59 protein-coding genes and 1 other RNA gene (1 of these 60 running past the window's edge) are annotated in these 57,340 nt (G+C 51.6%); 17 read left to right on the top strand and 43 right to left on the bottom strand.

Going from position 1 to position 57,340, the window contains the following annotated elements:
• The 17 genes from lpxC to rsmI form a co-directional block, all read right to left on the bottom strand.
• Positions 1-19: the start of a UDP-3-O-acyl-N-acetylglucosamine deacetylase gene (gene lpxC, locus JFC11_RS07605; protein WP_038485384.1), read on the bottom strand. 893 nt of this gene lie to the left of the window's left edge; 19 of the gene's 912 nt are visible here — the first part of the coding sequence; the start codon lies at positions 17-19; the stop codon falls past the left edge of the window.
• 160 nt (positions 20-179) lie between these two features.
• Positions 180-1,358: a cell division protein FtsZ gene (gene ftsZ / locus JFC11_RS07610; protein WP_038485387.1), complete on the bottom strand. Its 1,179-nt coding sequence runs from the start codon at positions 1,356-1,358 to the stop codon at positions 180-182.
• A 34-nt stretch (positions 1,359-1,392) separates the two neighbouring features.
• Entirely contained in the window at positions 1,393-2,682 is a 1,290-nt protein-coding gene (ftsA, locus tag JFC11_RS07615) for a cell division protein FtsA (RefSeq protein WP_038485391.1), read from the bottom strand.
• A 317-nt stretch (positions 2,683-2,999) separates the two neighbouring features.
• Positions 3,000-3,713, bottom strand: a complete 714-nt coding sequence (locus JFC11_RS07620) for a cell division protein FtsQ/DivIB (protein WP_038485394.1) — start codon at positions 3,711-3,713, stop codon at positions 3,000-3,002.
• Positions 3,710-4,651 (bottom strand): D-alanine--D-alanine ligase, encoded by a 942-nt coding sequence (locus JFC11_RS07625; RefSeq protein WP_038485397.1) that lies wholly within the window; start codon positions 4,649-4,651, stop codon positions 3,710-3,712. Before JFC11_RS07625 ends, JFC11_RS07620 begins: the two co-directional genes overlap by 4 nt.
• Positions 4,648-6,060 (bottom strand): UDP-N-acetylmuramate--L-alanine ligase, encoded by a 1,413-nt coding sequence (gene murC / locus JFC11_RS07630; RefSeq protein ID WP_095603312.1) that lies wholly within the window; start codon positions 6,058-6,060, stop codon positions 4,648-4,650. The genes JFC11_RS07625 and murC overlap by 4 nt, the downstream gene beginning before the upstream one ends.
• A 53-nt stretch (positions 6,061-6,113) precedes the next feature.
• A complete protein-coding gene (murG, locus tag JFC11_RS07635; protein ID WP_084183740.1) occupies positions 6,114-7,211 on the bottom strand; it encodes an undecaprenyldiphospho-muramoylpentapeptide beta-N-acetylglucosaminyltransferase in 1,098 nt (365 codons plus the stop codon).
• 18 nt (positions 7,212-7,229) lie between these two features.
• The gene (ftsW, locus tag JFC11_RS07640) at positions 7,230-8,411 is read right to left on the bottom strand and encodes a putative lipid II flippase FtsW (RefSeq protein ID WP_095603158.1); all 1,182 of its coding nucleotides are present in this window, start codon (positions 8,409-8,411) and stop codon (positions 7,230-7,232) included.
• Positions 8,408-9,802: a UDP-N-acetylmuramoyl-L-alanine--D-glutamate ligase gene (murD, locus tag JFC11_RS07645; protein WP_198349276.1), complete on the bottom strand. Its 1,395-nt coding sequence runs from the start codon at positions 9,800-9,802 to the stop codon at positions 8,408-8,410. Before murD ends, ftsW begins: the two co-directional genes overlap by 4 nt.
• Before the next feature lie 59 nt (positions 9,803-9,861).
• Entirely contained in the window at positions 9,862-10,944 is a 1,083-nt protein-coding gene (mraY, locus tag JFC11_RS07650; protein WP_038485409.1) for a phospho-N-acetylmuramoyl-pentapeptide-transferase, read from the bottom strand.
• A gap of 9 nt (positions 10,945-10,953) precedes the next feature.
• Positions 10,954-12,312: a UDP-N-acetylmuramoyl-tripeptide--D-alanyl-D-alanine ligase gene (locus JFC11_RS07655; RefSeq protein WP_198349126.1), complete on the bottom strand. Its 1,359-nt coding sequence runs from the start codon at positions 12,310-12,312 to the stop codon at positions 10,954-10,956.
• Positions 12,312-13,805: a UDP-N-acetylmuramoyl-L-alanyl-D-glutamate--2,6-diaminopimelate ligase gene (locus JFC11_RS07660; protein WP_198349127.1), complete on the bottom strand. Its 1,494-nt coding sequence runs from the start codon at positions 13,803-13,805 to the stop codon at positions 12,312-12,314. Before JFC11_RS07660 ends, JFC11_RS07655 begins: the two co-directional genes overlap by 1 nt.
• A 14-nt stretch (positions 13,806-13,819) precedes the next feature.
• Positions 13,820-15,526 (bottom strand): peptidoglycan D,D-transpeptidase FtsI family protein, encoded by a 1,707-nt coding sequence (locus JFC11_RS07665; protein WP_038485418.1) that lies wholly within the window; start codon positions 15,524-15,526, stop codon positions 13,820-13,822.
• Complete coding sequence (ftsL, locus tag JFC11_RS07670) at positions 15,523-15,858, bottom strand: cell division protein FtsL (protein ID WP_038485421.1); 336 nt, start codon at positions 15,856-15,858, stop codon at positions 15,523-15,525. Before ftsL ends, JFC11_RS07665 begins: the two co-directional genes overlap by 4 nt.
• Before the next feature lie 2 nt (positions 15,859-15,860).
• Positions 15,861-16,817: a 16S rRNA (cytosine(1402)-N(4))-methyltransferase RsmH gene (rsmH, locus tag JFC11_RS07675; protein ID WP_038485424.1), complete on the bottom strand. Its 957-nt coding sequence runs from the start codon at positions 16,815-16,817 to the stop codon at positions 15,861-15,863.
• 52 nt (positions 16,818-16,869) lie between these two features.
• Positions 16,870-17,230, bottom strand: an RNA gene (gene rnpB, locus JFC11_RS07680) — RNase P RNA component class A.
• Positions 17,231-17,262: 32 nt separating this feature from the next.
• On the bottom strand, positions 17,263-18,120 hold the full coding sequence (rsmI, locus tag JFC11_RS07685; RefSeq protein ID WP_198349128.1) for a 16S rRNA (cytidine(1402)-2'-O)-methyltransferase: 858 nt from the start codon (positions 18,118-18,120) through the stop codon (positions 17,263-17,265).
• Between the two features lie 113 nt (positions 18,121-18,233).
• Between rsmI and JFC11_RS07690 the strand changes: the two genes are divergently transcribed.
• From JFC11_RS07690 to JFC11_RS07705, 4 genes are all read left to right on the top strand, one after another.
• The gene (locus tag JFC11_RS07690) at positions 18,234-19,739 is read left to right on the top strand and encodes a penicillin-binding protein activator (protein ID WP_038485430.1); all 1,506 of its coding nucleotides are present in this window, start codon (positions 18,234-18,236) and stop codon (positions 19,737-19,739) included.
• Positions 19,729-20,118, top strand: coding sequence for a YraN family protein (locus tag JFC11_RS07695; RefSeq protein ID WP_038485433.1), 390 nt, complete (start codon positions 19,729-19,731; stop codon positions 20,116-20,118). Before JFC11_RS07690 ends, JFC11_RS07695 begins: the two co-directional genes overlap by 11 nt.
• 22 nt (positions 20,119-20,140) lie before the next feature.
• Complete coding sequence (locus tag JFC11_RS07700) at positions 20,141-20,734, top strand: phosphoheptose isomerase (RefSeq protein WP_038485436.1); 594 nt, start codon at positions 20,141-20,143, stop codon at positions 20,732-20,734.
• Between the two features lie 106 nt (positions 20,735-20,840).
• Positions 20,841-21,413 carry a BON domain-containing protein gene (locus JFC11_RS07705; RefSeq protein ID WP_038485439.1) on the top strand — a complete coding sequence of 191 codons (573 nt, stop codon included), beginning with the start codon at positions 20,841-20,843 and terminating at the stop codon, positions 21,411-21,413.
• 130 nt (positions 21,414-21,543) lie between these two features.
• On the opposite strand, the gene JFC11_RS07710 is transcribed toward JFC11_RS07705, so the two are convergent.
• The 8 genes from JFC11_RS07710 to zapE form a co-directional block, all read right to left on the bottom strand.
• The gene (locus JFC11_RS07710) at positions 21,544-22,032 is read right to left on the bottom strand and encodes a ClpXP protease specificity-enhancing factor (protein ID WP_038485442.1); all 489 of its coding nucleotides are present in this window, start codon (positions 22,030-22,032) and stop codon (positions 21,544-21,546) included.
• Positions 22,033-22,094: 62 nt separating this feature from the next.
• Positions 22,095-22,721 carry a stringent starvation protein SspA gene (sspA, locus tag JFC11_RS07715; protein ID WP_038485445.1) on the bottom strand — a complete coding sequence of 209 codons (627 nt, stop codon included), beginning with the start codon at positions 22,719-22,721 and terminating at the stop codon, positions 22,095-22,097.
• 150 nt (positions 22,722-22,871) lie between these two features.
• Complete coding sequence (locus JFC11_RS07720) at positions 22,872-23,639, bottom strand: cytochrome c1 (RefSeq protein ID WP_038485448.1); 768 nt, start codon at positions 23,637-23,639, stop codon at positions 22,872-22,874.
• Positions 23,639-24,898 (bottom strand): cytochrome b, encoded by a 1,260-nt coding sequence (locus tag JFC11_RS07725; protein ID WP_038485451.1) that lies wholly within the window; start codon positions 24,896-24,898, stop codon positions 23,639-23,641. Before JFC11_RS07725 ends, JFC11_RS07720 begins: the two co-directional genes overlap by 1 nt.
• On the bottom strand, positions 24,898-25,497 hold the full coding sequence (petA, locus tag JFC11_RS07730; protein ID WP_038485454.1) for a ubiquinol-cytochrome c reductase iron-sulfur subunit: 600 nt from the start codon (positions 25,495-25,497) through the stop codon (positions 24,898-24,900). The genes JFC11_RS07725 and petA overlap by 1 nt, the downstream gene beginning before the upstream one ends.
• Positions 25,498-25,705: 208 nt before the next feature.
• Complete coding sequence (rpsI, locus tag JFC11_RS07735; protein ID WP_038485457.1) at positions 25,706-26,095, bottom strand: 30S ribosomal protein S9; 390 nt, start codon at positions 26,093-26,095, stop codon at positions 25,706-25,708.
• A gap of 13 nt (positions 26,096-26,108) precedes the next feature.
• The gene (gene rplM, locus JFC11_RS07740; protein ID WP_009721993.1) at positions 26,109-26,537 is read right to left on the bottom strand and encodes a 50S ribosomal protein L13; all 429 of its coding nucleotides are present in this window, start codon (positions 26,535-26,537) and stop codon (positions 26,109-26,111) included.
• A gap of 224 nt (positions 26,538-26,761) precedes the next feature.
• The gene (zapE, locus tag JFC11_RS07745) at positions 26,762-27,943 is read right to left on the bottom strand and encodes a cell division protein ZapE (protein WP_198349129.1); all 1,182 of its coding nucleotides are present in this window, start codon (positions 27,941-27,943) and stop codon (positions 26,762-26,764) included.
• Positions 27,944-28,175: 232 nt separating this feature from the next.
• Between zapE and JFC11_RS07750 the strand changes: the two genes are divergently transcribed.
• The gene (locus tag JFC11_RS07750) at positions 28,176-28,622 is read left to right on the top strand and encodes a ZapG family protein (protein ID WP_198349130.1); all 447 of its coding nucleotides are present in this window, start codon (positions 28,176-28,178) and stop codon (positions 28,620-28,622) included.
• 90 nt (positions 28,623-28,712) lie between these two features.
• On the opposite strand, the gene JFC11_RS07755 is transcribed toward JFC11_RS07750, so the two are convergent.
• Positions 28,713-29,474, bottom strand: coding sequence for a Nif3-like dinuclear metal center hexameric protein (locus tag JFC11_RS07755; RefSeq protein WP_198349131.1), 762 nt, complete (start codon positions 29,472-29,474; stop codon positions 28,713-28,715).
• Between the two features lie 138 nt (positions 29,475-29,612).
• Between JFC11_RS07755 and JFC11_RS07760 the strand changes: the two genes are divergently transcribed.
• Complete coding sequence (locus tag JFC11_RS07760) at positions 29,613-30,857, top strand: Do family serine endopeptidase (protein WP_038485469.1); 1,245 nt, start codon at positions 29,613-29,615, stop codon at positions 30,855-30,857.
• Between the two features lie 55 nt (positions 30,858-30,912).
• Here JFC11_RS07760 and hisD read toward each other — a convergent pair whose 3' ends face one another.
• From hisD to JFC11_RS07805, 9 genes are all read right to left on the bottom strand, one after another.
• A complete protein-coding gene (gene hisD, locus JFC11_RS07765) occupies positions 30,913-32,229 on the bottom strand; it encodes a histidinol dehydrogenase (RefSeq protein WP_038485472.1) in 1,317 nt (438 codons plus the stop codon).
• Between the two features lie 13 nt (positions 32,230-32,242).
• Positions 32,243-32,896 (bottom strand): ATP phosphoribosyltransferase, encoded by a 654-nt coding sequence (hisG, locus tag JFC11_RS07770; protein ID WP_038485475.1) that lies wholly within the window; start codon positions 32,894-32,896, stop codon positions 32,243-32,245.
• Positions 32,897-32,924: 28 nt separating this feature from the next.
• The gene (gene murA, locus JFC11_RS07775) at positions 32,925-34,187 is read right to left on the bottom strand and encodes a UDP-N-acetylglucosamine 1-carboxyvinyltransferase (RefSeq protein ID WP_038485478.1); all 1,263 of its coding nucleotides are present in this window, start codon (positions 34,185-34,187) and stop codon (positions 32,925-32,927) included.
• Between the two features lie 13 nt (positions 34,188-34,200).
• The gene (locus tag JFC11_RS07780; protein ID WP_038485481.1) at positions 34,201-34,449 is read right to left on the bottom strand and encodes a BolA family protein; all 249 of its coding nucleotides are present in this window, start codon (positions 34,447-34,449) and stop codon (positions 34,201-34,203) included.
• Positions 34,450-34,571: 122 nt separating this feature from the next.
• Positions 34,572-34,904, bottom strand: coding sequence for an STAS domain-containing protein (locus JFC11_RS07785; RefSeq protein ID WP_038485485.1), 333 nt, complete (start codon positions 34,902-34,904; stop codon positions 34,572-34,574).
• Entirely contained in the window at positions 34,901-35,560 is a 660-nt protein-coding gene (locus JFC11_RS07790; RefSeq protein WP_198349132.1) for an MlaC/ttg2D family ABC transporter substrate-binding protein, read from the bottom strand. Before JFC11_RS07790 ends, JFC11_RS07785 begins: the two co-directional genes overlap by 4 nt.
• Before the next feature lie 38 nt (positions 35,561-35,598).
• On the bottom strand, positions 35,599-36,063 hold the full coding sequence (gene mlaD / locus JFC11_RS07795; protein WP_038485491.1) for an outer membrane lipid asymmetry maintenance protein MlaD: 465 nt from the start codon (positions 36,061-36,063) through the stop codon (positions 35,599-35,601).
• A 16-nt stretch (positions 36,064-36,079) separates the two neighbouring features.
• Entirely contained in the window at positions 36,080-36,880 is an 801-nt protein-coding gene (gene mlaE, locus JFC11_RS07800) for a lipid asymmetry maintenance ABC transporter permease subunit MlaE (RefSeq protein ID WP_038485495.1), read from the bottom strand.
• Positions 36,881-37,702: an ABC transporter ATP-binding protein gene (locus JFC11_RS07805; protein WP_038485498.1), complete on the bottom strand. Its 822-nt coding sequence runs from the start codon at positions 37,700-37,702 to the stop codon at positions 36,881-36,883. It lies immediately after the preceding gene.
• A gap of 294 nt (positions 37,703-37,996) precedes the next feature.
• Here JFC11_RS07805 and JFC11_RS07810 point away from each other — a divergent pair, with 294 nt between their 5' ends.
• The 10 genes from JFC11_RS07810 (at position 37,997) to JFC11_RS07855 (ending at position 45,155) form a co-directional block, all read left to right on the top strand.
• Positions 37,997-38,983 (top strand): KpsF/GutQ family sugar-phosphate isomerase, encoded by a 987-nt coding sequence (locus tag JFC11_RS07810; RefSeq protein ID WP_038485501.1) that lies wholly within the window; start codon positions 37,997-37,999, stop codon positions 38,981-38,983.
• 35 nt (positions 38,984-39,018) lie between these two features.
• Positions 39,019-39,561 (top strand): KdsC family phosphatase, encoded by a 543-nt coding sequence (locus JFC11_RS07815; protein ID WP_038485504.1) that lies wholly within the window; start codon positions 39,019-39,021, stop codon positions 39,559-39,561.
• The gene (lptC, locus tag JFC11_RS07820; RefSeq protein ID WP_174412721.1) at positions 39,561-40,133 is read left to right on the top strand and encodes an LPS export ABC transporter periplasmic protein LptC; all 573 of its coding nucleotides are present in this window, start codon (positions 39,561-39,563) and stop codon (positions 40,131-40,133) included. The genes JFC11_RS07815 and lptC overlap by 1 nt, the downstream gene beginning before the upstream one ends.
• An 8-nt stretch (positions 40,134-40,141) precedes the next feature.
• Positions 40,142-40,645, top strand: coding sequence for a lipopolysaccharide transport periplasmic protein LptA (gene lptA / locus JFC11_RS07825; RefSeq protein ID WP_038485507.1), 504 nt, complete (start codon positions 40,142-40,144; stop codon positions 40,643-40,645).
• A 78-nt stretch (positions 40,646-40,723) separates the two neighbouring features.
• A complete protein-coding gene (gene lptB, locus JFC11_RS07830; protein WP_095603314.1) occupies positions 40,724-41,449 on the top strand; it encodes an LPS export ABC transporter ATP-binding protein in 726 nt (241 codons plus the stop codon).
• Positions 41,450-41,554: 105 nt separating this feature from the next.
• A complete protein-coding gene (locus JFC11_RS07835) occupies positions 41,555-42,970 on the top strand; it encodes an RNA polymerase factor sigma-54 (protein ID WP_198349133.1) in 1,416 nt (471 codons plus the stop codon).
• A 97-nt stretch (positions 42,971-43,067) separates the two neighbouring features.
• Entirely contained in the window at positions 43,068-43,376 is a 309-nt protein-coding gene (hpf, locus tag JFC11_RS07840) for a ribosome hibernation-promoting factor, HPF/YfiA family (protein ID WP_009721972.1), read from the top strand.
• Positions 43,377-43,380: 4 nt separating this feature from the next.
• On the top strand, positions 43,381-43,851 hold the full coding sequence (ptsN, locus tag JFC11_RS07845) for a PTS IIA-like nitrogen regulatory protein PtsN (RefSeq protein WP_038485517.1): 471 nt from the start codon (positions 43,381-43,383) through the stop codon (positions 43,849-43,851).
• A gap of 74 nt (positions 43,852-43,925) precedes the next feature.
• Positions 43,926-44,840, top strand: coding sequence for an RNase adapter RapZ (gene rapZ / locus JFC11_RS07850; protein WP_038485520.1), 915 nt, complete (start codon positions 43,926-43,928; stop codon positions 44,838-44,840).
• 45 nt (positions 44,841-44,885) lie between these two features.
• Positions 44,886-45,155, top strand: a complete 270-nt coding sequence (locus JFC11_RS07855; RefSeq protein WP_038485523.1) for an HPr family phosphocarrier protein — start codon at positions 44,886-44,888, stop codon at positions 45,153-45,155.
• Positions 45,156-45,226: 71 nt separating this feature from the next.
• Here JFC11_RS07855 and pmbA read toward each other — a convergent pair whose 3' ends face one another.
• The gene (pmbA, locus tag JFC11_RS07860) at positions 45,227-46,567 is read right to left on the bottom strand and encodes a metalloprotease PmbA (RefSeq protein ID WP_095603180.1); all 1,341 of its coding nucleotides are present in this window, start codon (positions 46,565-46,567) and stop codon (positions 45,227-45,229) included.
• A 96-nt stretch (positions 46,568-46,663) separates the two neighbouring features.
• Between pmbA and yjgA the strand changes: the two genes are divergently transcribed.
• A complete protein-coding gene (gene yjgA / locus JFC11_RS07865) occupies positions 46,664-47,185 on the top strand; it encodes a ribosome biogenesis factor YjgA (RefSeq protein WP_038485529.1) in 522 nt (173 codons plus the stop codon).
• Between the two features lie 94 nt (positions 47,186-47,279).
• Here the strand turns inward: yjgA and tldD are convergent, their stop codons facing one another.
• From tldD to JFC11_RS07900, 7 genes are read right to left on the bottom strand one after another with little or no spacing between them, the layout of a single operon-like run.
• A complete protein-coding gene (gene tldD / locus JFC11_RS07870) occupies positions 47,280-48,734 on the bottom strand; it encodes a metalloprotease TldD (RefSeq protein WP_038485532.1) in 1,455 nt (484 codons plus the stop codon).
• Positions 48,734-52,639: a YhdP family phospholipid transporter gene (locus JFC11_RS07875; RefSeq protein WP_198349134.1), complete on the bottom strand. Its 3,906-nt coding sequence runs from the start codon at positions 52,637-52,639 to the stop codon at positions 48,734-48,736. The genes tldD and JFC11_RS07875 overlap by 1 nt, the downstream gene beginning before the upstream one ends.
• On the bottom strand, positions 52,639-54,102 hold the full coding sequence (rng, locus tag JFC11_RS07880) for a ribonuclease G (RefSeq protein WP_038485538.1): 1,464 nt from the start codon (positions 54,100-54,102) through the stop codon (positions 52,639-52,641). The genes JFC11_RS07875 and rng overlap by 1 nt, the downstream gene beginning before the upstream one ends.
• A gap of 59 nt (positions 54,103-54,161) precedes the next feature.
• The gene (locus JFC11_RS07885; protein WP_198349135.1) at positions 54,162-54,773 is read right to left on the bottom strand and encodes a Maf family protein; all 612 of its coding nucleotides are present in this window, start codon (positions 54,771-54,773) and stop codon (positions 54,162-54,164) included.
• A 52-nt stretch (positions 54,774-54,825) separates the two neighbouring features.
• Positions 54,826-55,314 carry a rod shape-determining protein MreD gene (mreD, locus tag JFC11_RS07890; protein ID WP_038485544.1) on the bottom strand — a complete coding sequence of 163 codons (489 nt, stop codon included), beginning with the start codon at positions 55,312-55,314 and terminating at the stop codon, positions 54,826-54,828.
• Positions 55,314-56,252: a rod shape-determining protein MreC gene (mreC, locus tag JFC11_RS07895; RefSeq protein WP_038485547.1), complete on the bottom strand. Its 939-nt coding sequence runs from the start codon at positions 56,250-56,252 to the stop codon at positions 55,314-55,316. Before mreC ends, mreD begins: the two co-directional genes overlap by 1 nt.
• A gap of 23 nt (positions 56,253-56,275) precedes the next feature.
• Positions 56,276-57,313, bottom strand: coding sequence for a rod shape-determining protein (locus tag JFC11_RS07900; protein WP_009721960.1), 1,038 nt, complete (start codon positions 57,311-57,313; stop codon positions 56,276-56,278).
• Positions 57,314-57,340: the final 27 nt, after the last annotated feature.

Raw genomic sequence — 57,340 nt, forward strand, 5'->3', positions numbered from 1 at the left:
ATGTGCGTTGTCTGATCATGGGCAGTGGTCGAACTCTAATGACGGCGGTCACCGGCAAAAGTGCCGACAAGTACCGCTAGGGGAAAGAAGGTTAAGAAACAGTGTTCACTTTAACAGCAAACGAGCGTTTTAACCAATAAAACTCTCGTTTACTGTTTCAATGACCCCGATAGCGTCAGTTAATCTGCCTGACGGCGTAAAAATGCGGGAATGTCCAAATAGTCATCTGCATCAGGGGTGCGACGCTTCTCGGAACGAGGCTTCGCAGCTGGCTCAGGCGCTTCTTTACGCGCCGTTGCCTGCTGACGCATGACAGTTGGCTGTTGCAACTTGCGGTAATCTGATGACGCTTCAGCAGCAGACCGACGCACTGGCTCACGTGAAGCAACTTTACCTTTGTTACCATCCAGCCCAGCAGCCACCACGGTCACACGCAGCTCATCGGACATTTCCATGTCGATAGAGGTACCCACCACAATGGTCGCTTCCTGAGAGGCAAACTCTTGAACTGTAGCGCCTACGTCATTGAACTCACCGATCGACAAATCGGGACCGGCAGTAATATTAACCAAAATACCGCGAGCACCGTGCAGATCAATGTCTTCAAGCAGCGGGCTACGAATGGCTTTTTCAGCCGCTTCGCGAGCACGATTTTCGCCAGTTGCTCCACCTGTGCCCATCATCGCCATGCCCATTTCTGACATAACGGTGCGTACATCAGCAAAATCGACGTTAATAATGCCCGGACTGGTAATCAACTCTGCGATACCTTGAACGGCTCCCAACAACACATCGTTAGCAGCGCTGAAGGCGGTTAGCAGCGTGGCGTTCTTTCCTAGCACAGAAAGCAGTTTTTCGTTTGGAATAGTGATCAACGAATCAACGTGCTCAGAAAGCTCTTTCATACCTTCTTCTGCGGCGCGCATGCGCTTCGGCCCTTCAAACGGGAAGGGCCGAGTTACCACAGCAACCGTCAAAATACCTAACTCTTTGGCAACCTGAGCAACGACAGGCGCACCGCCGGTACCTGTACCACCACCCATGCCAGCCGTGATGAATACCATATCTGCACCGGTTAATAACTCAGCGATGCGATCACGGTCTTCCATGGCTGCTTGGCGGCCGACTTCAGGATTGGCACCGGCCCCAAGCCCCTTGGTGATTTCACCACCAAGCTGCAAGACTGTTTTTGCAGACACTCGCTTAAGCGCTTGAGCGTCGGTGTTAGCGCAGATAAACTCAACGCCTTCGATATTACTTTCGACCATGTGGTTGACCGCGTTGCCGCCGCCACCGCCAACACCGACCACTTTGATGACCGCACTGCTCGAGGGTGCGTTATCTACCAATTCGAACATAAGCCCCGTCTCCTGAACCGCGCTTGCGGCCCTGTCAGAAATTTCCTTTGAACCAGCCTTTAATTCTTACCAGCGCCGATTGACCTTCCTTGATATCACGCCTGACGACTTCGTTGCGCCCTTTATGCGCAGCAACGACTTCCCCGTGGCTTTCTAGGCCTTGCCCATGTCGCGCTTCTTGCAATGCATAATGCAGTAAACCCACACCTGTTGCATAAATTGGATTGCGTACCACATCAGCCAACCCTTTGACATTTTGCGGACATGCAATACGAACAGGCATATGAAAAATCTCTTCTGCCAATTCGCTAACCCCTTCCATACGCGAGGTGCCACCAGTGAGCACAACACCAGCAGCCACCATATCTTCATAGCCACTACGGCGTAATTCGTCTCTCACCAACGTAAATAGTTCCTCGTAACGCGGCTCAACCACTTCAGCAAGTGCCTGTCGCGATAAATCACGAGCCGGACGATCTCCTACGCTGGGAACTTTAATCATTTCATCGCTTGCCGCTAGCTGTGTCAGTGCGCAAGCGTATTTAACTTTAATCTCTTCGGCATGCTGCGTTGGCGTGCGCAATGCCATTGCTATGTCATTAGTGACTTGGTCGCCCGCTATCGGTATAACGGCAGTATGGCGAATGGCACCTTCACTGAAAATGGCCATATCAGTGGTCCCCCCACCAATATCCACCATACAAACGCCTAATTCTCGCTCGTCTTCGGTAAGCACCGCCATACTAGAAGCTAGCTGTTCAAGAATAATTGCGTCAACGGCCAGACCACATCGCCGAACACATTTCTCAATATTTTGAACGGCGTTCAATGCCGCTGTCACAAGGTGAACCTGCGCCTCTAAACGAACGCCTGACATTCCTAAAGGTTCACGGATACCACCTTGAGCATCGATTGAGAACTCTTGGGGCAATACATGTAATACACGCTGCCCTTCCGAGACCGCACGTGCGCGGGCTGAGTCAATAACGCGCTCAATATCGGATGGTGTGACTTCCCTTTCTTTAATCGCAACCACGCCGTCTGAGTTCATTGAACTGATATGGCTACCAGCAACGCCGACATAGACAGAGTGAATATCACAACCAGCCATTAATTCCGCTTCTTCAACGGCGCGCTGAATAGATTGCACTGTTGATTCGATATTAATGACCACACCACGCTTCATGCCGCGTGATGGATGAGAGCCGATACCCGCTATCTCAATCCCGCCGTCATCGGTGGGTTGACCGACTATCGCGACGACTTTGGACGTTCCAATGTCCAGCCCGACAACCATATTGGATGCGTTGGGTGAGCCTGCCATGAGTCGGATAATCTCCTAGAAAAATTTTAAAAAAACTTGTTAGTCGTAACTGCGCCAACATTGTTAAAACGGCGATACAAAATCACACGTAATAAAATTGACGCCTACCGTAACATCAAGCCAAATGCTGATCGTAATTAAATAAAAAAGCCCATAAAAAAACATCAGCTATAACATAGTATAGAAACAATACTGACAATACGACTAGCGCACGCCTACGATAATCGCCTTTGTGTGCGATTTAAACCCTATTCATGGCTTTTCGCTGTTGGCAACCACTTACATTTACCTACTTTTTGCACATTGTAAGTCGCTTATTACTCATTCTCTTCTGCAAAGTCACTTTCTCCGTGCCAGGCAACTGCAACACCATTGGGGTAACGCAAATCGATATAGCGAATATGTTCCCCAACCTGAGCAAGCTCACGCTGCCACGATGCCGACAAACGAGCTAGTCGGATTTCATGCTGACGTCTTCCTAACATTACCCAGGCACCATTGCTTAACTGGAGCCGCCATGCACCACGGGGCTCTAAGCGCAATTGAGAAAGTGACAACGATAATCCCTGGAAATGAGGCGTTAAGCGGCGATAATAGGTAAGCACCTCTTCACCACTTCCCGTCGGCCCAGCCAAATCAGGAAGCCCTTGAGGCACGCCTAGTGGCGCAAACGCAAACGACTCACCTTTGGGGTTAAGTAGAAAATCATCGTTCCAGCGGGCCACTGGCGTTTGCTCTACCAGCTCAAATACAAGTGCATTTGGCCACTCTCTGGAAATTCTAACCTCATTCAGCCAGCCAATTCTCAACGCACGCCTACGCAACTCACCTAAATCTGCCGAGAGCCAAGTTGCCTCTTGAACGAGCGGCGCTAGCTGAGTACGGAGGTAATCAGCACTCACATACTCCCATTCGCCACGAATAGATACACGCTCAATAGGCTTATCTAACCATAGCCATAAGGCACGCCCACCAGCACCGAGCAACAGCGTCAGCAATATGAGGCCTAACCACGCATTACGCTTCTTCATGAGCAGCTGCGTTGAACCGCAGTATTCAATATACTCAACACCAACTGATCAAACTCTATGCCCGCATGCGCTGCCGCTTGAGGCACTAAACTATGATCCGTCATTCCTGGCACAGTATTAACTTCAATGAGCCAAAACTTGCCCATCGCATCGCGCATCACATCTACACGCCCCCAGCCTTCGCCACCTACAGCATCAAACGCTTTCTTGCATAGCTCCGCCAAGGCCTGCTCATCACTAGATGCTAAGCCACTGGGCAGGTGATACTGAGTAGTGTTAGCAATGTATTTCGCTTCGTAATCATAAAAACCGCCTGGGACTTCGACACGAATTGCCGGCAACACGTCATTACCAAGCAGAGCAACGGTATACTCTTCACCTACAATGAACCGCTCAGCCATAACACGGGCGTCATAGTTCGCCGCCTCGTGATAAGCAGCTTCTAATGCTTCCTGGCTTTTAACGATACTAATCCCCAGCGTGGAACCTTCGTGAACAGGCTTTACCATCATTGGTAAACCTAATTGCGACACCACCATAGACCAATCAGATGTGTCGCTGAGCATGATGCTTTCAGGTGTGGGTAACCCTACAGCCTGCCAAACCTGCTTCGTACGCTGCTTATCCATTCCTAACGCTGACGCCAGCACCCCACTGCCGGTGTAAGGCAGCCCTAAAAGCTCTAGCGCTCCCTGCAGCGTACCATCTTCACCACCACGACCATGAAGAGCCACAAAAACAGCCGTTGGGGCAAGGCGTTCTAGCCCTACCAAACCCTCTTCTTTTGGATCGTAGCCAATGGCATCGATACCTTGACGCTTTAATGCGTCAAGCACAGCTGCACCGCTTTTAAGCGACACTTCGCGCTCTGCTGAAGTACCACCATAAACAACAACGACGCGTGCCAAGGGGTCATTCAATGACATTGCTGTACTCATAGCTCTACCTTATCTAGCGCCAACTTGGCTTGCGCGAAACGCAGCGAAATACCACCCACATCACCGGCACCTTGAGTAATAAAGATATCCCCAGGGCGCAGAAGTTTGCTTAACAGTGCAGGTAGCTCCTGTTTATGCTCAACGAACACTGGATCGACTTCTCCTCGCTGACGAATAGACCCAGCAAGGGTGCGGCCTTCGGCGCCTGGAATCACGGCTTCCCCAGCGCTATAAACATCCAATAGAACGAGCGTATCCACTTGAGAAAGCACACGAACAAAATCTTCATAAAGATCGCGGGTGCGACTGTAGCGATGCGGCTGGTACAACATGACCAGTCGACGATCCGGCCAACCTGCACGAACCGCCTGAATGACCATGTCAACTTCACGGGGATGGTGCCCATAATCGTCGACTAACATGATCTCGCCATCAGCCTTGGGGGCGCTGAAGTGGCCATGCACTTGAAAACGGCGTCCTACACCAGCAAAACTTGCAAGCCCACGAAGAATGGCATCGTCGCTGACCCCAGCATCCGTTGCTACAACAATCGCCGCCATAGCGTTTAACGCATTATGGCGACCAGGCATTGCTAGCCGAATAGCTAATGGAGCAGCTTCCCCAGGACGCACTGCGGTGAACGAGACTTCACCGCCTTGCTGAGTGAAGTCCACAATGCGGTAATCAGCATCTTCATCGAAACCGTAGGTGACAAACTGACGCTTCACCTGATCACGCATCGACCGAATGTTAGCGTCATCAATACACAGCACTGCCAGCCCGTAAAACGGCAAATTATGCAGAAACTCGATGAATGTGCTTTTTAAGCGCTCAAAATCCCCACCATAGGTCGCCATATGGTCTGCATCTATGTTCGTCACAATAGAGACCATTGGCTGAAGATGAAGAAAAGACGCATCCGATTCATCAGCCTCAGCGACTAGATAATCACCCTCCCCCAACCGAGCGTTAGCGCCAGCACTGGTGAGTTTTCCACCAATCACAAAGGTGGGATCCAATCCGCCTTCCGCCAGCAGCGTTGCCGTCAAACTGGTTGTAGTCGTCTTGCCATGGGTTCCTGCGACAGCAATACCATGGCGAAAGCGCATTAGTTCGGCCAGCATTTCAGCACGCCTAACCACGGGCACACGATGCTCATGAGCCCAACGAATTTCAGGATTTGTTGCATCAATGGCGCTGGAGACAACCACGACGTCAGCGCCTACCACATTCTCTTCAGCATGACCGATAGCAACGTTAACGCCACACTGACGAAGGCGCTCAACAACATTCGATGCCTTCATATCGCTACCGCTGACGCTGTAACCCTGATTCGCGAGCACCTCCGCGATTCCACACATACCTGCGCCACCGATACCAACAAAGTGCAAACGCTTAATACGGCGCATACCAGGGCCGCTTGGACGGACACCTGAGTGCAACGTATTATTAATAGAGTCGGTCACGCAGTCTCTCCTTGTTTAACCAGCGCTAAACATCCCTTTGTAAGACGCTCAGTCGCCTCTAAGCAAGCCGCTTGGCGGGCTTTAGAAGCCATATCTGACAAAACGCTCGGGACTAATAGCTCATCTAAATAGTGTGTTAATCGCTCGGGGGTCAGTTCAGACTGTGTGACACAAAGTGCCGCCCCGGCCTTTACTAAAACGCCAGCATTGACTCGCTGATGATCATCAACAGCAAATGGAAACGGCACTAGCAAGGCGGGCTTTGCAGCTGCGGCAAGCTCTGCCACTGTTAGCGCTCCGGCACGGCAAACGACTAAATCTGCCCACTTATACGCAGCCGCCATATCGTCAATAAAAGGAGTGACATCTGCCACAATTCCATGCTCGACGTAGGCGCTTGCCGTCGCCACATCTCGGTCTTTGCCCGCTTGATGGCGAACATCAGGGCGTCGCTCTGGAGGCAAGCCCGCCAACCCGGGCGGTAAACGTTCATTCAATGCGACCGCCCCTAGCGAGCCACCAACAACTAATAACCGCAGCGGACGAACGGCCAGTTCAGAATCACTTCTTGGATGCTCACCCAGTGCAGCAATATCTTCTCGCACCGGATTGCCAATCACTTCTGCCTTGTCACCAAAAGCCTCGGCAAACGCCGCGTAAGTGCGTGTCGCCAATTTCGAGAGCACTTTATTGGTCAGCCCAGCAATAGCATTTTGTTCATGTATCACTAATGGCACCCTGGAAAGCCACGCCGCCAGCCCACCAGGGCCACTGGCAAAGCCACCTAACCCAACCACCACATCAGGATTGAAGCGGCGAATTACCTTTCGCGCTTGCAGTACGGCTTGGGAAAGGTTCAGCGGTGCCTTCAGCCAGCCAGCTACTCCTTTGCCACGCAGACCGCTTATGTCGATGGTATGAAGCGTAATACCTGCTTCTGGCACTAGGCGATTTTCGATCCCTCTTGGGCTTCCCAGCCATTCAACGTCGACATTGTGGGCTTTGAGCGAACGTGCTAATGAAAGCGCCGGAATAACATGACCTCCGGTACCTCCCGCCATAATTAAAATGCGTCGACGTGCGTTCGTCGTCACAAACAACTCCTTGAGTAGTTACGGTAACCGAGGTTCATGGCGTGACTTATAGGGTGTTGATACACGACGCGGACGGTGACGCGTCTCTGCATCTACGCGCAACAACAAGCCAATCATCATACCGGTTACCAATAAACTTGAACCGCCATAGCTAATCAACGGCAATGTTAGCCCTTTCGTTGGCAACAGCCCCGAGCTTACCGCCATATTGATAAATGCCTGAGCTGCAATAACGAAACCTATGCCATAGCTGACATAGGCACCAAATAAATGGCCTGCCAATTCTGCGCGACGACCAATCAACATCGCCCTGGTAATGAGCAAGGTAAATAGTAGTACAACGAGAATGGCCCCTATCATGCCAAGCTCTTCTGCGATGACAGCAAAAATAAAGTCTGTGTGAGCTTCAGGCAGGTAGTGAAGTTTTTGCACACTATTACCTAAACCAGTACCGGTCACATGCCCACGACCGAAAGCAATCAGCGCCTGGGTAAGCTGATAGCCAGTCGCAAACTGATCAGCCCAGGGGTCCAAAAAGCTCGTCCAGCGCGCTAAGCGGTAAGGCTCCATAACGACCATCATGACGGCACCAACAGCCAATACGCCACCACTACCAAATAGCAAGGTAAGTGAAGCGCCGCTCATCATTAACATACCAATAACGCACACGGTATATACCACCATGCCGCCAAAATCGGGAGCAAGAAAAAGCAGCCCTGCCGGAATGGCAAGCACCGCTAAAGGTCGCCACATACTTAATGCACGTTGGCGCAGATCATAGGTAAAGCGAGACATGAAGGCGGCCATGTAAAAAATCAAACCGATTTTTCCAAGCTCCGAAACTTGCAGGCTCGGTAAGGGGCCAGGCAGTGAAATCCAGCGTTTACTGCCGTTAACTTCCTGACCAATCACGAGCACCAGCACTAGCATGATAATGCTCACTAGCAAAATTAGCGCTGCGTTTTGCCGCCATGCTTCCAAAGGAACACACAGCATAAAAAAACAAGCCAATATAGCCAGGAGTAGAAAAATGCCATGCTGCCGAGAGTAGTGATAGCTGTTTTCCAGCAGACCTACCGATGCTGAACTTACCATCACCCAGCCTAACCCAGCTAACGCTACGGCGGCGGCGATCAACCACACATCGGAGGGTAAATGTCGCGTTGTCAAAGTATCGCGGATACGCTGTACTCGGCTCATAACCTCTCTCCTGAGTGATTATGCTGTTTATGCTTTTGCTCAACCCAATCCCGAAAGGCATCGCCTCTCGCTTGGTAATTAACAAACTGATCTAGGCTTGCGCAGGCGGGTGACAGCAATACACAGTCGCCGGGCTCAGCTATTTCCCAGGCCACTTCCATAGCTTGAGTTAAATCGTGTACTAGATGCACTGGAACAGCAGATGACAAAGCGGCTTCAAGACGGAGTGCATCAGCGCCAAATAGCACCGCAGTTTTGGCACACTCTGCTAATGGCATTGCCAGGGGGGTAAAATCAGCACCTTTACCGACACCACCGGCCAATAATATTACTTTCCCTGTCAGCGACGCGCTAATGCCTTGAATCGCGGCTAGCGTAGCGCCAACGTTAGTGCCTTTTGAATCATTCACCCACATAACGCCATTGATACGAGCGATGACTTCACTACGATGGGGCAGCCCCTTAAAAGCAGTTAATGCTTGGCACATCGGTGCTTTTGCGAAGCCCAACGCCTTACCCATTGCCAATGCTGCTAGTGCATTGGCATAGTTATGTCGCCCTGCCATATTGAGAGCTTCTGTGCTAAGCCAAGCAGTATCACCTTGGAACAGCGTTAACTCGCCACCTTTTTCAACTACTCCCCAGTCATTAGCTGCGGGTGCGAAGGCCGTAAAACGCTCTACATGATCAACAGGCGACTCTGGCCAAGTGAGCGCGTCATCCGCGTTGACAATGACTGATTGTGCACCGCGAAAAATACGCTGCTTAGCGCGGCGGTAACCCACCATATCTCCATGACGATCTAAATGATCTTCACAGAGGTTTAAAAAAGCAGCCGCTTTAGCACCCAAATGAGGCGTTGTTTCCAGCTGAAAACTTGAGAGTTCAAGGATGTAAAGCTCGGCATCTGGGTATTCAGCTAATAAATCCAATGCAGCCGTACCCAAATTGCCACCCACCGCAGCTTTAACACCAGCAACTCTAGCCATCTCGCCGAGTAACGTCGTAACAGTTGACTTGGCATTAGAGCCAGTAATAGCGGCGACCGGCGCATTCACCGCGCGAACAAACAAAGCAATCTCACCTACCAGCACGGGCTCCCCCGTTGCTGGATTATAACGCTCTAGCAAGCCATCAAGCCCTGGCGAATGAGGATCTACACCAGGGCTGACAACCACTTCGTAGGCATCTGTAAAATCAAGCGCCGTTAACGGACCACAATAAACCTCAACATTGGGGTTCTCGTTCTGAAAAGCGTGTAGCCCCGGAGGTTCAGCTCGCGTATCTGCTACCATAAATGGCACGCCTTGACGCGCCAAATGCCGACAAATAGCTTGCCCAGAAATCCCCAGGCCAATAACAACGGTGACTCCATTTGCGACTCGCACGATGACCGGCTCCTTTGTGCATCACGCTAATAGTGGCAACACTGCCGCTATTACTTTGCTAATCATCGAACTTTAAGCGTAGCCAACCCTAACAGCACCAGTACGACGGTAATAATCCAGAAACGCACAATTACCCGCGGCTCTGGCCAACCTTTCAGCTCGTAGTGGTGATGCAACGGCGCCATACGGAAAATACGCCGACCGGTAAGCTTATAAGAGCCAACTTGAAGAATCACCGAGACCGTTTCAAGCACAAAGATACCGCCCATAATAAACAGCACAATTTCTTGGCGCACTATAACGGCGACAACGCCTAGTGCGGCACCTAGCGCCAGCGCCCCTACATCTCCCATAAACACCTGAGCGGGATAAGTGTTGAACCACAAAAAACCCAGGCCCGCACCAGCAATAGTGGCACAGAAAACAGCCAACTCGCCGGTGCCATGAATAAAAGGAATATGTAAATAGTTGGCAAACACAGCATTCCCACTAGCATAGGCAAATACGGACAAGCCCATTGCCACCAGTACAGTGGGCATGATCGCCAGGCCATCAAGACCATCCGTGAGATTGACTGCGTTAGAGCTGCCAACGATCACAAAATAGGTCAACACGATATAGAACACGCCAAGCGGCAACGCGACATCTTTAAACATCGGGATCAATAAGCTAGTTTCAGCCGGTGTAGCGGCCGTGAGATAAAGCACCAAGGCAGCGCCAATACCCACCACCGACTGCCAGAAATACTTCCAACGAGCAGGTAATCCACGCGGGTTCTTTTCAACAACCTTGCGATAATCGTCGACCCACCCAATAGCCCCGAAACCTAATGTGACCAGTAGCACCACCCAAACATAATGATTGGTTAAATCGCCCCAGACCAGCGTACTGATAGCAATAGCCAACAATATCATTGCCCCACCCATAGTGGGCGTACCTGCTTTAGACAAATGAGATTGAGGGCCATCATCACGAATCGCTTGGCCAATCTGACCTTCAACTAATCGGCGTATAACCCAGGGCCCAAGCCACAGGCATAGCATGAGGGCCGTTAGCGCTGCGAGAATGACACGTAAGGTTAAATAGTTAAAAACTTGGAAAGCAGACTGATATTGGGCTAGAAAATTCGCCAGGTGAAGTAACATGAACGGCGCTTACCTTGTTTCATCCGCACGTAGCGCAGCAATGACATTTTCCATGCCTGCACTACGCGATCCTTTCACCAGCAGTGTGGTGTTAGGCGGCAGAGTATTAATAACATGACGCACTAGCGTCTCGTGGTCGTCAAAATGCAGCCCGCGACCGAAGGCTTCACTTGCTGAACGGGCGGCATCACCAAAAGTCAGCAATGTATCGATACCCAGTGACGCAGCGTAATGACCGATCTCAGCATGTAGGGCATGAGACTCGCTACCCAACTCCCCCATTGCGCCAAGCGCGCACCAGCGCGGTGTAGGAAAGTTCGCTAACGCATCCAACGCCGCTTTCACAGCACCAGGATTTGCGTTATAGGTGTCGTCTAACAACGTCGTATTGCGCACGCCGGGCACGATGCTTAACCTACCAGATAATGAGGACAATTCGCATAGTCCCGTCACTACTTGCTCTGGTGTAACGCCTAATGCGAGAGCCGCTGCAGCAGCCGCCAAAGCATTACTCACATTATGCTTACCAATCAAGGGCAGCTGGACGTCACCCAGCACTTGGCCACGCTCAACAAGCGTAAAAGCATACCGCCCCAAAGAGTCGCACGAAAGTGCGGACGCGTGAACGTCCGAATCACCATGTAAGCCGTAGCTTACAACTTTCTTGCTTCCCGCACAGGCTGACCAAAATTCAAAGTAATAGTCATCGCGATTTAGCACCGCAATACCACCTTCAACTAGCCCGGTTAATATTTCGCTTTTGGCTTGGGCAATTTGCCCCATACCGCCAAACTCTCCGACATGTGCGCCTGTTACATTGGTAATGATGGCGACATTAGGAGAGGTCAACTGGCTGGTCCAGGCAATTTCGCCCAAATGGTTAGCCCCTAGCTCAATCACACCTACCTGATGGTGCGTTGCTAAACGCAGCAATGTCAGCGGCGCACCAATGTCATTGTTTAAGTTGCCCTCTGTCGCCAGAACACCGCCTAATGGAGAAAGTAGCGCAGCCGTCATCTCTTTAACGGTTGTTTTACCGCTGTTGCCGGTGACAGCCACCAGCGGCAGTTTACAATGTTCACGCCAAGCCCGCGCCAGCAGGCCAAGGCCCAAACGCGTGTCTGCGCATACTAGCTGAGGAAGCAAACTGCTTACCGGGCGCTCAACCAGAGCAGCTGCAGCGCCTTTCTCAAGCGCCTGCTCAATAAAATCATGGCCATCAAAACGCGGCCCCTTCAAAGCCACAAACAGACACCCAGGCACAATATGACGCGTATCGGTAATTACCGCTGTGACCGACAACTCGCATAAAGTTTGCGGGACAGAAAGCTTTAGTGCTGAGGCAATACTAGCTAACGACCAGTTCATCACATGGCAGCCCTAAATTTGAAGGCTTTAATCACTTGTTCGCTATCTTGATAGTCATGACGCACGTTACCGATGTGCTGATAGGCCTCATGACCTTTTCCAGCCACCAAGATAACGTCCTGGGTATCAGCATGCTGAACCGCATGACAAATTGCCTGACTACGATCACCTATTTCCGTAAAGGCAGCCGCAGCAGAAAAGCCCGAAATAATTTGTTGGCGAATTTGCTCGGCAGACTCCGTACGCGGATTATCGTCAGTAACGATCACGTGGTCAGCTCGCTGCTCTGCTACAGCAGCCATTTCAGCTCGCTTTCCCGTATCACGCTCACCACCACAACCGAACAGGCACCACAGCTTTCCAGCGCTCCCTAAATGCTCTTTCAGCGCATCGAGAGCATTAGCTAATGCATCCGGCGTGTGGGCATAGTCGATAACAACGCTGGGCGCATTAACCTCGCGGTATAACGCCATACGCCCAGGCACTGGGCCCAACTCAGTTGCCGACTCAAACAGCTGATCTAAAGGCTCGCCCAACCCATAAAGCACACTAATGGCTAACAGCACATTGTCTAGGTTAAACCGCCCCATCAAACCAAGATTAAGCGTTTTTTCACCTTCCGGCGTAGCAACAAGAGCCTGTTGACCATGTTCATGGGGATGCCAACCAATCACGCGCAGCGTCACTGCTTCATCGTCGCCTACTGCCAAAACACGCACACGGCTATCGCAGCCTGCCAGCATTAGCCGCGCAAGTGGATCATCTGCATTGACGACCGCAAGCACAAGCTCAGAACGCCGGAACAACTTTGCTTTTGCAGCGGCATAAGCCGCCATACTGCCATGGTAATCAAGGTGATCTCGCGTCAGGTTGGTGAATACGCCTGCGGCGACGTTCACTGCGTCTAAACGACGTTGTTCAAGGGCATGCGAAGAAGCTTCAAGCGCCACACGCGTCACTCCTTGGTTAGCTAAATCAGCCAAGGTTTCTTGCATTGCCAATGAACCAGGCGTAGTGAGGCCTGTGTCGACCAATTGGCCAAGGCGACCAACACCCAATGTCCCGATCACTCCAGCAGGCTTACCAAGCAATTCACTTAACGCTGCTATGTAATGGGTAACAGAGCTTTTCCCATTGGTGCCCGTCACCCCAATCACCTGGAGGTCTTCGGGAACAGAAAACAGTGTGCGACCTAGCTCACCAAGTCGCATAGACAGATGCGGCAAATAAAGTATTTGCCCGTCCAGAGAAACACCACCTTCTTTCGTGTGCGCCAAAACGAGTGATGCACCTGCCGCCAATGCTTGGTCAACAAACTCATAACCATCACGCTGACTACCAGGAATAGCCACAAATACATCGCCCATCGCTAACTTACGCGTATCCGTCACTAAGCGAAGCTGCTCTGGTAATTTAGGCAACTCCTCAGGTAATACAGCGTTAGGCCAAACCTGCTTTAGCGCAACCCATAGACTCTCTGGGGACAACCTCATGCAATCTCCTTATGCTACTCGACCTCGTGATCGGGCGGCACGTCCAGCAAACGTAGGGCATTACCTGTAACGCTAGAAAACACCGGAGCAGCCACTGCTCCACCATAAAATTGGCCAGCGCGAGGGTGATCAATCATAACGACGGTAACAATACGCGGGTCGGAAATAGGCGCAATCCCCGCAAAAACACTGCGGTAAGCATCAGTGGTATAACCTTGCTGCCCTATTTTACGCACCGTGCCTGTTTTCCCCCCCACACGATAGCCTTCAACGCGCGCTCGGCGACCACCGGTATAGGCGGCGACCGACGTTTCTAAAATATTCAGCAAATCATTGGCCACTGTGGGCGATATAGCAGGACTCCCCTGAGGAGGCTCAGAAAGCCTCAACAGCGAGGGCGGCAAACGCACGCCATTATTGGCTAGCGCAGTGTAAGCACTGGCCAATTGAACCGCTGAAACAGAGAGACCGTAACCATAGGAGAGCGTCGCTCGTTCACTTCGAGACCAGCGAACTGGCGCTGGCAAACTGCCTGTCGCCTCACCAGGAAAGCCGGTTCCCGGTGCTTGTCCAAGACCTAGCTGATTGTATTTTTCCCAAATGGCCGTATCGCTTAGCTGTAGCGCTAAACGAGACATACCAACGTTTGAAGATTTTTCTAGAATCCCCGCTAAATCTAAATCGCCATAATTACGGAAGTCTCGAATAGTGAACTGATCCAGGCGCATCCAGCCAGGCGAGGTGTCAACGATAGCATCACGATCTACAACACCACTTTCCAGTATTGCAGCCATTGCCAAAGGCTTCATAACAGACCCTGGTTCAAACACATCAACCAGTGCCTGGTTGCGTAAACCTCGCGGATCTAACCCAGCGCGGTTATTCGGGTTGTAAGAAGGCAAGTTAGCCATTGCTAACACTTCCCCTGTGCGCGCATCGAGCATTACTAACACTCCACCGTCCGCCTCATGCTCAGCGACAGCAGCGCGCAATTCACGGTAGGCCATATATTGAATACGCTGATCAATCGCCAACGTTAACTCACCGCCAGGTTGCGCTTCACGGATAACTCCGAGCTCACGAACTAAACGACCTCGTCGATCTTTTATGACTCGGCGTTGTCCAGGATGCCCCGCTAAGTAGGGCTGATAAGAGAGCTCTAGACCCTCTTGCCCCACATCATCCACATTGGTAACACCCAGCAACTGCGCCGCCACTTCACCGGCTGGATAATAACGCTTGTATTCACGCTGCTGATAAACACCAGGCGTGCGTAAATCCAGTATGCGCTGGGCCGCATCGGGCGTCATTTGACGACGAAGGTACATAAATTCTCGACTGCTATATCGAGAGACACGGGATTCAAAGTCATCGAGCGACATGCCTAAAGCTTGCGCCAGCATTACTCGCTGAATGGCATCGGTAGGTAGCTCTTGAGGATTCGCCCAAAGTGTTACAACAGGCGTAGAAATAGCCAGAGGTTCACCATTACGATCAGTGATCATACCGCGGTGTGCGGGTATTGCCTCATGGCGAAGCGTACGGGCATCGCCCTGGCTCTGTAAAAACGGGCGATCAATTACCTGAAGCAGCGTAATCCTGCCGACTAAAATGGCTGACGCAAGCATTACAATAATGAGAATAAATAAAAAGCGTCCGCCAGCTAATGGCGGCGCAATAGGCATTTGACGGGATATCCCTCCCCGACTTTCGCGCTTCATGGTCGAATCACCTCGACATCATTCACATCGGGAATGCGCATTTCAAGCCGTTCCGTAGCAATTTGCTCTACACGGGCTGGAGTAGACCACGCCCCCTCTTCCAATAGCAGCTGCCCCCACTCGGTTTGCAGCTGATTTTTTTCCTGCTCTAACTGCTGTAGCTGCGCATACTGCACTCGCGTCATATGCGTGGTGGCAACCACTAAACCACCGGTCACGACACACGCCAAGAACAGCACGATAAGGATAACCGGCCAAGCTCGAAAACGTAGCTTGAAAGGCCATTCGGTGCGCAGCGTTGACGCCCAACGCTCTATCCGATCCATGCTCATGATCACACTCGTTTACGGGCGGCCCGCATGACGGCACTGCGCGCCCGAGGGTTAGCTTCCACCTCTTCATCACTTGGGCGTATTCCTTTACCCAAGGCTTCAAGACGGCGATTTAGCTGATCATCGCGAATAGGCACGCCTCGTGGCAAGTGCGTATCACCCCGCACATGGTGACGAATGAAGCGTTTTACACGACGATCTTCAAGCGAGTGGAAGCTAATCACAACCAGATGCCCACCAGGAGCCAGCACTTCCAATGCCCCCTCAAGCGCTGCATCCAGTTGATCGAGCTCACCATTTAAATAAATACGCAGCCCCTGAAACGCTTTGGTCGCTGGGTGACGACCCTTTTCCCAAGCAGGGTGAGCCTCTTTTAACACCTCGGCCAAGTCAACAGTATGCGTAAAAGGCTTTTCCACACGTCGCGTAACAACGGCTCGTGCCAAGCGCTTTGCGTAACGCTCTTCACCATAGGTTTTAAACACATTGGCAATATCATTTTCGCTAGCACGGGCTAAAAACGCAGCGGCACTCTCTCCTTGAGTAGGATCCATACGCATATCAAGAGGACCGTTGCGCATAAAGCTAAAGCCTCGCTCTGGATCATCTAACTGCGGGGAAGAAACACCAATATCTAGCAATACACCTGAAAGCTTTCCGTAAACCCCTTGCTCTTGTGCATATTCAACTAACCGAGCGAACTCTCGCTGCGTTATGTCGAAACGAGGATCATCGATATCCTTAGCGGCTGCTATTGCTTGAGGATCACGATCCATGGCCATTAAACGACCTTGTTCGCTCAAGCGCGAAAGAATGACGCGGGAGTGCCCGCCTCGCCCAAACGTACCGTCTAAATAAATACCATCGGGATTATGAACAAGTGTATCTACCGCCCCTTCTAATAAGACGCTGGTGTGGCGAAAATGGGAAGTAACCTGGTCAGCGTCAGGAGAAGGCATGTTAATCTCACACAGTGTTAAGAAAGGTGCGAACGGCGCACCTTTTATGGAAATGGGGAGTCGGCCGATAAGCCGGGTTCTGTCGTGGACAGTCATTCCTCTAGGCGCTGCGTCACCACAGCGCTCAAGCAACCTACCCGGATCCAGCGCGGGCCACGCCATTGGATCCCTATTTGGTCTTGCTCCGAGTGGGGTTTACCATGCCACGCACTGTTGCCAGGCGCGCGGTGCGCTCTTACCGCACCCTTTCACCCTTACCGGCCTCGAAAGGCTTAGGCGGTCTACTCTCTGCTGCACTTTCCGTCGACTTACGCCGCCCAGGCGTTACCTGGCACTCTGCCCTATGGAGCCCGGACTTTCCTCCCCCAACACACTTTTACAAGTGTGTTAGCGGCGACTGTCTGGCCAACTCCGGCGGCAAGCATACCAGCGCCCCGCCGTCGCCTCAATGCCCACCTTTCAATGCTTGCAATCTTGCGTACCACTCCTGCTTTCGGCCGCCTAGCATTTTTGCAGCAACGGCTGCCCCCTGCTTGACGCCAACCCCCTCTGCTAGCATGGCTTTAAGCAACTCATCAGCAGCAATAGATTGCTCATCGCTTTGAACAACGGGCGGCGCCCCAGCGATCATTACGACAAACTCTCCACGACCTTGGTTAGGGTCTTGCCTAAGCTGATCCAGCAATGATGACGGCGAGCCCTGCAAAAAAGTCTCATACGTTTTGGTCAATTCTCGCGCCAGAACAACCGCTCGCTCAGGCATTTGTTCACATAACGATTCGAGCGTGTGCTCAATACGGTGAGGTGACTCGTAAAAAACCAGCGTTTCTTCTCGACACTGCCATTTTTCAAGCGCTTGCCGTCGCGCACTTGGCTTAGATGGCAAAAACCCACCAAATGTAAACTTATCAGTCGGCAACCCAGCCGCTGAAAGTGCACTGACCAGCGCACAAGGCCCAGGAAGCGGCACAATCTGCCTACCCCGCAATCGCAACTCTCTTACCAACACGAACCCCGGATCACATATCAGCGGCGTCCCCGCATCACTAATTAGGGCAACATTTTCCCCCGCCATTAAGTAACTATCCAGCGTATCGACTCGCCGTGCTTCATTATGCTCATGCAATGAGAGCATCGGCTTATTAATGCCTAGATGCGCCAACAAGCGGCCGCTGTGGCGTGTATCCTCCGCAGCAATACGTGATACCTCCGCTAATACCCGAGCAGCGCGTGGCGATAAGTCTTCCAAATTCCCAATTGGTGTTGCAACCACGTACAATATACCCGGATGCTGGTGTGTCATCGTGACTCCCGATTTGTTAATAGCCTGCACTGACGGTGCGCCATGCTTGTGCAATGGTAAATTTATCTGCTCATTGAGCGACGGCAGCGCAAATGGAAACTAAGGAAGGATACATGAAACAGTCAATACGTGGATTACTAGCCACTGCCTTCATGGCGCTTCTGATTACAGGGTGCGCTATGCAATCCCCAAGTGTGGTTGACCGCGTCCCTGACCAGGATGCCAGCCGATTACTTAGTCAAGCTGAGCAGCAAGCGCCTGAGCAAGCTGCCAAGACGCGACTGGAAGCGGCTAATATCCTTGCTAGACAAGGGCAACGCGAAAATGCTTTTGACGCAGCCGATGCGGTTGATGAAAACATGCTTTCAGAATCGGATCGGGTGCGCTGGGCAATGCTTTTCTCTGAACTTGCTCGTGGCATGGACAACCCCCGCGCGGTCCTCCGCGCGACCCAGGTGCTTGACGACGAACTCCCCATGCAGGCAAACCAACAAGATACCCTTGCAGAACGGCAGCAGTGGGCACGCCAAGCCTTGGATCAGACTGAATATACGAAAGTATCCATACCTGAATTAGAGGGTGTTGAAATACGCCGCATAGCAGTGGCATTACCAGAATCTGGCCCACTAAGTAGCGTGGCTAACGCTATCGCTTCTGCCATGCGCCGTCATCACGACTTGCGCGGAGATAATGTACAACTTAATTTCATCAATGCGTCTCAATATTCATTAGATGAAATTTACCAACGCGCAGAGCAAATGAATGCCCAACTTTTGATTGGTCCAATTGACAAAGGTCAAGTCACCCAACTTGAGCAGCGCAATAGTGTACCACTACCGACACTGGCTCTGAACTATGGCAACAGCGCAAGCAATCAAGCACCTCAACTCCTTCAGTATGGTTTATCCGCTGAAGATGAAGCCCGTCAAGCAGCTCGCCGAGCCTTTCAGGACGGCCATCGTCAAATGGCTATTATGGTGCCCGACAATGCCTGGGGACGCCGCGTAGGTGAAGCTTTCTGGAATGAGTGGCAAAGCCAAGGTGGTGAAATCACCAATGCCGTCCGCTACAACCCTAGCAGCGCCGTAGCTAACGCAGTCAAAACAGCCCTAAATGTCAGCGGCGATCGCGCCCGCCTAGGGAACATTGATGCACTATTCTTACTAGCACTTCCCGAGTACGCGCGCCAAGTGCCGCCGACCATGGACTACTACTACGCCCCCAACCTGCCTGTTTATGCTACCTCCCACCTTCATGAAGGGCGTCTACAGACACGTTTAGACCAAGACCTAAATGATGTGATGTTTATCGATATTCCATGGCAAATCCCTGACGCAGCAGTTGGCGGGGAAGAAGCGCTGCCCTTCTATTCGACATATGCAGAGCTTCGCAACGAGTCAGACGCGTCAATGTTCCGCCTGATGGCAATGGGCGTGGATGCTTACGAGCTTGGCATTCGCCTATCAGACTTATCAGCCCTTGACGGTATGAATGGAAGCACTGGCACTCTTCGCTTATCAGGTGATGGCAGGGTTTATCGAGAACTACCGTGGGCGAAATTCCAAAATGGCGTGCCTTCACCCATTTTGATTCCCGGCCTACTGAACGATGACCAATAGTTATCAGAATCCCAATACACCGCAAACAGCACGGACGCGGGGCGCAGCCATTGAGCAATTAGCCGCTCAATGGCTGCAGCAACATGGCTTAACACTTGTCACTAGCAATCATCACGTTAAAGGTGGTGAGCTTGATCTTGTGATGAAAGACCAGGATATCCTGGTCTTTATCGAGGTCAAACATCGCACCACTACCCGTTACGGCCACCCCTTAGAGACCGTCACTGCACAGAAGCGACACCGCTTAATACGAGCAGCCAAGCTCTATATCGCTCGGCATGCTGTTTCAAGTCCGTGTCGCTTTGATATCCTAGCGATCACAGGCACGCCTCCCACGCTTGAATTCCAGTGGGAAAAAGCGGCTTTTGATGCTTACTGATACCTTTACCTAGGAAGCCCTAATGGACTTTCAATCACGCATACTTAATCACTTTAACGCCAGCATAGACACGAAGACATATGCCAGCGAAGTGCTGCCGCCTTTTATCGAAGTCGCCAGCCAAATGATGGTTCAGTGCTTAGTTAACGAAGGTAAAGTTCTCGCCTGCGGCAATGGCGGCAGCGCAGGCGATAGCCAGCACTTTTCGTCCGAGCTATTGAATCGTTTTGAACGTGAGCGCCCAAGCCTACCCGCACTAGCACTGACAACCGATACCTCAACACTTACCTCGATCGCCAACGACTACAGTTATAATGAAGTGTTCTCCAAGCAGATCAGGGCGCTAGGCCAGCCCGGCGATGTCTTATTAGCCATTTCCACTAGCGGCAACTCAGCCAATATCGTTCAAGCCATCCAGGCGGCCCATGACCGCGATATGACGGTTGTCGCGCTGACTGGCAGAGATGGAGGCGATATGGCGTCACTACTAGGCCAGGATGACTGTGAGATTCGCGTTCCAGCAACATCCACTGCGCGCATTCAAGAGGTTCACCTACTCGTCATCCACTGCTTATGTGATTTAATTGACGAACAGCTCTTTGGCGGAGTCGACTAAATAGTCAGCACAAAACAAATTAAACTGAGCAGATCAAACTGCACAGACACAATCAAACGGGTAGATTAACACCTACTGACTTTACATTTTGAAAGGAGTCATCGCCATGGTCCTACGCTATTCTTTATACAAACTGACTGCCGTTGTGACACTGAGCGTTATTTTACTTACTGGATGTGCAAATAACGCAGCATCTAACCCTTCCAATTATGGTCAGCGCAGCAGTGATGTTGAAGCCATTGACACAACTATTGAACGTGAAGCACCACGTGCGCTGGAACGCTCAGATGCCCGCTTAAGGGATGCACGCATCAGGGCGCATAGCTATAACGGCTCATTACTTCTGGTAGGGCAAGTACCTAGCGAGGAACTGCGCAATAAAGCAGGTGAAGTCGCCAGCTCTCTACGAGGCGTAGACCAAGTACACAACGAACTCAGTATTGCTGCAAACCTACCCGCTAGCCAACGCCTAAACGATACCTGGCTAACCACCAATGTGATGAGCCAACTCGCCACCAATGATCGCATCGACTCATCAAAACTGAAAGTCACCACCGAAAACGCGACTGTGTATCTGATGGGCATGGTGACTCGAGATGAAGGTAACCGAATTGCTAACGCGGTATCCGCGGTTGGCGGCATTCAGCGAATCGTTAAAGTCTTTGACTATATCGATTGATTAAACACATTGTCATAAAAAAACCTCGTCCTCGGCTTTTCACCGAGACGAGGTTTTTTATTCACCAACTGCTTTACTAAGAAAAACCGTCGCTCAAGAGCATAAGTTAACCACTTAGCTAAAAACCATGCTACTTAACCACGCGTAGCGTCGGCTTTTTCTTAGCCTTTTTAGACGATAGTGCAGAAACGTCACCCTCTTTTTCAGGGACAGGCTCTGTTACCGTTAACTCAGGCTTGGACGATTCATCAAAAGCGTCTGAAAAATCGCCATCTAATTCGGCATCATCAAACTCTGCCGCATCCAGCTCTGGCTCATGCCCAAACACCATACCAGCACCATTTTCACGAGCGTAGATCGCGATAAGCGCAGGCGTAGGAATCATTACCTGCATAGGCTGGCCACCAAAGCGAGCGTTAAACCCCATAGCCTGATTTTCCATAAACAGGTCACGCACAGCGGTCGGCGCTACATTCAACACAATTTGTCCATTTTGAACAAACTGCCGCGGTACTTCCACGCCTGGCTGAGTAGCATCAACCACCACATAAGGCGTTAACTCATTATCCAACAACCACTCATAGAGAGCTCGGGCGAGATAGGGACGGCTCGATTTCATAAGACTCCCTCCTCCTGACAAATATGCCCCTTACCTGATTAAGGAGAAGAGGCAGCATGAATTCAAGCGCGCATCTCTTTTTCACGCTCGTTTAAAGATGCTTTAAACGCTTCGCGTTCGAATACCCGCGACATATAGCCCAACAGAGGCTTTACCTGCTTTTCAGGCAATTCGATATTCAGATCAGGCAAACGCCATAAAATCGGCGCTAAACAGCAGTCTACAAGCGTAAACTCCTCACTCATAAAGTAAGGCATATCTTCAAAGATAGGCGAAATCCCAATGAGGCTTTCGCGCAGTTCTTTACGCGCCTTTTCCGCTTCTTTTTTACCACCGGTGCGTATTTGCTCCAGCATTGGGCACCACTCGCGCTCAATACGATGCATCCACAAACGGCTTTGCGCCCGCGCCACCGGATAAACAGGCAGTAGAGGAGGATGAGGGAAACGCTCATCCAGATACTCCATCATGACCTTAGATTCATAAAGCACTAAGTCACGATCTAGCAGCGTAGGCACGCTGTTGTACGGGTTGAGGTCTGCTAACTCTTCAGGTGGACGCTCGTCGCTGACATCAACGATATCAACCGCCACCCCCTTTTCAGCCAGAACAATGCGCACACGATGACTAAAATGATCATCATTACCAGAGTAAAAGATCATCGACGACCGCTTGGCCACAACACCCATGAAAGCATCCTCGCATCAAAACAATCTTTGATAATAACACGCCAGCGCTAGCTTATGGGATGGTAACCCGCTTTGCATTACGACTGACTAAATAAACAAAGGGCGCACGGCTTTCGCCGTACGCCCGACATGCCACTCATCACTTAATTATTAGTGAACATCTCGCCAGTACTCACGCTTAAGCAAGTAGGCAATCACACCAAAAATGAAAATGAAGATCAGCACTTTAGGTGCCAGCGCCTGAGCTTGAAGCTTTGAGGGTTCGCCCACATAAGCCAGGAAGTTAGTAAGATCATACATCGCTTCCTCAAACTCAGCAGGCTCCATGGAACCTGGCTGGGTCACTTGCAGCACATCACAAGACTGGTACTTACCCGACAAAGGATCGGGTGACTGACCCGCCACCGGATGATCAGTTTCTGAGCACACCAGCTCTTGTACGCCCTGCAGAGGCTCCAACACGTTAGGCATCGCAACCAGATCAAATACCGTGTTGTTAACACCAGTGGGGCGGCTCGGATCTTTGTAGAAGCCAAGCAGATAGGAGTAGATCCAATCCGTTCCACGCACACGCGTTTTTAGCGATAGATCGGGCGGCGGAGCACCAAACCAAGATTCAGCATCGCCACTATTCATTGCAATATGCATCTGATCATTAAACGCCAGATCAGAGGAGAAAATCAGATTTTCTTCAACCAAATCCTGGGGCATCCCCAGATCTTCAGCCGCACGAGCAAAGCGTTGATACTTAAGCGAATGGCAGCCCATGCAGTAGTTAACATAGAGCTTCATGCCATTTTGCAGCGAGGCTTGATCATGCAGATCAGGATCCATCGAGTGCGGGACACTCGCACCACCGGCAGCCATCGCAGTTACTGGCACTAAGGCGAAAAGGAGTCCAAAAAGATACTTTTTCATTAGCCAGTCACCCTTTCCGGAACGGGTTTAGTCTTCTCCAGCTTGGTGTAGAACGGCATCAAGACAAAGAAGGCGAAATAAATCACGGTGCACGCCTGGGCTAGTAGCGTCCTGCCCTCTGTCGATGGCAACACACCCAAAACACCAAGGATGACAAAGCTGATAGCAAACAGCGTCAGCATGGTTTTCGACATCCAGCCTTTATAACGCATTGAGCGTACCGGACTACGATCCAGCCATGGAAGGACAAACAATATCGCAATTGCAGCCCCCATGAATATAACACCAAGGAACTTGGCGTCTAAGCCGAACACCGAGAAAGTAATGGCGCGAAGAATGGCATAGAAAGGCGTCATATACCAAACGGGCGCGATATGATCAGGTGTTTGTAGCGGGTTAGCTTGATCAAAGTTTGGCTTTTCAATAAAGTAGCCGCCGCCTTCTGGGAAGTAGAACACCACCACACAGAAAACGAACAGGAAGACCGCAACACCCACCAAGTCTTTTACCGTGTAGTAAGGATGGAAGGGAATTCCATCTAACGGCACGCCCGCCTCATCTTTCTTCTGCTTAATATCAATACCATCAGGGTTATTTGAACCCACTTCATGCAGCGCAATAATATGCAGCACGACGAGCGCTAAAATAACAATTGGCAAAGCAACCACATGCAGTGCAAAGAAACGGTTGAGGGTAATGCCTGAAATCAGGAAGTCACCACGCACCCACTGAGCCAGATCGGGACCAATGCCAGGAATCGCTGAGAACAGCGAAATAATAACCTGAGCACCCCAGTATGACATCTGACCCCATGGCAACAAATAGCCCATAAAGGCTTCTGCCATTAGCACCAGATAAATAGTCATACCAAACACCCACACTAATTCGCGAGGCGCTTTGTAGGAACCATACAAGAGGCCACGGAACATATGCAGATAGACGACAAGAAAGAAGGCAGAAGCGCCGGTGGTGTGCATATAGCGAATCAACCACCCCCACTCCACATCACGCATAATGTATTCGACAGAATCGAATGCACCTTCAGCAGAGGGGTTAAAGCTCATGGTTAACCAAACCCCGGTCAAGATTTGGTTAACCAACGCCAACAGCGCTAATGAGCCAAAGAAATACCAAAAGTTGAAGTTTTTAGGCGCGTAATATTTGGAAAGATGCTCTTGCCACATCTGAGTAGCAGGGAAGCGATCGTCTACCCAACGCATGAGGCCCTTTTCCGCCTTGGCTTTATTCGGATTACCCATTAGGCAGCCTCCTCATCTTCGCCGATGACAATAATGTCATCATTTTCAAAGCGGTAGGGTGGAACCTCAAGATTAGTCGGCGCAGGTACATTACTGAACACGCGACCGGCCAAGTCAAAGCGAGAGCCATGACATGGGCAGAAGAAACCACCCGGCCAATTATCAACCCCCACCCCTTCAGCATTCGGCTCAGGCCGGAACAGGGGCGAACAACCCAAATGCGTACAGATACCAATCAATACGCCTATTTCTGGCTTGATAGAGCGCAAGTCACCCTGGATATACGCTGGCTGCTGCGGCACCTCCGAATTAGGATCCGCTAAACTGTCGGCACCTAACGCTTCCGTTCGCTCGATCATTTCCGGCGTACGATTAATAATCCAAATCGGCCGACCACGCCACTCAACGGTCATACGCTGCCCAGGCTCAAGCTTCGATATATCAGCTTGAACAGGCGCACCTGCCGCTCTTGCCTTGGCACTAGGCTGCCAAGAAGCCACAAAGGGGACCGCAACCCCGACAGCGCCCACCGCCCCCACAACGGAGGTGGCGCCTACAAGGAAACGGCGCCGACCTTTGTTTACGCCGTTATCTGCCATTTCTGGTTTCTCCCATCAGCTTACCCGTTCCGCCGCAAAGGCGTCTTGCGACGACGAATATCAAATACGCTCTATGTTAAAAAAACAAAGCGCTCTGCACAAGAACAACCGCCCGTGACCATGGTGGTATAAGCGTTATAATTTTTTGATATTCCAATAAAAAGCGCCCAGGTCTTTGACCTGGGCGCTTTTGCCGCATAGCGTAAAATTAACGCTTAGAGAACTGCGGACGACGACGTGCTTTACGCAGACCGACTTTCTTACGCTCAACTTGACGAGCATCGCGGGTTACATAACCAGCGGCGCGCAACGTTGGACGCAGATCTTCATTGTAGTTCATCAGGGCGCGAGTAATACCGTGACGAATGGCACCTGCTTGAGAGGAACCACCACCGCCAGCAACAGTGACAAATATGTCAAACTGATTTAGCGTCTCAGTCAACTCAAGCGGCTGACGAACAACCATACGACCAGTTACACGACCAAAATAAAGGTCAAGATCTTTATCGTTGACGGTAATTTTGCCAGAGCCCGGCTTCATAAACACGCGAGCGGTGGAAGTCTTGCGGCGCCCGGTACCGTAATACTGCTGTGTCATGGCGAAGATTTCCTCAGATGTTCAGTTCAAGCGGCTGTTGGGCAGCATGCGGATGCTCGGCACCGGCGTACACTTTTAATTTTGAGTACATGGCGCGACCCAAAGGACCTTTCGGCAACATGCCTTTAACGGCAGACTCAATAATGCGCTCAGGGGCATGATCAAGCATTTTGTCGAATGTCATAGAGCGCAAACCGCCCGGGTAACCAGTGTGGCGATAGTAGGTTTTAGCCTTCGCCTTGTTGCCGGTTACGTGGACTTTTTCAGCGTTGATAACAACAATGTAATCGCCAGTATCAACGTGAGGAGTAAATTCGGGCTTATGCTTGCCACGCAGGCGGCGAGCAATCTCGGTTGCCAGACGACCGAGCGTTTTGTCCGTAGCGTCGACTACGTACCAGTCGCGCTGGACGGACTGCGGCTTAGCACTGAACGTCTTCATGGATAAAATCACCAGATTAAGTGTGTTGGGTAGCTTACACCGCTACGTAAGCGATGAAGCACCATCCCTATTTTTTTTGGTTGCCAGAAAAAACCAGCAACATGCAGCGAGGCGGCATTCTACAGCAAGTATCACCGCAAGTTAAGTACCGCCACTCTTTTTTATTGATATCGCTCTTATTGATATTATTCTTGCTTGCAGCGTACTTATCGGAGTACCCGATACTAGGGCTTATGGGGTAGCGCCAGATACTCTTTAGACTGCATTTCCTGCAGACGCGACAGCGTCCGCTGAAATTCAAAGGTCAGCTTACCATCGCGATACAGCGCTTCAACTGGCACCTCTGCCGACATCAACAGCTTAACCCCGCGATCATAAAACTCGTCAACCATATTAATAAAGCGGCGAGCCTGATCGTCTGTTTTGACATTCATCTGAGTGACGTTAGATACCAAAACTGTATGAAATTCTCTGGCAAGCTCAATGTAATCATTCTGGCTACGCGGCCCATCACAGAGTTCGACAAATTCAAACCATGCCACATCGTCGTGGAGTCGGCGCGTCTTTAAAACGCGATGATTAATCTCAAGAGGCGCCCCCTCCTCACCTTCATGACCGGCTATTTCTCTGAAGCTTCTGCTTAGCTCCTGCTCGGCCGCTTTATCAAGCGGTGCATGAAAAATCTCAGCCCGCTCCAAGGCACGCAAACGGTAGTCAACACCAGAATCGACATTGACGACCTCGCAGTGGCGATTCACTAGCTCAATGGCGGGAACAAACCGTGCACGCTGCAACCCATCTTTATAAAGGTCGTTCGGCACTATATTGGATGTCGCCACCAACACCACGCCACGCTCAAACAATGCCTCAAGCAAATTTGCCAAGATCATTGCATCGGTAATGTCTTTGACAAAAAACTCATCAAAGCAGATGACGCGCGCCTCAGCAGCGAACTTGCCAGCAATCAGCGTCAAAGGGTTCTTTTCGCCCTTATAGTGAGTCAACTCATTGTGGACACGCTGCATAAAACGATGAAAATGGGTGCGCATTTTTTCAGGGAACGGCAGCGCCTCGTAGAAAGTATCAACTAGATACGTTTTCCCACGCCCCACGCCTCCCCAAAAGTAGAGCCCCTTAACCTCCGGCAGCACTGGCCCGCCGGCACTGACCTTTTTACCCAGCAGCCCGGCAACTTTTGCTTTTAACCCTTTGTTAGCAACTACAGTTTTAGGAGCACTAGCGGGTATGGCTAATAACTCATCATAAAGGCGCTGAAGATGCTTAACCGCCTGCTCTTGAGCAGGGTCGTACTGGAAATCGTCACGCTTTAAGTTTTCCTGATACCGCGCAAAAGGCGTTAATCGGCTCGCCTGCTCACTGTCTTGACGTGCAGATAATGATGACATCAACTCGCTCCCACAGCACACATCGTGAACGAAACTGTGACGTTGTAAGAACACAGCCTGCCCAAATAAAAAAAGAATATTATACGCTGCATAATAACTAAGCGCATGAGCGGATTGACCCAACCGACGGATACGCGCCTATAATGGTCACGCTTTGTTAAGCTGTTTGTTAAACTATTTGTCGAACCCCGCCATGCGCTTGGTGGCGTGCATCATCTCTAGGGAGAATACTGTGGAAGCAAGCTCGCCATTCACTTTTGCGATTATCGGTCTCGTTATTGGATTTGTTATCGGCTTAGCGTGTTATCGCCTGTTCAGCAAAAGCCAACGTGACCACGCCACATTAAAGCAGGCTTTACTTGAGCGTGAACATCAAATAGCCGAGCTTAAGAAAGGCATGGGAAGCCACCTCACCGGCATCCAGCAGCACATCATTAATATTCGCCAGGAAGCTGATCGGCTAGAACAGCAAATAGACAGCGAAGCTGCTGAATGGAGACTGGAAACGGCCATTACACCTTCCACAAACAAACTCGCGCCTAACACAGAGGACGAAGGTGATGTTAACACTCCGCGTGATTATGCTGACGGCAAAAGCGGTACGCTATCTGAAGACTTTGGCTTGAAGAGCAGTTTGAATGAGCATGACACAACCACACCTCAACCTCCTCGTTATTAAGAAACAGCAAGGCTAATTGCTTTTAAAGCACCTGCATGACAAATAGCATCCGCATAGCCAACCGATGCGGATGCTTTGCACAAGTTAGCGCTAGGCGGGATTATCGATATCGACAAATCGGTGCTCTATACCATACTCACTCGCCAACCACTCACCCAGCGCCTGAACACCAAAACGTTCAGTCGCATGATGACCAGCCGCGATGTAATGAATACCCATTTCTCTAGCCAAGTGCGTCGTGCGCTCTGATATTTCCCCAGACACGAAAACTTGCGCCCCTGCATCGTAAGCCGCCGTAATCATGTCTTGAGCACCTCCAGTGCACCATGCGACCCGCTCCACAGAGCCAACTAAAGGCGACTCGACCACTAAAGGCGCTCGATAGAGCACTGCAGCCAATTGACCTCCCAGCTCAGCAACGCTTAGCGGCTCAGCCAACCGGCCGGACCACAACAACCCTTCGCCAAGCTCACCATCAATGCATCCCTCGACCTTCCACCCCAGACGCTTGGCCAGCTCGGCATTGTTGCCAAACGCTGCATGCGCATCTAATGGCAAGTGGTAAGCAAGCAAGCTCATTTCGTTATCCAGCAGTGTTTTAATACGTTTCTGCTTCATGCCGGTAATAGCTACCGGTTCATTTTTCCAGAAATAACCATGGTGCACTAACACCATGTCCGCTCGCCAAGCGACCGCCTCCTCCAATAACGCCTGACATGCCGTCACCCCTGACATCACCCGCGTTACAGTGTCACGCCCCTCCACCTGAAGGCCGTTAACGGTAAAATCTTTAAATTGCGATGACCGCAATTGATGGTCGCAAGCAGCAACTAGTTGGTCGCGATGGATCACACTGACTCCTTAACCGATTAACAGGCTATCGTGAGGAACATCTCAATAAAGTGTTACGATGGAACTATTGTAAATCTCGCTTCGCGTTATCGCGAACCTCGCGAACATTTAGACTATCACCCGCTGAGGAAATTTCGCATGCACCGCTCTGTGCTGCCCTATATATGGCCAATTATCACCGGGTTATTGCTCGCTGCCTTGGTGCTACTTGCTTTCCCAGAGTATTTGCCCAATCCGTTTCGGCAAACGCCACCCGCAACGGTCGAACCCCCCTCTTCGCTGGTGCCTACTAGCGGAGAGTCGGCAGCCAATCGACCTGCTCCTGAGATTCGCCAAGCAGAACCGCTCAACCGCAACCAAGGGCCTGCAAGCTACTCCAACGCCGTTAATCAAGCGGCGCCAGCCGTCGTCAATATCTATTCATCACGCATTGTTGAACGCGATCAGCATCCATTAATGTCTGATCCTTTTTTCCAGCAGTTCTTCAGCGGCGACGATGCAACCACTCATCAGCGAATGTTGTCGAGCCTGGGTTCTGGCGTTATCGTCAGCCATGACGGCTACGTGCTAACCAATCACCATGTCATTAATGGCGCCGATCAAATACAGGTAGCACTTCGCGATGGTCGGGAAACACTTGCCGAGGTAATTGGCACTGACCCAGAAAGCGACCTTGCCGTATTACGCATTACCCTTGATGACTTGCCAGTGATCGAACTTGCTGACTCAGAACAGGTAGCCGTGGGTGATGTAGCACTCGCTATCGGCAATCCTTTCGGTGTTGGGCAAACCGTTACCATGGGCATTATTAGCGCAACGGGGCGCAGCCACTTAGGTTTAAATGCCTACGAGGACTTCATTCAAACCGACGCCGCGATAAATCCAGGCAATTCCGGGGGCGCATTAGTCAACCCTGACGGCGCCTTAGTAGGCATTAATACAGCTATTTTCTCACGGTCAGGGGGATCACAAGGAATTGGTTTCGCGATTCCAGCCAACCTTGCCCACAGCATCTTGAATGAACTGGTTACCCGCGGTCGCGTCATACGCGGCTGGCTTGGCATAGAAGCACAAGCACTCTCCCGCGAGCTGGCCGCATCGTTTGGGCTAAGAACCCCTCAAGGCGTGATCGTCGCTGGCGTCGTGAAAGACGGGCCTGCCGCTAAAGCAGGCTTACAGCCCGGCGATGTTCTGCTGTCTATTGACGGTCAAGTGATTTTGGATGCTCGGGTAACAATGAGCGCGATTGCTTCCATTCCACCCGGCACGAAACTACCGCTGACGATCGTACGAAGCGGTGAGCGCATGGACATGACACTGGAAGTAGGTGAGCGGCCGGTACCCATTAATGCTACATCAGGAGAGCATCAGAGCGACTCGTAAGTCGCTCTGATGGTTATCAGCGGCTTGTTCAGACGGCGCTTTTTTCAAACAAGACTCAATCGTTAATACGATACTCCGCTGAACGAGCATGGGCCGTCAGTGATTCGCCTCGGGCAAGTACAGAGGCTATTCTGCCAAGCTCAGACGCTCCGTCAGGCGAGCAGTGAATAATGGAGGAGCGTTTCTGGAAATCATACACCCCCAGTGGCGATGAAAAACGGGCTGTTCCAGACGTGGGCAGCACATGATTCGGCCCCGCACAATAGTCACCCAGAGCTTCCGAAGTATGCCGCCCCATGAAGATAGCCCCAGCGTGACGCACGTCATCAAGCCAGTCGCCGGGCGCCTCTACAGAGAGCTCAAGGTGCTCTGGAGCAATACGGTTGATCAATTCAATGGCTTCGCCTTGATCTTGACATAGGATTAATGCCCCACGACGCTGCAGCGAAGCACGGGCAATATCTTCACGCTCAAGTGTCGGCAATAATCGTTCGATTGCAGCCTCTACGGCTTCGAGATGCGCAGCGTTCCAACTAACAAAAATCGCCTGGGCATCCTCGTCGTGCTCAGCCTGGGAAAACAAGTCCATCGCCAGCCAATCTGGGTCTGTCTGGCCGTCAGACACCACCATGATTTCAGAGGGGCCGGCAATCATATCAATACCAACCTGACCAAATACCGCGCGCTTAGCAGTCGCCACGTAGATATTTCCAGGCCCTACGATTTTATCTACCCGCGGAACGCTTTCCGTGCCATAGGCAAGCGCTGCGACCGCCTGTGCGCCACCAATCGTGAACACATAATCGACGCCCGCCAGATGCGCAGCTGCCAGCACAAGATCATTCAACACACCGTCCGGAGTCGGCACAACCATCACAATCTCGCGCACACCAGCCACATGGGCAGGGATAGCATTCATCAATACCGATGAAGGATAAGCGGCTTTCCCGCCTGGCACATAAATACCTGCGCGGTCCAGCGGGGTGACCTTTTGGCCCAGCACCGTTCCATCAGCCTCTTCGTATTGCCACGAGCTTGGCTTCTGGCGCTCATGATAACGCTTAATACGCTCAGCGGCGGCTGACAGCGCATTACGCTGTTCAGCAGGCAGACCATCAAAGGCCTTTTTCAGTTGCTCAGGAGATAGGCGTAGCTGCTCCATACTCTCGACTGACAGGCGGTCAAAGCGATTTGTCGCCTCAACCACCGCACTGTCACCTCGCCGTTTAACATCTGCCAATATCTCTTCAACACGAGCCTGTACTGCCTTATCAGACACCCCTTCCCAATCCAGCAGCGCATCTAAATGCTGATGGAATGCCCCATCAACAGTCGAGAGACGGGCAATGGTGGCTGTGGACTTATCGCTCATGGTAAACCTCGTGTCATTCAATAGGCTGAGTCTGACGCTTTTTAACCGCACTTTCCAGGCGGGCTAACAATGGCTTAATACGATCATGCTTCATGGTCATGGCGGCTTTATTAACCACCAGGCGGGTGCTGATATGGGCAATGAGCTCTCGAGGCTCCATGCCATTGGCGCGTAGCGTATTGCCGGTATCAACGATATCAACAATTTCATCGGCCAAATTCATCAGCGGAGCAAGTTCCATCGCCCCATAGAGCTTGATCACTTCGGCTTGAATACCCTGCTCTGCATAGTAACGCCTCGCTACGTTTACAAACTTAGTAGCTACACGACGACGCGCCTCAGCAGGCAACTGACCTGTCACACCAGCAGTCATCAGCTTGCAACGAGCGATATCCAAGTCTAGGGGCTCGTATAGACCTTCAGCCCCATGCTCAAGCAGAACGTCTTTACCCGCAATGCCTACATCTGCGGCACCCAGCTGCACATAGGTCGGCACATCGGTTGCCCGTATAATCACCAACTTTACATCTGGCAAATTAGTATCAAACAACAGCTTACGGCTTTTACCCAAATCTTCTGCCGGGGTAATTCCCGCATCTGCCAACAGCGGCAGCGTTTCGTCCAGAATACGCCCTTTTGAAAGGGCCAAAATCAGTTGCTTACTCATTATTTAGGCCAATGGTTAATAACATGGCTTAGCCAGGAATACGGCGAATGCGCGCACCCAGCAGCTGTAATTTTTCCTCAATGCACTCATAACCACGATCGATATGATAAATACGATCTACAAGCGTTTCACCTTCAGCCATCATTGCCGCGATCACCAATGATGCTGACGCACGAAGGTCGGTAGCCATTACCGGCGCACCTGAAAGCTTTTCTACGCCTTCAATCAGTGCCGTATTACCTTCAAGGGCAATATTCGCCCCCATCCGGTTTAGCTCTTGTACGTGCATAAAGCGGTTTTCAAAGATGGTTTCCACTACCCGGGAATGCCCCTCAGCGACAGCATTCATCGCCACAAACTGGGCCTGCATATCGGTAGGAAATGCAGGATAGGGCGCAGTGCGAATATTAACCGCCTTTGGGCGCTTACCGTGCATATCCAAAGCGATCCAATCATCGCCACTGGTAATCTCAGCACCCGCTTCTTCAAGCTTCGCAAGCACCGCTTCTAAAATATCGGCACGGGTGCGCTTCACTTTCACGCGACCACCCGTCATGGCAGCTGCCACCAGGAAAGTACCCGTTTCAATACGATCAGGCATGACATCGTGCTCGCAGCCGTGCAGCGTCGCAACGCCCTCAACCACGATTGTGTCAGTACCATGCCCGCGAATATTAGCTCCCATCTTGATCAAACACTCGGCGAGATCGACAATTTCCGGCTCGCGCGCAGCATTTTCAAGAATAGTGGTGCCCTCAGCAAGGGTTGCCGCCATCAACAGATTTTCGGTACCCGTTACCGTCACTGTATCAAAGAAGATAGTGGCTCCTTTCAAGCGTCCATCAACTCGGGCACGAATATAACCCGCTTCAACGCGGATCTCTGCGCCCATCGCCTCAAGACCACGGATATGCAAGTCCACCGGACGTGAACCAATTGCGCACCCGCCTGGTAGAGAAACATCTGCCTTACCGAAATGTGCTAACAACGGGCCTAACACCAGAATGGAGGCGCGCATCTTCTTAACGAGCTCGTAGGGAGCATGACACTGCGTTACCTGAGAGCCGTCAAGCTGGATACTGAGTTTCTCACCCATCACAGGTTCAACGCCCATTCGTCCTAGCAACTCCAGCGTAGTAGTGATGTCTTGCAAATGAGGCAAATTACCAATAATGACCGGACCATCTGCCAAAAGGCTGGCACACAAAATTGGCAACGCCGCATTCTTAGCGCCACTCACCCACACTTCGCCATCTACCGACCCATTGCCGGTAATGATTAATTTATCCATAGAGAAGCCGCTACTATGCGTTTTCCGGTGCAGTTTGCCACTGCGCCGGAGTAAACGTTTTGATACTAATGGCGTGCAGAGCGCCAGATGCAATTTCGTCATTTAGCGCCGCATAGACCAGTTGCTGACGCTTTACAGGAGAAAGACCTTCAAAAGCTTCGCCAACCGCGATCACCTGAAAATTGCAGCCTTCACCCTGGATATGAAAATCACATCCATCGATGCGGGACTCAAGCAGTGCTTTTACCTCGTTGGGTTGCATAAGACAGGAAACTCCTTTGGGCCATTGAATTAGGTAATTGAAATAGGGAGGACGTTGAATTAGTGAAGAACAGGAGAACATGATAAAGAAAAGCGACACGCTTGGCGATGCTAGACGAGCACTCACGCTTCAGCGTTGGGCGAACCTATTAGCGCGTCGAGTTCAGCGAGCGACGTTAAACGCTCAAGCGGAGCAGACAATGCAATCGACGTAACGACAATGTCTAGCGAGTGACACGCACGCAGCCATTCAAACAGAACGCTAATCGCCGCGCTACTTGCCTTTGAAACGCCTGAAAAATCGAGAACTACATCAGTTAATCGAGCACTTTCAAGCCATTTAACGCCTGCAGCGGCCACATCGGCCGCTGCATTGACATTGAGATCACCCTGAACAGCCAACGCGCAAGACTGCGCAATCAGCGAAACATGGGGCATAGATAACAGCGTCGTCACGCGTTGCCCCCTTGCTCAAGCTCGTCGACACCAATTTCAGGCGACCAACTACGAATGACTGCATCGTAGTCTCGGTTATTTTCGCGCATCGACTGATCAAACTGATTACGGAAGGTCAGCCCTAAATTGATGCCATTAACAATAACATTGACCACTTTCCACTCACCATTTGAAAGTCGCAGACTGTAGCTAACGGGGTAAACCTGACCATTTGTGGCAACAACTTCCATATCAACACTGGCTTGATCTTCATAGCGCTGACCGCGCTGGTCGGTCAACACTCGCAACTCATCGTAATCAAAGGTCACGAGACCACGCGTGTACGTGTCGATCAGGGTTTGACGAAAGACATCGGCGAACCGACTACGCTGTTCTGGCGTTGCGTTGCGGAAGTAGCTTCCCATCACGCTAGCGCCAATATAACGAAAATCCGCTACATCATTCAGGCTATCGTTGACTAACGCCTTAAGCTCATTAAGATTATTGGCGTAATAATCTTCTCTACCGTTAATCTGCTCCATGAATTCATTGACGTTTTCACGAACCAACGCTTCTGGCGATTTCGACTGGGCCTGGGCAGCAAAAGGCAGCAGAACGACCGCTAGCGTCAACAAAAAAAGCAAACGACGGGCCAACATTACGCTATTTTCTTTCATTAAAATCACCTCATGACAACTGACAGCACCCACGGTGCTTAGTTAGTAACCATATTGGATACAAATTGCTGGATAAGTTCTTCGAGCACCAGGGCAGACTGGGTATCACGAATAACATCCCCCTCCTCAAGCACTTCAGGAGCGCCGCCAACACTCAGGCCAATATACTGCTCACCGAGCAGCCCAGCCGTCAAAATAGCTGCGGTAGTATCTTGTGAAAGCTGGCCTTCAAGATCACTATCGAGGCTCAACACCACCCGCGCATCATACCACTCGGTATCAAGCTCAATAGCCTCTACCCGTCCCACAGTAACACCGGCCATGGTGACCCGCGCACGTGGTTTCAGGCTGCCAATGTTGGAAAAACTGGCCTCGAGACGAAACGTGTCGGAAGATGTTGAAAGCGTCATGCCACTTACGCGTAAGCCCAAAAAAACAAGCCCCAGAATGCCCGCAAGCATAAACAGGCCAACACCAAACTCCATGGTTTTACTGCGCTTCATGTTATTGCTCCACCCATTAAAGGCCGCCAAACATCACGGCGGTCAATACAAAATCCAGCCCCAAAACAGCAAGCGATGAATACACCACCGTGCGGGTTGTCGCACGCGAAATACCTTCAGAGGTAGGCACTAAGTCATACCCTTGGAACACCGCAATCCAGGTGACGACTACTGCAAATACAAGGCTTTTGATTATTCCATTACCAATATCATCAACAAACGAAACACTAGCCTGCATATTGCTCCAGTAAGAGCCTTCAAAAACCCCCAGCCATTCCACGCCAACCAAATAGCCCCCCCAAATCCCCACTACGCTAAAACCAACGGTAAGAATAGGTAGCGCAACAAAACCTGCCCACAACCTTGGCGCCACAACCCGGCGCAGAGGGTCAACGCCAATCATTTCCATGCTGGTTAACTGCTCAGTCGCCTTCATCAGGCCAATTTCCGCCGTTAACGCAGAGCCCGCGCGCCCTGCAAACAGTAGCGCAGCGACCACTGGCGCTAGCTCTCGAAGAAGCGAAAGAGCAACCATCTGGCCAAGCGCCTGCTCTGCCCCAAAATCAACCAATATGGTATACCCCTGCAGCGCAAGCACCATGCCTATAAACAGCCCTGACACCAGTACAATAGCCAGAGACAGTACACCGACAAAGTGCACTTGGCGCAGCCACAACGACCACCCTTCCCGAGAAGGCACCCCTACTGCCGACTGGGCAAGAAAGACACCTGCACGCCCTAACGACTCTAAGGCATCACACCCTTTTTGCCCCAGCCGAGCGACATGCGAAATAGCATGTTTAATGTTTGATTGCATTTAACGCACCTTCCCTGCAGAGGCTTGGCCTAGAATATCGCGGTAAAGTGTCTCAGCGGGATAGTGAAACGGCACCGGCCCGTCTGGCTCACCATGGATAAACTGGCTTACTCGGGGATCTTGGTTCGTATCTAAGGTTCTTGGCGTGCCAGAGGCTACCACCTGCCCATCGGCAATGAGGTACAGATAATCCGCAATGCTGAGGGTCTCTTTGATATCGTGCGAAACGATCACTGACGTAAGCGACAGTGCCTGATTCAGCCGTTTAATTAGCTGTACAAGCACCCCCATAGAAATGGGGTCTTGCCCGACAAAAGGCTCATCATAAAGGATTAACTCTGGATCAAGCGCTACCGCCCGTGCCAGCGCCACACGCCTTGCCATCCCCCCCGAAAGCTCAGCTGGCGACAAGTGCCTAGCCCCGCGCAAACCCACTGCCTGTAACTTAAGAAGCACTAGATCGCGTATCATAGGATCAGGCAAGTCAGTATGCACCCGAAGCGGAAACGCTACGTTTTCAAATACATCAAGATCTGAAAACAGTGCGCCGCTCTGAAATAACATACCCATGCGCTTACGCAGCGTAAACAGGGCCTTACGCGACAGGCGATGCACATCTTGACCGTCGATTAACACTCGCCCCCGGTCAGGCGTTAATTGCCCACCAATTAGCTTTAAAAGGGTCGTCTTTCCGGTACCGCTTGGCCCCATGATAGCCGTTACCTGGCCTCGCGAAATCGTCATGTTGATTCCGCGAAAAATATCATGATCACCCCGCGAGAAGTACAAATCTTCAATTTCGATGAAGGGAGCATCGGTCATGGGCTGGCTGGCCTTGATGGTCGTCTTGCCGCAACAGCATTAGTATATGCTGGCTACGCATTAGTTAGTTAAAAACAGATAATTCAAAAAAACAGCTAGTTTATAAAGAACAGACAGTTTAAAAAACAGTGTTTTCGAAATATTATCGAACATCGTAACTTAACGCTACTCACAGTAACAGATGCGCTCATTGCAACCGCGCTGAGGAGTAGGATACGCGCCTTACCTACAAACCGCGCCAAGATGTTATTCTTACCGACCTACTTTTGACCGCTTATGAAAAGAGATGCCCTCATGCGCCAGCCACTATCGACACCTAGCCCACTGCGTGAAAGTGCGCTGCGCACACTGCAAATTGAGCAGGCCGCTATCGGTGGACTTCAGGCAAAACTTGATGAGAGCTTTGACCACGCTTGTGAACTTATCCTCGCCTGCCAGGGCCGCGTAGTGGTAACCGGCATGGGTAAGTCCGGCCATATTGCGGGCAAGCTGGCTGCAACGTTGGCAAGCACCGGCACGCCTGCTTTTTTTGTACACCCAGGTGAAGCCAGTCATGGCGATCTCGGCATGATCACCCGCGCAGATGTTGTACTAGCACTTTCGAACTCTGGCGAAACCGCAGAGGTCACTGCGCTGCTTCCGCTGCTGAAACGCCTAGGAACCCCCCTTGTCAGCATGACTGGACGCCCTGGTTCCACATTAGCCAAACACGCCGATGCTCACCTTAATAGCGGCGTTGAGCGCGAAGCCTGCCCTCTCGACTTAGCGCCGACCAGCTCAACCACAGCAGCACTTGCCTTAGGTGATGCCTTAGCCGTGGCATTATTAGAAGCACGGGGCTTCACCGCGGAAGATTTTGCGCTTTCACACCCAGGTGGAAGCCTCGGCAAACGCCTACTTTTGCGTGTAAAGGATTTAATGCACAACGGATCACGCCTCCCCCAAGTAGCATTAGGCAGCCCGTTACGGGACGCACTCTTGGAAATTACTCGCCAAGGGTTGGGCTTTACCTGCGTAATCGATAGCGAAGGACGCCTTGCCGGCGTTTATACCGACGGTGACTTACGCCGAACGCTGGATCAGTTTCATGACCTACGTGACGTCCTAGTTGATGATGTGATGACACGTCCTGGAAAACGTATCGGTCCCGATGTGTTAGCGGCTGAAGCGGTACGCATCATGGAAGACAGTCGAATCACCGCACTGGCGGTCGTGGATGATCAGCAGCGCCCCATTGGCGCGCTACATATGCATGACTTACTTGCTAGCGGTGTCATTTAATCAATCTTTTCAAACATTAATAATACGGAGGCTTCATGGCCCTACCTGACGCTCTACAAGACCGGATTCGCCGCGTAAAATTGCTTGCTATTGACGTTGACGGCGTACTTACCGATGGCCGCCTCTATTTTCAAGCTGACGGTATCGAAATCAAAGCGTTTCATACCCAAGATGGCCACGGCCTCAAACTTTTGAAACGCGTCGGAATCCATGTTGCCTTAATTACTGGGCGTGATTCTCCCATGGTCAGCCAACGTGCTGCGTCGTTGGGCATTACCCATGTGTATCAAGGGTGCGAGGATAAACTCACTACGCTACGCGCGCTTTGCCAACGCCTAGACATCACGCTTGAGCAGGTTGCTTATTGTGGTGACGACCTACCAGACCTTGCTCCAATTAAACGTTCTGGCGTAGGCATCACCGTCCCTAATGCTCCTGATTATATGCATACTCACGCTGACTGGATCACCGATCGGCTTGGTGGCCACGGCGCTGTACGTGAAATCTGCGATACCTTATTGATGTCTCAAGGCCATTGGGATGCTGTTTTAGATACGTACCTACACGGCCAATCGTAATGCGCTTTTGGGTTAAAAAACGCATTTGGATAACCATCATGGTGTTTGCCTTAGGTGGCGTACTGGTATGGCTGGATCCGCGCGGCCCTCAAGACCAATCAATCGACGCAGAGGCTCGTGCTCAAGAGCCCGGCCATGTACTAGAGAATGCAGAAATTACTCTGTTTGGTGACACCGGAGCCATCCAGCAGTCGCTGACGACGCCACGCTTAGTTCATACCCCTCAAACGGCGATGACAGATGTCCTCTCCCCCAGGGCGACACTATTTGATAGCGAAGAGCGTCAATGGCTAGCGACGGCGGAGACCGGCACCCTAAATACTGACACGCAGGCGCTCACGCTAGCTGGTTCAGCCCAATTACTTGCACCTGATGAGGGCTGGCAGTTGAATACTGAGTTATTACACTATGATGGCATCACCCGTCATGCTTGGAGCGATGCCGAAACCATACTTCAGCAACCGCCCCAGCGCATTGACGCTTCACGTATGGATGTATGGCTGGATGATAGCCAGATCCGCTTAACCAATAACGTGCGCGGCGTTCACCCGCCTGCCACTCGTTCTCAGTAGGAGTCGCGATGAACGTTCTTATTCGCACGGCACTCTTCGTCATTGCGCTACCCATTTCAGCGGCAGCGCTACCGGTTATGGCACAAAGCCAAGCCCCCGTAGAAGTAGAGGCTGACCGTTTAGATCTCGATCAACGCGCAGGCACCGCAGTGTATTCAGGCAACGTCGATATTCGGCAGGGCAATATGCAACTGCGCGGCGATCGCGTTGAGATTCAGCGCAACGATGCTGGCGAGCTATCGCGTGCCATTGCAACCGGTGGACGAGCCTACATACGTAACCAGCTCGAAGACCAAGCTAGCCCAATGGAAGGCTGGGCAAAACGTATTATTTATCATGTTGCCGAGCGTCGGGTAGAGCTCATTGACCAAGCGGAACTGACCCAGCAAGCAGATCGCTTTGAAGGTGGGCGATTAGAGTACTTTATCGACCAAGGTGTGGTTCAGGCGCGTTCTGATGTTAGTGGTGGTGAGCCACAACGTATCCGCATGACTCTTCAGCCGGAACAATAGGAGTGTCCAGTGGCGACCAATAACGCAGAGCCCGCACCTCAAACCACAGCCTCAGAATCAGCATCAGAAACCGCGCCGATAAAAACACTTTATGCCCAACACTTAGCTAAAAGCTATAAACGCCGCCGTGTCGTTAAGGATATTAACCTAGAGATATCTCAAGGCAGCGTGGTAGGGCTACTAGGCCCCAATGGCGCAGGCAAAACGACATCGTTTTATATGATTGTCGGCTTGGTAAAGTCTGATGCGGGAAAGGTTGGCATTGATGAGCTTGATTTAACCCATGCCCCCATGCACGAACGTGCAATGGCTGGTATTGGCTACTTGCCTCAGGAAGCCTCTATTTTTCGCAAACTTACCGTCGCCGACAACATCATGGCAATCCTGGAAACCCGCAAAGAGCTCGATCGTAGCGCCAGGGAGCAGCGCCTTGAGTCGCTACTGGAAGATTTTCACATCACGCACATTCGTGACAACTTCGGCATGAGTCTTTCGGGCGGAGAGCGTAGACGTGTTGAGATTGCCCGCTCCCTCGCGACCGAGCCTGCCTTTATCCTGCTTGATGAGCCGTTTGCCGGCGTTGATCCAATCTCAGTGGGCGATATTAAAACGATCATTCGAGCCCTCAAAAAGCGCCATATCGGCGTGCTGATCACTGATCATAACGTCAGGGAAACACTGGATATTTGCGATATTGCTTACATTGTAGGTGACGGCCATATCATCGCCAGTGGCCCCCCTCAGGAAATTCTCAACAACCAGCGGGTAAGAGACGTTTATTTGGGGGCTGATTTCCGCTTGTAAACAGCCATCTGTAGAAAAAATAGTAGTGGTGGCATACTTATTGCACTTGCACCAAGCCATAACTCGCACTAGGGTGGAGCTTTCTGATTAACGAGCGGTTCTCAGATGGTCATGAAAGCTTCTCTTCAATTGCGTATCGGTACACAGCTGACCATGACACCTCAGCTGCAGCAGGCCATCGCCCTGTTACAGCTATCAACGCTGGACCTCCGTCAAGAAATTCAGCAAGCACTTGATGCCAATCCAATGCTTGAGCAGGAAGATGAGTTCGGCGAACAGGCCGTTAGTGAACACCAGGAAGCTGAATGGTCCGAAAGCATTCCTAACGAACTCTCAACTGACAGTGACTGGTCAGACACTTATCAAGACCTTGGTAGCCATGGTGCCAGCAGCGAGGGGCCTGACTTTGAGCGTCAAGCCGCTGGTCAAAGTTTGCATGGCCACTTACTTTGGCAACTCGCCATGACAGATTTTTCACCACGCGACCACGCCATTGCTGAAAGCCTCATCGATGCACTGGATGCCAACGGCTACCTAACCCAGCCTCTCAATGACATTCGCGAAGGACTTAAAGCCCAAGGGCATGAAGGCCTTAGCCAGCGTGAAGTTGAAACAACCTTGCTTCGTCTTCAACAGTTTGAGCCCACCGGTGTATTTGCTCGCGACCTGCGGGAGTGCTTAATGCTGCAGCTCGCCTCACTACCGGAAGATACACCGCTGCTTATGCCTGCCAAGCGGTTAGTGCGTCAATTTCTGGAAGCGCTTGGTAAGGATGATGTGCGTTTGCTAAAGCGGCGGTTAAGTCTAGATGATGAGCAGCTTGATGATGTCATCCGCTTGATCCGCAGCCTTGATCCTCGCCCAGGAAGTGCCTTTGGCGACACTGATGACAGCTATGTAACGCCAGATTTAGTCGTACGCCATGACCACGAAGGATGGCACCTGGAGCTAAATCCTGAGGCATTGCCGCGCTTGCGCATTCAACCTGACTACGCAAGCCTGATCAAACGGGCTGACAAGAGCCAAGATAACCAATTTTTAAAAGAGCATCTCCAAGAAGCTCGCTGGCTCATCAAGAGCCTTTCAAGTCGAAATGATACGCTACTGCGGGTGGGCCGAGAAATCATAGCTCGCCAGATAGGCTTTCTGGAACACGGCGAAGAAGCCATGAAACCGCTGATTTTAGCCGATATCGCAGACGCCGTAGAAATGCATGAATCCACTATTTCCAGGGTCACCACCCAGAAATACATTCATACTCCGCGCGGAGTGTTTGAGCTCAAATACTTCTTTTCAAGCCAAGTAAGTGGCCAGGACGGCGGTGACAGTCACTCCAGCACCGCCATCCGCGCTCGAATCAAAAAACTGGTGCAAGATGAACCGCCCGGGAAACCTCTCTCAGACAGCCGCCTCGTGTCGCTATTGGAAGAGGGTGGCATTAATGTGGCAAGGCGAACGGTGGCCAAATATCGCGAGTCGATGGGTATACCCTCTTCAAGCGAACGCCGCCGTTTACGCTAATAAAACAGTGCTAACGAACAAAGTCTGTCTAAGGGCTTTGCAATAGCGCAAAAAGGGTTACAATCGAAGAACAGTCCGATGGATAAGGAGCACGTCAATGCAAGTAAATATCACTGGTCATCACGTAGATCTGACTGACGCCTTGCGTGACTATGTAAATGAGAAGCTGGAACGCGTTGAGCGCCATTATGACAATATCACCACCGTACAAGTGACCTTATCTGTTGAAAAGGAGCGCCAGCAAGCTGCCTGCACCCTGCATGCTGCAGGTGCCGATCTACACGCAGAAGCATTAGACAACGATATGTACGCTGCGATTGATGCACTAGCGGACAAAATTGATCGTCAACTCGTTAAACACAAGGAAAAAGCACAAGCTCGCGCCCAAGGCGCTGGCGTGCGTTAACTCAATGACGTTGGAAACTATTCTTCCCCCGGAGCGCGTGCTGTATGACGTCCCCGGGGGCAGCAAAAAAAGGGTGCTGGAATTTTTCAGCACCTTTATTGCGCAAAACACGCCAAGCCTAGATAGCCAAGAAGTCTTCAGCCGCCTGATTGGTCGTGAGCGTTTGGGTAGCACTGGAATAGGCAACGGCGTTGCTATTCCTCACGCCCGTAGCCCTCACTGCAGCTCGCCTATCGCTGGTTTTTTAAAGTTAGCTGAGCCAGTAGATTTCGATGCTATTGATGGCGACCCCGTCGACCTTGTTTTCGTACTTTTAGTGCCCGAAGAGGCGGACGACACGCACTTAGCCTTATTAGGGCAAGTGGCGTCCATCATGAACAACGTTGACACACGTCAGCAGCTTCGTAGAGCGGCTAGCCAACGTGAGCTATTGGACCTTATTACAGCAAAAATTCGTGAACAACCTGTTACCTAAATGGTCCACCGCTAGACACTGCCTACTAGTTTAACGTTTACCTCCATTTTTATTGGCATGCCAAGAGAAACTCTATGCAACTGGTGATCATTAGCGGCCGTTCAGGGTCCGGTAAATCTATCGCCTTACAAGCGTTAGAAGATCTTGGCTATTGTGCCATCGATAATTTGCCCGCCATGTTACTCGGCTCCCTTGTGGATGAGCTTCGCGAGCAAGGGGCACGCCCTCAACTAGCGGTAAGTATCGATGCGCGTAATTTACCAGCTGCGCTAAAGCAGCTGCCAAAAATGCTTGAATCTTTGCGTCAGAAAAGCATTCACTTCCAGGTTATCTATCTAACCACCGATGCGCGAATTCTTCTTGAGCGATACTCAGCCACGCGTCGTCGCCACCCTCTTACGCGTGATAGTGACATGACGCTTGAAGAGGCCATCAATAAAGAAGAAGAAACCCTGCTCGACATCCGTGATCTTGCCGACCTGATGATCGACACATCGCGTCTGTCGGTTCATGACCTGCGCCGCCGAATAACGGATCAGGTTGCCCAACAGCGTGAAGATAGATTAACGCTGACACTAGAGTCATTTGGCTATAAACGTGGCGTCCCACTTGACGCTGATCTCGTCTTTGATGTGCGCTGCTTACCAAATCCCTACTGGGACCCTACGCTGCGCCAATACACTGGGCGTGACGCGAACATCATCAACTTTCTTAAGGGATATCCCGTCGTAGAAGAAATGCGCAATGATATCCAGACATGGTTGGAAAAGTGGCTACCCGCTTACCAAAATAGCCAGCGCAGTTATATGACTATTGCTATTGGCTGTACCGGCGGGCAGCACCGTTCTGTCTATATGGTGGAACAACTGGCACAAATGCTGGTGAAACAAGCGGGAGAGGTTCAACTCCGTCATCGTGAGCTAGGCCTGCAGTACACCCTAAGTGAACAGCAGCCCTCCACATCCGAGCCTTCAACAAACGCGCAATAAGCAACGCCTTTTCTTCACGACCCCACTCGGCTAAAAGGAACCAGAGTGCCAGAAAGAACCTTAACACTCACTAATCAGCGCGGCCTTCATGCTCGTGCAGCGACAAAACTCGTCAAGTGTAGCCAACAGTTTTCGGCCAACATTCACGTTTACAAACAACAGCAAATGGCTGATGCGGCCAACATTATGTCGTTATTGATGCTGGCCGCCCCTTGTGGCACTGAACTTAGAGTCCATGCGGAAGGCGACGACGCCGAACAAGCACTAGAGGCCATTGAAGCACTATTCGACGCACGTTTTGACGAAGAGCACTAACATCAGTGAATACCACTGACATCATTAAAACAGCATCAGCCAACGTGTTAACTGAGCTGTTAGCTAAGGTGTTAGTTACCAGCGACGGTCATTGCATCAATTAGCCAGCTACCCGTGTGAATACTGCCACGGGTATCGATGTCATCACCGACTGCGACCAAGCCAGCAAACATGCTATTCAAATTACTGGCAATAGTGAACTCCTCGATAGGGTGCTGTATTTCACCATTTTCAACCCAAAAGCCGGCAGCACCTCGCGAATAGTCGCCAGTCACGCCGTTAACCCCCTGTCCCATTAGCTCAGTCACCCAAATGCCACGCCCCATCTGCTTCAGCAAATCATCTCGGGGCGTCAGCGGCGCTAACAAACGTAAATTGCGTGCCCCACCTGCATTACCTGTAGATTGCATACCTAAACGCCGCGCACTGTAAGCAGACAGCATATAGCTAGCCACACTACCCTGATCAATAAAGCGATTGTTGCGAGTTTGAACGCCTTCAGCATCAAACGGCGAGCTAGCCGTCGCACCCACCTCCATAGGCCGCTCTTCCAAGCCAAACCAGCTCGGGAATAGCTGGCTACCTAAACGATCACATAAGAAAGAGGATTCGCGATAAAGCGCCCCACCTGCCAACGCCCCCATCAAGTGACCTACTAAGCCGCTGGAAAGTGACGGGTCGAACAGCACCGGAAAGGTACCTGTTGGCGGCCGTTGAGCGCCTAACCGACGTAGCGTGCGTGACGCCGCTTCGCGGCCAACCTCCGCGGGATCTCGAAGCATGGCGGGATTACGTGCCGAGGTATAATCGTAATCGCGCTGCATGCCCTTCTCATCCTGTGCAATCAGCATGCAGGAAAGTGAATGACTACTGCCTTTCTGGGTGCCGAGAAAACCGTGGCTGTTAGCGTAAACTCGCACTCCCTCACCACTGGATAGCGAAGCGCCTTCCGACTGATGAATCCCCGCAACATCACGCCCCGCTTTCTCACATGCCAGCGCCAAATCGATTGCTTCATCAGTCGTCAACGCCCATGGATAATGCACTTTAAGGTCAGGTAGGTCAGTTGCCATTAGCGACGCATCTGCTAACCCTGCGGCAGGGTCCTCCCCCGTATAACGGGCAATTGCCAGGGCTTTCTCTACCGTGGCTTTAATTGACGCGCTGCTGGCATCGGTAGACGAGGCGCTGCCCTTGCGCTGCCCAACATATAGCGTAATGGCAATTCCTTGATCACGTGAAAGTTCGACAGTTTCCACCTCTCCAAGACGCACGCTTATCCCAAGGCCTTGATCTACACTAGCGCCGACTTCAGCAGCATCTGCGCCTAATTTTTTTGCCAGCGCAAGCGCCTCTTCAGCACGCTGGGTTAACAGCACCTGCTGGGCCGCTGCATCAAATGCTTGTGCCATTTTGGCCTCCTTTTCGCCTGAATCGCATTGGCGGATCAATGTTGTGGTCGCAGCCTGATATAATGCTGCAAACGAAACTAATTAGTGAGTTCTAGTATGCCTAAGCAACGCCCCGAACCCCTCGATATTGATGAACAAGAAGAGCGCCCTAGTAAGTCTCAGCTCAAGCGGGAAATGCATGCTCTCCAGGCGCTTGGCGAAACGCTTATCGCGATGAAACCAGCCGAGCGCGCAAAATTTCCGCTCTCTGACGACATGTTACGCGCCATAGAAGAAACCTCTCGCATCCGCTCCCATGAAGGCCGCCGTCGCCATATGCAATATGTGGGCAAGCTTATTCGCAAAGAAGACCTTACTGCCATACAGGGTGTCTTCGACGCTATCGAACAGGAAAAAGAGCAGCGCGATCATGCCTTTCACCGGCTAGAAAAATGGCGCGATCGGTTAGTCGAAGAAGGCGACAGCGCTGTCGATCTATTTATGGCGGAATACCCTAACGCTGACCGTCAGGTAATACGACAACTAGTGCGCAATGCGCGTAAAGAGCGTGAGCAAAGTAAACCACCGACCAGCTCGCGCAAGCTGTTCAAACACTTACGCGATACGCTGGCACTCTAACCCCTATATGTCTCAATGACTGGGCCATAAAGGCTAGTTCATAAGGACCAAGTCATTAAGACCAAGTCATCAAGACCAAGTGATGACAATCAAGTCACGAAGACTGAGTGCCGCCGACCGTCAGCTCATCCAGCTTAAGGGTGGGCTGACCGACGCCTACCGGCACACCCTGTCCCTCTTTGCCGCAGACACCGATACCTGTATCCATTTCCATATCATGGCCAATCATTGAAACACGCCCCATTGCCTCAGGACCGTTGCCAATCAAGGTAGCCCCTTTAACAGGCGCAGTAATTTTGCCATCTTCAATGAGGTAGGCTTCGCTGGCTGAAAAAACGAACTTGCCTGATGTAATATCGACCTGACCACCACCGAAACTGACCGCATAGATACCGCGCTTAACGCTTTTGATAATGTCGGCGGGTTCATCTTGGCCTGCCAGCATGACAGTATTGGTCATACGCGGCATCGGCAAATGGGCAAAAGATTCACGCCGCGCATTACCCGTTGGCGCCATATTCATTAACCGTGCATTAAGCTTATCTTGCATATAGCCAGTTAAAATACCGTCTTCAATCAGCGGCGTGTATTGCCCTGGCGTGCCTTCATCATCCACGCTTAACGAACCACGGCAATCAGCAACGGTAGCATCATCGACGACCGTCACACCTTTCGCCGCAACACGTTTCCCCATCTGCCCTGCAAACGCTGAACTACCCTTACGATTAAAATCGCCTTCAAGCCCGTGGCCCACCGCTTCATGAAGCAAAATACCTGGCCAGCCAGCGCCGAGAACAACCGGCATTTGACCAGCAGGTGCATCGACTGCCTCTAGGTTAACTAAGGCTTGGCGAACAGCTTCTTTCGCATAGCGTTCCGCTACGTTTTCATCTCGCAGCCTGGACATGGAGTAACGACCGCCGCCCCCAGCACCGCCTCGCTCTCGCCGACCATTTTTAGCCGCGATAACACTTACATTAAAACGGACTAATGGGCGGATATCTGCCGCTAAGGTGCCATCACTGGCACGCACTAACACCACTTCATAAGTGCCTGACAATGAGGCGCTCACTTGGCTAATACAGGGGTCAGCTGCACGCGCGATGCGGTCTGCTTCTTTTAACATTGCCACTTTTTCGTCAGCAGTAAGCCCCGCCAACGGATCAAGTCCTGCATAACGACCGGCAGCGCTGACAGCCACTACCGGCTGCCCAGGTAACTGCTTACCACTACGCACAATGCCCGCTGCTGTACGGCCAGTATCCATTAGCGCATCTGCGGTAATTTGATTGGAGTAGGCAAAGCCTGTCTTTTCACCTGCTAAGGAGCGCACACCAACGCCGCCATCAATGTTATAGCTGGCTTCTTTTACTTCACCATCTTCCAGCACCCACCCCTCTTGCCAAGTACGCTGGAAGTAGAGATCGGCATAATCAATACCAGCACCCAGGGCATAAGACAGCCCTGTATCAAGGGCATCCAAATCCAGGCCACTTGGTGTCAACAAAATGGAAACAGCGGTATTTACATCGCTCTTATGTGCGGTCATTAAGGGCCTTCTAGAGTGATCTGCGGCGACGTCCACGGACCTCGCACGCGATAGTGAATAGTGGTTGCTTGATCTAACGCGCTACCAAAAAGCTGGTCCGCTACAAAAAGAGCGCCACCTACAATCGGAGCACCTACGGCTATGGCTGCGAGAGGCAAGCTTTGGCTAATAGGTAGTGTGACGCCTAGTCGCTGATCAAGTTCACGTTGTATAAGATTGACGCTTCCCGTCAGGGTTAGCGTGGTAGATGGCGCTTCAATGGAAAGTGGACCGCGCAGCAGTAATTGACCCGCGGCGACATCTGCCGTGCCATGCACCCGATCAAATGCAGTTCCTTGTCCCGTCACGTCCGAAAAATCGAAACGCAAACGACGCAGTATATTGTCAAAATTAAGCAGACCAACCAAGCGAGCCGGTGTAGATTCCAGCGTCACAAAGCGCCCATCACGTACATCGGTACGAATATCGCCTTCCGCCCGACTTAATTCAAATTGCCAGGGAGCGCCTGGCCATGCCAGCGTTGCGCTGACATCCGTGGAACGGCTGCGCATGGCTATTGGCTGGCCTAGACGCTCTAACGCAGTGCCCACATCACCACCTTGTATAGAAACATCAGCGCGGGTATGGCTATTGTTAGCGTCGCCTTCCCATACCAATTCTCCGCGGGCAGAGAGCTGCCCTAATGTCAGACCGACCGGGGAAAGAGTAAAACGTTGATCCTGGCTTTGCCAATAAGCGGTTAACGGTCCGAAACGTCCTTCGCCAACGCCAATATCGGCTAGTCTGAGCCTGCCATCCGGCAACTGGTTAAGCCATTCTGGTATAGCAGTTGGTGTGGCGTGCTGAGTTTCGACAGCATCCATCCAAGAGCCTGGTGTCGGCGCACTGCTGTCATGCGCTGCAGCAGGCATATCCAATAGTCGATCTACTTCCAGCGACGAGATAGCGATATCAAGCGGCAGCGCGCTACCGGGCTGATAATTCACTCGACCTGACACAAGGTCACCGCTTAACTGTATAGCCAAGCGCTTTCCTTCAATATTGCCTGTCGCTTCTAAGCGACCAAAACACGCATCACGGAAATGCACGCAAGGCGTACTAAGCATTACTGATATTGGCGTATCCTCACTATCGCCATTCGACGAAGATGACGCCTGCATCAACGGTGACAACGCCTCCTGCCAGTCATCAAGAGGCAACTCATCAACCTGCGCGACAACGCTCCAGCCTGGCTGCGTTGGCCAGTCACTCGGTGCGGCAGCACTGCCCAAAGCAATTACCCCTGCCAGCTCATTATGATCAAGCTGTACGCGAGCATTAACGATGTCGGCTAACTGTGTTGTTAAGTGGCCACTATCGACGTCCGCGCTTAACCGCCATGGCCATGGCTGTTCAGCGGACTTGCTAAATGGCGCTGGCAACCTGCTTGTAATACCAAGCAAGCGGCTTTCAAGGACGATCGACGGTGATGGCTGTAGGTTGACCTGCCCACGCCACTGAGCACGCCCTTCAAACAGCTGGCGAGCTTGTTCAGCGGGAATATTGGCCAGTTGAAATAAGGTGGCGACATCAATATTTCCGCCCAAGGCAATACCGTCGTCTGGAACATTGATATCCGCTTCTATGGAATTACCTGACCACAGACCCGAGACATGCCCGAGCAAAGCGCTTTTTTCGCCGTGCTGCTGCCACGTCATCTCCCCCTGAATATCTTCTAGCGGAATGTCGACAGGCTGAAAAGCAAGCGTTGTGAAATTTGGTCGAGCATTAATCTCCAGCGCCAATGAGTCCGGCGCGCTCAGTGGTAACGATAAAGCGATGTCACCCTCAACCCGGCCCTCTGCACGAACATCGTTAAGCAGTGGCAGATCAATCTCAGGCATCGCCTGGAGAAACGCCAGCAGTGAATCACTATCACTGCTGACACTTCCCGACAAATTAAGCGTCTCATCAGCCATCTTTAGCACCCCATCAGAGACGTCAATGCCCTGGCTTTCAGCATGCTGAATAACCGCCTCCAACACCTGATCCTTCCAAACCAATCTGCCCTCGATCTTCTCAAGCATGGGCCAATCAGGCGCGATAGGTAATCGCCCCTGTGTGACAGAGAGGGCCAACGTGGAGGAAATTTGATCTGCAAACTGACTTTCTGAACCAGCCTCTTCCCCAGTAAAGGGAAAGCTAAGCTTGAGCGAGCCGTGGGGAACAACACCGCCTATATCGGTTAATAGCCACTCACGAAGCTCAGGCTCAAGAGCTTTAACGGGCAGCCACTGAGAGAGCGGGTAATTAAGCGCATCAACATTTGCAAACGCAATATCAAGCCCAAACTGGCCGCCCTGTTCACCCGCAATCAGACCAAAACCCCCACTCACCTCGGCACCATCCCAATCTAGGCGTAGATCCCTACCACTGATCATGGTGCTCGGGCCGTCATACACCCACTCCACCACACCCTCGGCATGGCTCAACAGCATGGGTGATTCAAACAATTCAGGAAAATTAAGCGAGCTGCTTCCAGCACTGTTAAACGTTACTCTGCCGCGAAAGTCTCTTGCCTGTACCCAAGCATCTAACGGGCCACCTCCTGGCGCTTGCTCCCAAGGCAGCACAGCCACATTGGTTAACGCCGCATCAACCCCCCAATGGCCTTCATGCTGACCTAAACGCAAACCTTGGACCTGACCACGGGGTGATAGTGTTTGTAACACTCGAGTAAGCGATTCAGGCAACAAAATATAGTCGCGCCAAGCCGCCAAAGAAGCCAGCTCAAATGCGCTGGTGCGCACCTCCCATCGATCAGGCTGGTGGGATAAGTACCAATGCCGCGGTAAGGCTGGGCCACCACTTCCACCTTCTGGACGCGCCCACTCGACGTTTTCAGCATCACCACTAAGCCATGCTTCGCCGCCCTCACCGTCTCGCCGCCAAAGGCCATTGGCCTGAATGTTTTGCAGTACGGCGTATTGAATCTCGTGGCGAAGGGTCAACTGTGGAACATCGACAGCCAAGCGAACCTCATCTAAGCGTCCTGCATGCCAGCGACCCCACAACGTAACCTCGCCTCCCATTTGCTCTAGAGAAGGCATGCGATCGGAACGTAAAACAGCGGCTAGTGCCACTAGATGATCCAGTTGCATGTCCAATTGGAGCGCCGCTGAAAAATCACGGAAACCCTGCTCTCCAGGCTGCATCTCCACGTTCATCGCAATGGCCGGCAGCGTTTCTTGTGCTTCTTGAGTCTCCTTTTCTTGAGACCCTGTTCCTTGCGAATCCACGCTTTGAGATTCTAAGATCGTGACGGCACCCTCCAAGCGCGTTCGCCGCTTATCGCCATTGAGCAGCAAGGTAGGCGCGTGCAAGGTGACGGCCTGTTGGCTTCCATGCAGCACCAGACGAGTATTATCTACCCACAATCGCTGGCGAAGAATAAGACCTGCCCAGGCGTCCAACGCCGCTAAATCAACAGTAGGCTCCTGAGACATAACGATCGGCAGCTCTGCTGGTGCAGGCCAGCCCCAAGCAGCGTCTAGCTGCTGATATAGATGAAATTCAAGGCCTGTGATGCGCGCATCATTAAATACGGGTGCAATACTTCTCAATGTCGCCCAACCATCAAGCCGTAAATGCGCACTTTCAAGGGATACTAATTGCTGCCCGTCAGGCGTCGCTGAATGCACACCTTCCAATTGCAAAACAAGATCGTTACGCGCCAACGACAGCGATAGGTGCTCGATAGTAACGGGCACCCCCACACGGGCCTCTAATAACGCTTCTATTTTCGGTGTTAGTAGGCTGGATTGGCTAATTAATAAGCGTGCCAATAATAGAAAGACAGCAAGACCTCCTAGTAACGAGGCGATCGCTACTAGGCACCATCGAGAGAATGAACGTAACGCTATCATTACATTAGTACGATGTCGTACTGTTCTTGGGAGTAGTGTTGCTCTACTTGAAAACGAATGGTTTTATTAATAAACGTTTCCAGGTCGGCGACCGCCGCAGACTCTTCGTCCAACAGTCTGTCAACTACCGGTTGAGAGGCAAGCACCATATACGTTTCGGCACTGTAGGCACGCTCTTCGCGCAATATCTCGCGAAAAATCTCGTAACAAACAGTTTCAGGCGTTTTCAACGTCCCGCGCCCACTGCATGTTGGGCAAGCCTCGCACAAGGTTTGCTCCAGACTTTCCCGCGTGCGTTTACGGGTCAACTGCACTAAACCCAGCTCAGTCACTCCGGTGCACTTCGTCTTCGCATGATCACGCTCTAGCGCTTTCTCAAGCACGCGTAACACTTGGCGCTGATGCTCTACATCCACCATATCGATGAAGTCGATAATAATGATGCCGCCAAGGTTGCGTAGCCTTAGCTGACGGGCAATCGCAGTCGCCGCTTCCAGGTTCGTTTTAAAAATCGTCTCTTCAAGATTACGATGACCGACATAACCACCGGTATTCACATCAATTGTGGTCATCGCTTCTGTCGGGTCGATAACCAGATAGCCACCGGACTTCAACTGAACCTTACGCCCCAGTGCTTTTTGAATTTCATCTTCAACGCTATACAGATCAAAGATGGGTCGCTCGCCTGGATAATACTCGATACGGTCTACCGCATCTGGCATAAATTCTTCAGCAAACTCGACCAGTTTGACAAAGTTCTCGCGGGAATCGATGCGCACTTTTTCAATATCATCGCGCATGACATCCCGTAATGTACGCATAAACAACGGCAGGTCATCGTAGATCACACTAGGCGACGCCGCCGTTATTTTACGCTCACTGACTTTGCGCCAAATACGCAGCAGGAAGTACATGTCACCCGCCAGCTCTTCATCACCGACCCCCTCTGCCGCTGTGCGCACGATGAAGCCACCGGTTACCTCGATGGTCTGCTCGTCAATGCCCTTATCGAGCAGCGCTTTTAAACGCTCCCGCTCTCGCTCATCTTCAATGCGCTGAGACACGCCATGATGGGGAGAGTCAGGCATATAGACAAGATAACGTGAAGGAATCGAGAGATGGGTAGTGAGCCTGGCACCCTTGGTGCCAATGGGATCTTTGGTCACCTGAACGACAAGCGCCTGACCTTCATGTAGCAACTGACCAATAGTCTGCTGCTCATCATTAGGCGTCCCTGATGGCATTACCTCGTGGGCATGAATAAACGCAGCGCGTTCAAGGCCAATATCAACAAAAGCAGCCTGCATGCCAGGCAGCACACGTACTACTTTGCCTTTGTAAATATTACCTACAATGCCGCGCCTACGTGAGCGTTCAATGAGCGCCTCTTGTAAGACACCATTTTCCACCAGCGCAACGCGAGTCTCCATTGGCGTTAAATTGATGAGGACTTCACCGCTCATGCAAAATTCCTTATTGAGTCACAGTATCCTTGCCAACACAGCAGGCGGCGAAATGGCGGTTAGCTCTGCTGATAGCAGCCCGACCAGATTGGCACCCCTTGCTGGCACAACAAGCGTGTTGTTTCATAGAGAGGCAGCCCAACGACTGCTGAATGGCTGCCCTTAATTTCTTCAACAAACACAGCGGCTAAACCTTGGATGGCATATCCTCCGGCTTTGTCTACTGGCTCACCAGTTTGCCAGTAGTCCGCTATTTCCTGCTGACTGATTACGCGCATCTTGACGACCGTTGTCACACAACAAGAGAGTACACCCTTGGGGCCAGCCACAGCGACCGCTGTTAATACATTATGACGACGCCCTGACAGTTTCTTAAGCATAACGGCTGCATCATGCTCATCAATTGGCTTGCCCAATATCTGATTGTCAATCACCACGGCCGTATCTGAACCCAGCACAGGAAGAACTGTTCTTGAAACAGCAGCTTGCGCTTTCGCACTCGCCAAGCGCTCCACATAAGCTTGCGCAGATTCACCCTTGAGCGGCGTTTCATCTACGTCACTTGGCATGACCTCGACCGCCACACCTATCGATGCTAACAACGCCTTACGTCTAGGCGATGCCGAAGCAAGGCATAACACAGGCGGCGATGCAGAACGTGAACTATCCATTACAGCAACTCCGGCAGCTTATTAAATGCTCAGCCGCATGAACTATAAATCATTACACGCTAGCTAAACGCTGTTCGAGCGCTTTAAGCATGGTAGACCACCAGGGCCACAGAACAGCACTGATCAGTGATGGAATCAAAAAAGACAAATGGATTGAAAAATCCCCCGTCAGCGTGCGTAACCACTGCTCAATCAACTGCACCAAGCCTAATAAGACCAACACGAGAACAGACTGCTGTACTAAAGAGTAAGCACGAAAGCGCGGGTAAACCAGGGCGCATAAGAAGGCCAACAGCGACAATATCAGAGCATGCTGACCTAACGCGGTACCTTCGATCAAATCCATCAGAATGCCGATAACAAAGCCATGAAAAACACCAACTCTATCCGGTGTTCGCATGCACCAGTAAATCAGCATTAGCCCTATCCACTCAGGACGGTATACCTGCCACCCCTCTGCTAAAGGCATCACTTGCAAGCACAATGCAAGCACAAGCGTAAACCATACAAAGATAAGTGATACGACTGGCGTCTTAGCCATTACTGCACCTCTCGTGCAGCATCCTGCTGCAAACCAATACGCTGGGCAGCGTGCAGTGCAGCGGCTGAAATTTCCATACCCTCTCCCCAAATAGTATCCTCTATCTCTTCACGGGGCGGCGGGAACAGCAATAAGAAGTGACGTGAACGCTGCAACTGAGCAGAGGGCTCTGCGGTCACTTGAGCGAAAGGCTGACCTGGGTCGTGATAAACGTCGGTGACCCTAGCAACGGGATGGCCTGGCGGGAAGCGTCCTGCCAACCCTGATGTGGTCAGCAGATCACCTTCGCGAATGTCTGCTGTATCCGGCACATGCAAAACCTTCACGCTTCCATAACGACCAGCTCCCTGCACAATAAATCGCAGGCCATTACGGTTCACCTGAACAGGCAATGCATGGCTCGCATCAGCCAGTAACAGAACGCGGCTTGAATACGCCGACACAGCGGTCACTTGCCCCACTAAGCCAAAAGCATCAATCACCGGCTGACCGACATAGGCACCATTTCGATGCCCCCGGTCAACCACCATCTGATGACTAAAAGGATCATTATCTAGCGACAGTAGCTCAGCAGTTATGTACGGAATATCTCTACGCTGAGCTGCCTTCAGAAGATCACGTAATTCGGCATTCTCCGCGGTCAGATTAGCCAACCGCTGACCACGATGTGAAAGCGTCAAAATTTGCTCACGCAGGCGACGATTCTCATCGACGAGCGCTTGCTGGTCAGAAAGCGCAAGCGCGCCCCAGTTAAGTAGATCGCTAGGCACGCTAACGACCCACTGAATTGGGGCAACAATCATCGTCATTTGGGCACGCACATCTTCCATGCGGGTAAATCGCTGATCGGCAAACATTAAAATGCTTGCCAATAGCACACAGAAGAATAGCCGATACCCTGGCAATGACGCGTGCGAAAATAGCGGTTTAATAGGCAATCCCCCGCGATAAACCGCTACGATCAGTCGCTCGACAGCAACTCGAAGGTATGCTGATCAATCATTTCCAGTGCCTTGCCGCCACCGCGGGCCACACAGGTGAGCGGATCTTCAGCCACAATCACCGGCAAGCCTGTCTCTTCGGCGATCAATTTATCGAGATCACGCAACAGCGCGCCACCACCGGTCAGCACCAAGCCACGCTCCGCGATATCAGAAGCCAGTTCCGGTGGTGATTGCTCAAGGGCACTCTTGACCGCTGCCACAATAGAGCCCAAGGTTTCTTGAAGCGCTTCGAGAATCTCATGGGAGTTCAGTGTGAAACTACGCGGTATGCCTTCCGCTAGGTTACGTCCTCGCACATCAATTTCGCGCAGTTCGCCCCCGGGATAAGCACAACCGATCTCTTCTTTGATTCGCTCAGCGGTGGCTTCACCAATCAGGCTGCCGTAGTGACGGCGCACATACGCAGTGATGGCCTCGTCAAAGCGGTCACCACCGACACGAATAGATTCTGAATAAACCACGCCGTTGAGCGAAATAATGGCGATTTCGGTAGTACCACCACCGATATCAACCACCATTGAGCCCTGCGCTTCTTCAACCGGAAGCCCGGCACCAATTGCGGCGGCCATCGGCTCTTCGATTAAAAACACTTCACGAGCACCAGCACCTTCCGCCGACTCGCGAATAGCGCGCCGTTCAACCTGCGTTGACATGCAGGGAACGCACACCAAGACACGAGGACTAGGCGTTAAGAAGGTGCTTTGATGCACTTTACGAATAAAGTGTTGAAGCATCTGCTCAGTCACTGTGAAGTCGGCAATAACGCCATCTTTCATCGGGCGGATGGCGGTAATATTGCCTGGCGTGCGACCGAGCATACGTTTGGCATCGGTACCAACCGACGCCACGCTGCGCATGTTGCCAGACTGGCGGATAGCGACTACGGACGGTTCATCGAGCACGATGCCACGACCGCGTACATAAATCAGTGTGTTGGCCGTACCCAAGTCGATCGACAGATCGCTGGAAAACAGCCCCCTCAAACGTTTGAACATGGATGTTGTTACCTAGTGCAGACCGGG

Origin of the sequence: Vreelandella alkaliphila (genome assembly GCF_016107625.1) — a bacterium.
Classification (GTDB): Bacteria; Pseudomonadota; Gammaproteobacteria; order Pseudomonadales; family Halomonadaceae; genus Vreelandella; species Vreelandella alkaliphila.

What these genes read in the sequence shown, in the direction of transcription:
- ftsZ (WP_038485387.1), bottom strand. Translation starts at nt 1,358, where the DNA reads ATGTTCGAATTGGTAGATAACGCACCCTCGAGCAGTGCGGTCATCAAA.
- ftsA (WP_038485391.1), bottom strand. Translation starts at nt 2,682, where the DNA reads ATGGCAGGCTCACCCAACGCATCCAATATGGTTGTCGGGCTGGACATT.
- JFC11_RS07620 (WP_038485394.1), bottom strand. Translation starts at nt 3,713, where the DNA reads ATGAAGAAGCGTAATGCGTGGTTAGGCCTCATATTGCTGACGCTGTTG.
- JFC11_RS07625 (WP_038485397.1), bottom strand. Translation starts at nt 4,651, where the DNA reads ATGAGTACAGCAATGTCATTGAATGACCCCTTGGCACGCGTCGTTGTT.
- murC (WP_095603312.1), bottom strand. Translation starts at nt 6,060, where the DNA reads ATGCGCCGTATTAAGCGTTTGCACTTTGTTGGTATCGGTGGCGCAGGT.
- ftsW (WP_095603158.1), bottom strand. Translation starts at nt 8,411, where the DNA reads ATGAGCCGAGTACAGCGTATCCGCGATACTTTGACAACGCGACATTTA.
- mraY (WP_038485409.1), bottom strand. Translation starts at nt 10,944, where the DNA reads ATGTTACTTCACCTGGCGAATTTTCTAGCCCAATATCAGTCTGCTTTC.
- JFC11_RS07655 (WP_198349126.1), bottom strand. Translation starts at nt 12,312, where the DNA reads ATGAACTGGTCGTTAGCTAGTATTGCCTCAGCACTAAAGCTTTCTGTC.
- JFC11_RS07660 (WP_198349127.1), bottom strand. Translation starts at nt 13,805, where the DNA reads ATGAGGTTGTCCCCAGAGAGTCTATGGGTTGCGCTAAAGCAGGTTTGG.
- JFC11_RS07665 (WP_038485418.1), bottom strand. Translation starts at nt 15,526, where the DNA reads ATGAAGCGCGAAAGTCGGGGAGGGATATCCCGTCAAATGCCTATTGCG.
- ftsL (WP_038485421.1), bottom strand. Translation starts at nt 15,858, where the DNA reads ATGAGCATGGATCGGATAGAGCGTTGGGCGTCAACGCTGCGCACCGAA.
- rsmH (WP_038485424.1), bottom strand. Translation starts at nt 16,817, where the DNA reads ATGCCTTCTCCTGACGCTGACCAGGTTACTTCCCATTTTCGCCACACC.
- rsmI (WP_198349128.1), bottom strand. Translation starts at nt 18,120, where the DNA reads ATGACACACCAGCATCCGGGTATATTGTACGTGGTTGCAACACCAATT.
- JFC11_RS07690 (WP_038485430.1), top strand. Translation starts at nt 18,234, where the DNA reads ATGAAACAGTCAATACGTGGATTACTAGCCACTGCCTTCATGGCGCTT.
- JFC11_RS07695 (WP_038485433.1), top strand. Translation starts at nt 19,729, where the DNA reads ATGACCAATAGTTATCAGAATCCCAATACACCGCAAACAGCACGGACG.
- JFC11_RS07700 (WP_038485436.1), top strand. Translation starts at nt 20,141, where the DNA reads ATGGACTTTCAATCACGCATACTTAATCACTTTAACGCCAGCATAGAC.
- JFC11_RS07705 (WP_038485439.1), top strand. Translation starts at nt 20,841, where the DNA reads ATGGTCCTACGCTATTCTTTATACAAACTGACTGCCGTTGTGACACTG.
- JFC11_RS07710 (WP_038485442.1), bottom strand. Translation starts at nt 22,032, where the DNA reads ATGAAATCGAGCCGTCCCTATCTCGCCCGAGCTCTCTATGAGTGGTTG.
- sspA (WP_038485445.1), bottom strand. Translation starts at nt 22,721, where the DNA reads ATGGGTGTTGTGGCCAAGCGGTCGTCGATGATCTTTTACTCTGGTAAT.
- JFC11_RS07720 (WP_038485448.1), bottom strand. Translation starts at nt 23,639, where the DNA reads ATGAAAAAGTATCTTTTTGGACTCCTTTTCGCCTTAGTGCCAGTAACT.
- JFC11_RS07725 (WP_038485451.1), bottom strand. Translation starts at nt 24,898, where the DNA reads ATGGGTAATCCGAATAAAGCCAAGGCGGAAAAGGGCCTCATGCGTTGG.
- petA (WP_038485454.1), bottom strand. Translation starts at nt 25,497, where the DNA reads ATGGCAGATAACGGCGTAAACAAAGGTCGGCGCCGTTTCCTTGTAGGC.
- rpsI (WP_038485457.1), bottom strand. Translation starts at nt 26,095, where the DNA reads ATGACACAGCAGTATTACGGTACCGGGCGCCGCAAGACTTCCACCGCT.
- rplM (WP_009721993.1), bottom strand. Translation starts at nt 26,537, where the DNA reads ATGAAGACGTTCAGTGCTAAGCCGCAGTCCGTCCAGCGCGACTGGTAC.
- zapE (WP_198349129.1), bottom strand. Translation starts at nt 27,943, where the DNA reads ATGTCATCATTATCTGCACGTCAAGACAGTGAGCAGGCGAGCCGATTA.
- JFC11_RS07760 (WP_038485469.1), top strand. Translation starts at nt 29,613, where the DNA reads ATGCACCGCTCTGTGCTGCCCTATATATGGCCAATTATCACCGGGTTA.
- hisD (WP_038485472.1), bottom strand. Translation starts at nt 32,229, where the DNA reads ATGAGCGATAAGTCCACAGCCACCATTGCCCGTCTCTCGACTGTTGAT.
- hisG (WP_038485475.1), bottom strand. Translation starts at nt 32,896, where the DNA reads ATGAGTAAGCAACTGATTTTGGCCCTTTCAAAAGGGCGTATTCTGGAC.
- murA (WP_038485478.1), bottom strand. Translation starts at nt 34,187, where the DNA reads ATGGATAAATTAATCATTACCGGCAATGGGTCGGTAGATGGCGAAGTG.
- JFC11_RS07780 (WP_038485481.1), bottom strand. Translation starts at nt 34,449, where the DNA reads ATGCAACCCAACGAGGTAAAAGCACTGCTTGAGTCCCGCATCGATGGA.
- JFC11_RS07790 (WP_198349132.1), bottom strand. Translation starts at nt 35,560, where the DNA reads ATGAAAGAAAATAGCGTAATGTTGGCCCGTCGTTTGCTTTTTTTGTTG.
- mlaD (WP_038485491.1), bottom strand. Translation starts at nt 36,063, where the DNA reads ATGAAGCGCAGTAAAACCATGGAGTTTGGTGTTGGCCTGTTTATGCTT.
- mlaE (WP_038485495.1), bottom strand. Translation starts at nt 36,880, where the DNA reads ATGCAATCAAACATTAAACATGCTATTTCGCATGTCGCTCGGCTGGGG.
- JFC11_RS07805 (WP_038485498.1), bottom strand. Translation starts at nt 37,702, where the DNA reads ATGACCGATGCTCCCTTCATCGAAATTGAAGATTTGTACTTCTCGCGG.
- JFC11_RS07810 (WP_038485501.1), top strand. Translation starts at nt 37,997, where the DNA reads ATGCGCCAGCCACTATCGACACCTAGCCCACTGCGTGAAAGTGCGCTG.
- JFC11_RS07815 (WP_038485504.1), top strand. Translation starts at nt 39,019, where the DNA reads ATGGCCCTACCTGACGCTCTACAAGACCGGATTCGCCGCGTAAAATTG.
- lptC (WP_174412721.1), top strand. Translation starts at nt 39,561, where the DNA reads ATGCGCTTTTGGGTTAAAAAACGCATTTGGATAACCATCATGGTGTTT.
- lptA (WP_038485507.1), top strand. Translation starts at nt 40,142, where the DNA reads ATGAACGTTCTTATTCGCACGGCACTCTTCGTCATTGCGCTACCCATT.
- JFC11_RS07835 (WP_198349133.1), top strand. Translation starts at nt 41,555, where the DNA reads ATGGTCATGAAAGCTTCTCTTCAATTGCGTATCGGTACACAGCTGACC.
- hpf (WP_009721972.1), top strand. Translation starts at nt 43,068, where the DNA reads ATGCAAGTAAATATCACTGGTCATCACGTAGATCTGACTGACGCCTTG.
- ptsN (WP_038485517.1), top strand. Translation starts at nt 43,381, where the DNA reads ATGACGTTGGAAACTATTCTTCCCCCGGAGCGCGTGCTGTATGACGTC.
- rapZ (WP_038485520.1), top strand. Translation starts at nt 43,926, where the DNA reads ATGCAACTGGTGATCATTAGCGGCCGTTCAGGGTCCGGTAAATCTATC.
- pmbA (WP_095603180.1), bottom strand. Translation starts at nt 46,567, where the DNA reads ATGGCACAAGCATTTGATGCAGCGGCCCAGCAGGTGCTGTTAACCCAG.
- yjgA (WP_038485529.1), top strand. Translation starts at nt 46,664, where the DNA reads ATGCCTAAGCAACGCCCCGAACCCCTCGATATTGATGAACAAGAAGAG.
- tldD (WP_038485532.1), bottom strand. Translation starts at nt 48,734, where the DNA reads ATGACCGCACATAAGAGCGATGTAAATACCGCTGTTTCCATTTTGTTG.
- JFC11_RS07875 (WP_198349134.1), bottom strand. Translation starts at nt 52,639, where the DNA reads ATGATAGCGTTACGTTCATTCTCTCGATGGTGCCTAGTAGCGATCGCC.
- rng (WP_038485538.1), bottom strand. Translation starts at nt 54,102, where the DNA reads ATGAGCGGTGAAGTCCTCATCAATTTAACGCCAATGGAGACTCGCGTT.
- JFC11_RS07885 (WP_198349135.1), bottom strand. Translation starts at nt 54,773, where the DNA reads ATGGATAGTTCACGTTCTGCATCGCCGCCTGTGTTATGCCTTGCTTCG.
- mreD (WP_038485544.1), bottom strand. Translation starts at nt 55,314, where the DNA reads ATGGCTAAGACGCCAGTCGTATCACTTATCTTTGTATGGTTTACGCTT.
- JFC11_RS07900 (WP_009721960.1), bottom strand. Translation starts at nt 57,313, where the DNA reads ATGTTCAAACGTTTGAGGGGGCTGTTTTCCAGCGATCTGTCGATCGAC.